This window comes from Arthrobacter sp. NPDC057259, assembly GCF_042668995.1.
GTDB lineage: Bacteria > Actinomycetota > Actinomycetes > Actinomycetales > Micrococcaceae > Arthrobacter.
The window spans coordinates 221,064-277,455 of record NZ_JBHUYA010000006.1 but is presented as its reverse complement, the minus strand read 5'-3'; the positions used below and the strand labels follow the sequence as shown (position 1 = coordinate 277,455).

Sequence of the window (56,392 nt, the reverse complement as noted above, 5' to 3'; positions counted from 1 at the left end):
CCCTCCAGCTGCGCCAGGGCCTCCTCGAACGGGTCCCAGGTGGGGTTGGAGTACCGGCCGTAGCCGCGGTCGCCGGGGCCCAGCGGCCCGGTGCCGAAGTAGGTGGAGGACAGCACCAGCGGCGGGTTGACCGGGGCGTCGCGTTCGCGCGGCGGACGGCCCGCCGCGACCACGACGGTTTCGGCGGACAGCGCGGCGGCCTGATCTTCGGAGAGACTCATGCTGACAGGGTACGTGGGGCGGCGCGGGACCCGCAGGGCGTTACGGCGCACCAGCAGAGTGTCCGTGGTTGTCGGTACGCTAGAGCAGTGACTTCCCAGACTCCCGGCCCTGCCCGCGGGCCGTTCCCCGGCCTGCTGATCGCCTTCGAAGGCGGCGACGGCGCCGGCAAGTCCACGCAGGCGGCCGCGCTGGCCGCGGCGCTGGAGTCACGCGGCCTCACCGTCCTGCGCACCCGGGAGCCCGGGGGCACCCCGATCGGCGAGAAGCTGCGCTCCCTTGTGCTTGACCACGGTCACGGCGAGATCGATGGCCGGACCGAGGCGCTGATTTTCGCCGCCTCCCGCGCCGCCCACGCCGAGCAGGTCCTGCGGCCGGCCCTGGAACGCGGCGACGTGGTCCTGACCGACCGTTACATCGACTCCTCCGTCGCCTACCAGGGCGCCGGCCGGCATCTGGGCACGGACCGGGTGCGCGAGATCAACGAGTGGGCCACCGCCGGGCTCTGGCCGGACCTGACCGTCCTGCTCGACGTCGACCCCGCGGACGGGCGCCGCCGCCGCACCGCCGGGGATGCAGCCGAGGACCGGCTCGAATCCGAGGCGGACGACTTCCACGCCCGGATCCGCGGCGCCTTCCTCGAGCTCGCGGCGGCGCGGCCGGGCCAGTACCTGGTCCTGGACGCGCACCTGCCGGTGGATTACCTGGCTGCGCAGATCGCGGACCGGGTGGACGCGCTGCTGTCGCTCCGGCAGGGCAGCTCGGCATGAGTGTCTGGGACGATCTGCAGGGCCAGCCCGCCGTCGTCGACCAGCTCCGGCAGGCCGCGGAGGGCGAGGGCCTGACCCACGCCTGGCTCTTCACCGGGCCGCCGGGATCCGGCCGCTCCAACGCCGCCAAGGCCTTCGCCGCGGCCCTGAACTGCGACCAGGAGGACATCACTTGCCGCGGCTGCGGGCAGTGCCACGCCTGCCAGACGATCGTCGGCGAGACGCACTCGGACGTGACGTTCGTGCGCACCGAGAAGGTCACCATCACCATCGACGAGGCTCGCGAACTGGTGTCCACCGCCGGGAACCGGCCGTCCTCGGCGCGGTGGCGGATCATCGTGGTGGAAGACGCGGACCGGATGGCGGAGCGGACCACCAACGTGCTGCTCAAGGCCATCGAGGAACCCACCCCGCGGACCATCTGGATGCTCTGCGCCCCCTCCCCCGCGGACGTGCTGGTGACCATCCGGTCCCGCTGCCGCCCCGTGGCCCTGCGGCTGCCCCCCGCGGCCGACGTCGCCGCCCTCCTGGTCAGCCGGGACGGGATCGCACCCGACGTCGCCGAGCGCGCCGCCCGCGCCGCGCAGAGCCACGTCGGGATCGCCCGCCGGCTGGCCCGGGACCCGGACGCCCGGCAGCGCCGGCTGGACACGGTCCGGTTCCCGCTGCACCTGCGCGGGGTCACCGCCGCCGTCATGATGGCGGACAAGCTGGTGAAGATCGCCACGGAGGAGGCCACCAGCTCCAACGAGGAGCGCGACGCTGCCGAGAAGGCCGCGCTGCTGGCCACCCTGGGCGCCCCCGAGAGCGGCCCGCTGCCGCCGGCGATGCGCGGCCAGGTCAAACAGCTGGAGGATGACCAGAAGCGGCGGGCCAAGCGCTCCATCACGGACTCGCTGGACCGCACCCTGACGGACCTCCTGTCCTTCTACCGCGACGTGCTGATCATCCAGATGGGCAACGCCGTGGACCTGGTCAACCTCGAACTCCGCGACGAACTCCAGGAATTCGCCGGCCGCTCCACCCCGGAGGTGACGCTGGGGCGGATGGATGCCATCAACACCGCCCGGCAACGGATCACCACCTCCAATGTCGCTCCCCTGCTGGCGGTCGAGTCCATGGCCGCCAGCCTCATCTGACCCCCAGCTTCTGTCCCGCTCTTTTACGTTGCCTGTCCCGAGGAGAACCGCATGACGTCAGCACCATCCCGGCCCGCCGGCAGCCGACCCCCGTGGTCCGGCCTGCGCTCGGCCGGCTCCCTGGCACTGGGCCTGGTGCTGGCCCTGGTGCTCTCGTCCTGCACGCTGTTCGGGTCGGGCAACAACCAGTCCTCGGCCGCCCCCGCGTCCGCGGATCCGTCCATCGCGGCCGCGGCTCCGGCGGAACTGCGCAGCTTCTACACCCAGCAGCTGACCTGGTCCCGGTGCGAGGGTGACTTCCAGTGCGCCAAGGTCAAGGTCCCGGTGGACTACAGCAAGCCCGACGGCGGCAGCATCGAGCTCGCCATCCTGAAGCTGGCGGCCAAGGGCGGCACCAAGAAGGGCAGCCTCCTGGTCAACCCGGGCGGCCCCGGCGGGTCCGGCGTCGACTTCGTGCGGGACGCCGGCGCCACGAACATCTCCGATAAGGTCCGGGCGAACTACGACGTCATCGGCTTCGACCCGCGCGGGGTCAAGCGTTCCGCACCCGTCACCTGCCTCACCGACCAGGAGCGGGACGCCAGCCGCGCAAAGGTCTACAAGCTGGACACCGACGCCGGCCTGGCCGAGGCCCTCGCGGACAACAAGGCCATCGCCGCCAAGTGCGCGGAGAAGACCGGCCCGGTCCTGGGCCACGTGGACACCGTCAGTGCAGCCAAGGACATGGACGTGCTGCGCGGGGTGCTCAACGACGCGAAGCTGAACTACCTGGGCTACTCCTACGGCACGTTCCTGGGCTCCACCTACGCCTCCCTGTTCCCGGACAACGTGGGCCGGATGGTCCTGGACGGCGCGCTGGACCCGTCGCTGAACTACGAGGAGCTGACCGCCGGGCAGGCGAAGGCGTTCGAGAAGGCGATCCGCGCGTACGTGACGCACTGCCTGCAGAACAGCGGTTGCCCCTTCAGCGGTAGCGCGGACGACGCCATCCGGGAGATCCAGGACATCATCGCGTCCGTGGAGGCCAGCCCGAAGACCGCCAAGGACGGCCGGGTGGTCAACGCCTCCATGTTCGTCAGCGGCTTCATCCTGCCGTTCTACAACGACGACAACTGGCCGCTGCTGACCCAGGCATTGGACAGCGCCAAAAAGGGCGATGTCTCCCCCATGCTGCGGCTCTCCGACTTCGGCGCGGACCGGGAACCGAACGGGACCTACTCGGCGAACTCCACCTTTGCCTTCACTGCCGTCAACTGCCTGGACTACCCGATGGACGCGGACACCGCCGAGATGCGGGCCGAGGACCAGCGTCTCCGCCAGCTTTCCCCCACCCTGGGCTACTACTTCGCCTACGGCGCCACCAGCTGCAAGGACTGGCCGTACAAGAGCCAGCGCACCCCCGCGCCGGTGCAGTACAAGGGCTCGACGGACATCGTGGTCATCGGCACCACCGGGGACCCGGCGACGCCGGTGGAGTGGGCCGGTTCGCTGCGGAAGCAGCTGGGCAAGGCCTCGCTGCTGACCTGGAAGGGTGAGGGTCACACCGCCTACGGCCGGTCCAACAGCTGCATCGGCAACGCCGTGGACGGGTACCTGGTGGACGGCAAAACCCCGGCGGACAACACCGTCTGCTAGGGCCGTTCCGGGGCCGTGTCCGCGCCCGTTCCGGTCATTTTGACCCGGGCGCGGACCCTCCATTACAGTTGACTCTTGCATGATCCGCCCGGTCCGCCGGAGGCTCACGCGGTGCTTCCTTAGCTCAGTCGGTAGAGCGTTTCACTCGTAATGAAAAGGTCATCAGTTCGATTCTGATAGGAAGCTCGAAAAGAACCCCGCGCATTCCGAAGAATGCGCGGGGTTCTGTCTTTTAAGCCGGGTTCCGCGGAGGCCCCCGTTGTCCCTAGACGCAGTTCGGCTGGAACGCCGGGTCGGCCGGCTGTCCCGCAGGACGTCCCAGCGCGTTGGAGACCAACCGCTGGACGACGGGGTCATTGGGTGTTTGATCGTGCTCGATCGGGTCTGCCGGGCACTTGTCCTGGATGGTGATGTTGGTGACCTTCTCCGCAGGACCTGCCAGGAACTGGCTCTGGTAGGGCGTGACGACCTCGTCGTGGGTCGTGGAGATCACCGTGTACGCCGGACCGGGGAGGGTGTCACCGAGTGAATTCAGCTTGGTGAGGAACGCCGAACCCGCCTGCTGATCGGAGCAGGCCTGGCAGTTGGATCCGCCGGCCGTCGTCGCGGAGGGCAGGCCGCCCGGAGTGGGGGTGATCAAACCCTGCGTTCCGTGATTGGACGGTGCGATGCCCACGAGCGCGTTGACCTTTTTGGCGCCGTCGAGGAAGCCCATGTAGTAGCGGGGCATCATGCCGCCCTGGCTGTGTCCCACGAGGTCAACTTTCTCCGCTCCGGTGGAGGCGAGTACGGCGTCCACAAATGGCGCGAGTTGGGCGGCGGAGTCGGCAATGGGGCCCGTCGCATCGACGCCGTTCGTGGAACCGTAGTTGAGGGAGTACACGCAGTACCCTTCACTCTTGAGCGCTGGTGCCATGCTGGCCCAGTTTTTCGCCATGCTCTCGAAGGTTCCCGGGACGAGAATCACCGGGAAGGGGTGCTCCGCGGTTGGCTTGCAGGACCAGTCGTTGGCGCCCGGCGGGGATACCTCGACGGTGTCCGCGTGTGCCGCGGGTGACGCGATGAGCCATGCGCCGAGGAGCGCCGCCGCGCCCAGCGCCCCCCGGATGGCTTTGGCTCGTTTCGAACCGGAGTGGTTTGTGCCGTCAGACATGTTGTCCTCTTCCGCTGGCCCTCATCCGCGAGGGCTTGCTTTCGTGATGTGGCTTGTCTGGCCTGGACATGATCCGGATCACGTCTCTTTCTTCAGGCTGGCAGGAGGACCGTGACGTTGTGGAGTTCTTGAACGTTCGTGCAGCGGATTCCGGTGATGTGGCGAAAATGAGTTCATGCTGACGGCCTTAGCCGCACGTTTGTGCATCATTCGGACACGGTTTGGTCTCACAGGGCCGTTCCCCGGCGCCATTGAAAGTGGTGGTAGTCCGGCCGGGCCCATGAACCGCCCCATTCAAAGCCCAAGTCTTCAAAAATTTCGGTCAGGGGATGATCTGCGGTGAAGACTCCCGGCCGGGCGCTGCGGTCAACGTTTGAGGCGTCCGGGTACCAGATTCCGTCCTCAGCCAGGTAGGGGTTCAGCGCCGGGTTGATGTCGAGAGCCAGGCCCCATGAGTGCATGGACACCCTGTCCGTGCCGGCAATGGAGCGGTAGTTGAAGCCCGAGGTGTTGTTGGCTGCCATCGAAACGAAGTCGTCGCCCCGAAAGGGCGGCTCGTCAATGGGAATGGCCTGCTGGATGGGAAAGCCCATCTCCAGCGCCGCGGTGAAGGCTTCCAAGATCGGGGCCGAGATCATCCGGTGGACGATGAGGGTGCCCTCGTGGACGGCATCATCGAAGCCGAGGTGATCGAAGCTGACCGCGCAGAGGTCTGCCAGGGCTACCGGACAACCCTCGCGGTACGTGTGCGGGAGCATCTGTGCGGTGACGTTCTGGGCGCGGTTCTCGAGAGGTCCTGGCATGGCACCATTCTGGTGGAGTCCAGGGGGACGGACCGTCTCAGTACCAGTTGTTGGACACTTCGTGGTCCCAGGCGAAGCAGGGGGACCCGTAACGCCCGGCGATGTAGCCGAGCCCCCACGAAATCTGGGTCCGGTAGTTGGTCAGCCAGTCGGATCCGGTGGACGAATACTTCTCCGGCGGCAGGGCCTGGGCGACGCCGTAGGCCCCGCTGGAGGGGTTGGTGGCGTTGGTCATCCAGCTCGACTCCTGGTTCCAGAGCTTGACCAGGCAGCTCATCTGGTCCCCGCCCCAGCCGTGGCGCCGAGCTGGCTGGCGGCAAACGCCTGGGCACCGGCCGGGTCGTTGACCGCGCCGCCGGGGATCTCCGGGGTCACCACCGTCGGGGCCGGTACAGGCGCCGGTGCGGGGGCAGGTGTCCGCGCAGCTGCCGCAGCGTCAGCCGCTGCAGCCGCCCTGGCCGCCACGGCCGCCGCAGCTTCAGCTGCTTTCCGGCGCGCTTCCTGCTGCGCCTGGTAGGCGGCCTGGGCTTCCTGGCCGGCGCGGTAGTTCTGCTCAACCGCCGCGCTGGTGTCCTTGAGGGCCGCCAGCTGCGCCGTGAGGGTCCCGCTGTATTTAGTCTCCTCGTCGACTTTCTCCTGGGTGGCCCGCTGGGCGTCCTGCGCGGCGGCCAGCTTGGCCTGGGCATCATCGGCGAGCCGCTGGTTTTCGGCCTGCTCAACCGACTGCTGGGCATCCAGGGACGCCGCAGCTGCCTCAGCGGCGCGCGAGTTGTTGTACAGGTCCGTGGTCCTTTGGGCGACGAACTGCATGACGTCCAGCTTCTGCAGGCCGTCCTTGCTCTGCAGTGTGTCCAGCACTGAGAACGGCCCGAGGTCCGTAGCGCCGCCCATGTAGTCGTGGGCGGCGAGGGCACCTGTTTGCCGGTGAAGCTTGTCGGCGGTGGCATGGGCTGCCGCGGTTTTCTCTTTCAGGGTCGCCAGCTTCGCCGTCGAGGCTTCGAGGTTGTTGTGGGCAAAGGCATAGTCCAGTCCCGCCCGCACCGCCGCGGCGCCCAGGGAGGAAGCCTGTTGCTGCAACCCGTCCAGGAGGCCGTTGATCTTCTGGATCTCGGCGTCCTTCGCATCGACATTGCCCTTGGCGGCCTGGACGTCAGCCCACGAGGGGTAGCCGGATGGGGGCGCGTCGTCGGCCCCGGCAGTCGGCGCGGCGGCCACCGCGGCCAGCAGCGCGACCGTCAGCACCGCGCAGGCCTTGCCCATCGGCACCCTCGACATGAACGTAGAACCCCACATAGGCACCAGAGCCTACTCGACGGCGCTGGGCGTCTTCAGTAAGAGCGCTGCACCGCCTAGATCTCCGGCCGGCAGGGACCCTGGCCGAGCATCGACAGACCCGTGAGGTCACCGGTTTGGTAGGTGGTCACGCCGATCGAGTCGGTAGGGTTCATCAGCTGCGAGGGGTCCTGCACATGGTCCAGCCCCACAACGTGGCCGAGTTCGTGTTCGATCACGCCGCGGGCCTGTGCCGGACCCTCGCGGCCGATCATGGCCTGCATCGCCGGGCCGTTCAGTTCCAGCTGGCCGCTGACATACGTGAAGCCCGAGTTGCCGATGCTGACGGCCTCGCTGCCGCCCAGGCCCATGACGTTCGTGCCGACGGCCTTGTTCGTGAACCGCGGTTCCTCCGCCGTCGTCTCCCAGGCGATCAGCACCGGGGCCCAGCGGTTCCCGTAACGCTCCGGCTGGTAGGACTTGTGCTCGGCCGCGGGCGCCTCGGAGGTGGCGCCGTCGTCGATGAAAACCAGCCCGGTGGCGCGGGAGACGGCGGCCACGGCCTCCCGGATCAGCACCGGCCCGTCCGCGGGAGAGTTTGCGGCGCGGGTGACGTAGTGGATCGGCCGGCACGGGTCGTAGGTGTAGGGCTTGCCGTCGCTCCCGGTGTGCAGGAAAGCATACGACGGCGACGTGCGCGCAAGCGGGGCCGGAGAACCCAGCGGGGACGCGTTTTCCTCCAGGCCTCCCGGGGGGTGGTCCGTCACGGCCCGCGGCGCCGGAGCCGCGCCGTCAGCGGCTCCGGCTCCCGGAACGGCGGGCGGCTGGGCGGCCCCCTGTGTGGCGCCGGCCTTCGGCAGCGGCTGCCCCGCCGGTCCGGGAAGGAACCGCCCCAACAGTCCGGACGGCGACAGGTCACCGTGCAGGTACAACGCGCCGGCGGCGATCAGGACGGCGGCACTGACCACCGCGACGGTCCGAAACAGCAGCCCCAGTACCCGGCCCGCCGCCCGGGAGCTCCGCCGTCCCAGGGACTCCCGCGGTGCGGGCGCCTCCTGGTCCGCCCACCAGGGAGTGGCCCCGTCCGGGCCGCCGGTCATCTCCTCGAGCTGCCAGGCTGCGACGCGCGGCGGGCCGGCATCGTGGCCGGGCCGCGGAAAGTGGTTCTCGGGTTCAGTCATCGTTGCTCATACTCTCACCATCGTCCGCGGCCCGGCACCTGTAAGGCCGGCCGCGCCGCCCGGAAGGCCTTGTAGCAGGGCTCCCGGTGGGCGATTCTGATGCCATGGAAGGCTCAGCACCGGAGCCGCCGGCCCCTCAATCGGCCGTCGCACGCGGGAAACATCCGAGGCCGGGGAACCGGGCACCGGGAGGCAGCCGCGCACACCGGGGGAACCGCGCCTGGGGCACCGTGGCGGCCTTCGGCCTGGTCAGCCTGATCACCGATCTGGTGTCCGACGGCGCCCGTTCCCTCGCCGGACCCCTGCTCGGCCAGCTCGGTGCGACGGCGCTGGTGGTGGGGCTGGTCACCGGCGGCGCGGAGGCGGCGGCGCAGGGACTACGGGTGATGTTCGGTCCCTGGGCGGACCGCACCCGGCGGTACTGGAGCTTCACCGTGGCCGGGTATGCCATGACCGTGGTGAGCGTGCCGCTGCTGGCGGTGACCCCGGGCCTGGGAGCGGCGGGGCTGGCCGCGGCCTCGGCGCTCATCATCGCGGACCGGGTGGGCAAGGCCGTCCGGAGTCCGGCCAAGACGGTGCTGCTGGCGGCCGCAGCGGCGGACGTGGGCCGCGGGCGGGGGTTCGCCGCCCATAAGGCCCTGGATTTGGTCGGGGCCTTGCTGGGTCCGGTGCTGGTCGCCGCGGTTTTGGCCGCGACGGGTCTCCTGCAGGCCGCGTTCGCGGTCCTGGCCGTCCCCGCAGGGGTGGCCCTGGCGCTCCTGGTCTGGCTCCGCCGGCGTGTACCCGGCCCGGGGGCCGGCCCCGGCGGCGCGGCGGCGCCGTCGTTGTTCTCCCCGGTCTTCCTGCGCTTCGCCGTGGGCGCCTTCTTCTGGAGCGCCGGGCTGGTGGCGTTCGGCGTGATTTCCTTCCACCTCAGCACGGCAGTCAATGTCCCGGTGGCCGTGGTGCCGTTGCTCTACGCCGCCGCCATGGGCGCCGCGGCGCTCGGCGCGCTGGCCAGCGGATACCTCTACGACCGCGCCGGCGGGGCGGTGCTGCTGGTGCTGCCCGTGCTCGTCGCGTTGGTACCCGTCCTGGCCCTTTCGCCTGCCGCCGGGCCGGCGCTGGCGGGCGTGGCGGTCTGGGGCGCCGCGACCGGGATCCAGGACTCCACGGTCAAGGCGCTGGTCGCAGACATCGTCCCCGCGGCGCGGCAGGGTTCGGCGTACGGGGTGTTTGCCGCCTTCGAGGGGGCCGGTGCGCTGGCGGGCGGGGCGCTGTACGGAGCGCTCTATCCGTTCCGCCCGGCGCTGGTGGCGACCGTCGCCGCGCTCCAGGCCGTGGCGCTGGTGCTGTTGCTGGCGGCGGTCAGCGGGACCAGACGGACACCGCGCCCGAGTGACCGGTGACGATGGTCTGGTAGATGAAGAACACGCCGGCCAAGGCACCCGCGACGAGGAGGATGATCCGGACCGTGCGGTTTTCCCGCAGGCTGCCCAGGAACGCGAAGCGGCGGCCGATCGGTTCGTAGCTGACCACGATCATCGCGGCGACGAACACGAAGAAGATCACCGAGACGTACTTCAACACATCGCCCTGTTCGGCGTGTTCGCGGATCAACTTGGTCGCAGGCCGGGCCTTCTCCAGCTGCTCGCCGGCCTGCGCGGTCACCAGGGACACCGGCACCAGCAACAGCGAGAGCACGGCCAGCGGCCAGGCGAGGAGCCGCCGCCAGCGCGGAGCGACGGCGTACACGATCGCAGCGACGCCGGCGATGGGGCCGAGGACGACGACGGCGTGGACAAGGAGGATGTGGGCCGGCAGGCCGGCAATCTCAATCACGTGGGGGCTCTCCTACGGTGAACGTGCGCTGCGCGCCCCCGGCGATCGGGCCGGAGCTTCTATGATTCTTGCATGTCAACGGACGAGCTGGCGGGCATCGCGGCGCGGCTCTACGGCACGGCGTTCGACGGGTTTGTCCCGGCGCGGGCCGAGGCCGCGAAGGAGCTGCTGGCTGCGTCGGCGCCCACCCCGGAGACCCGGGCCCTGGCGGCGGAGGTCCGGACGCTGCCCAAGCCCTCGGCCAGCGCCTGGGCGGTGAACATGCTGGCACGCCGGCGGCCCGAGCTGCTCGCCGGCCTGGCGGAGCTGGGGACCGCGATGCGCCGGGCGCAGGACAGCCTCGACGCCGCCGCGCTGCGCAGCCTGGGACGGGAGCGCCGGACCCAGCTGGCGGCCGCCGTCGACGCCGCACGGGAGGCCGCCGCCCAGCAGGGCCGCGCCATCAGTGGCGCCATCGCGACGGAAATCGAGGAGACGCTGCGGGCGGCGACGGCGGACCGGGGCGCGGCCGACGCGGTGTGCAGCGGACGGCTGTTGCGCGCCCTGAGCGCGGACGGCGTCGACGTGGTGGACCTCGACGGCGCCGTGGCCGTTCCCGGGGCGCCCGGTCCCGTGACCGGGCTGAAAGCCGGCCCGGAGGGAGCAGCGAAGGGGCCCCAGCCTGCCGGGAAAAAGGCGGAGGGCGCCGGGGCAAAGGCCGGGGCCGAGGAACGGACTGAACCCCGGTTGCGCGCGGTGGGACAACGGCGGCCACCCGGACCCAGCGCGCTGGAGCGTGCCCGGGCCGCGCTGGAGGAGGCGTCCAGGGCTGCCCGCAGCAGCCGCGGGGAGGAACACCGCACGGCCGCGGCCCAGAAGGAGGCGACCGAGCAGGCAGAGGCCTTGGCCGCTGAGGTGACGCGGCTGGCCAAGGAACTCGCGGCGGCGGAAGAACGCCTGCGGGAGGCCAGAAGGCAACGGGAGTCCGCGCTCACGGCGGCCCGCCAGGCCGGCCGTGCCGCGGACCGGGACCGCCGGCGGGAGGACCTGGCCCGTGAGCGCCTCCTGCGGTTGGGCGACACACCGGCTGGCTAACGGCGTGAGTGTCAGAGGCCGGTTGCAGACTTAATTCCATGGAACAGCAACAGGCATCAACAGCAGCCGAATACTGGGAAGTTACCTATCTGGACGGCGATTGCGGACGGATCCGCATCGAGTCCTTTGACGACGCCGCGTCCGCCGAGCGTTTCGCCTGCCGCCAGGTCCGGGACGAGGACGGCTGGGCGGTCATCGACGTCCTGCGCCCAACGGAGGCCCGCGCCGCCGCTTAAACCCGCCGCTCGGGCGCCGGCCGAGCCCGCCGCTCAGGCGCCGGCCGATCAGCAGCGCAGGAGGCACGGCGCACCGGACACGGCAAAGGCCCCTGCAGACGTGACATGGTCACGCCTGCAGGGGCCTTGCGAGGCGGTGAGGTCCGCCGGCTCCGCGGCTTAGGCGAAGTCGGACACGGCCGGGTCGGGGCCGATCCGGCCGGCACCCTCGGCGGTGCGGTCCAGGCCGTTGATGGCCTGGATGTCGGTCTCGTCCAGGGTGACGTCCAGGGCCGCGTAGTTCTCGCGGATCCGGGACTCGGTGACGGACTTGGGGATCACGACGTTGCCGATAGCCAAGTGCCAGGCGATGACCACCTGGGCCGGGGTGGCATCGTGCTTGGCGGCTATCTCCTTGATGACAGCGCTCTCCAGCAGCTCTCCGCCCTGGCCCAGCGGCGACCAGGCCTGGGTGAGCATGCCGTTGGCGGCACCGAACTCGCGCAGGTCAGCCTGGTTGAAGAACGGGTGCAGCTCGATCTGGTGGATGGCCGGGACGACGCCGGTCGCGTCGATAAGTTCCTGCAGGCCTTCCTTGGAGAAGTTGGAGACGCCGATCGACTTCACGCGGCCCTGCTTCTGGAGCTCGATGAGCGCCTTCCAGGTGTCCACGTACTTCTGCTGCTTGGGCTGCATCCAGTGGATCAGGTACAGGTCCAGGGTTTCCAGGCCCAGGCGCTCCATGGATTCCTCGAACGCCTTCAGGGTGGATTCGTAGCCCTGGTCCGAGTTCCACAGCTTGGTGGTGATGAAGATTTCCTCCGGCTTCAGGCCGGAGCTGGCGATCGCGCGGCCGACGCCGGCCTCGTTTCCGTAGATCTTGGCGGTGTCGATGTGGCGGAAGCCGGCCTCGAAAGCCTGGCCTACGACCTTTTCCGCGACGTCGTCCTCGACCTGCCACACGCCGTAACCGAGCTGAGGGATGATGTTGCCGTCATTGAAAGTCAGTTCAGGTGAAGAAGTCATTGTTATATCCTGCCAAGCCCGCGGCCCGGAAACCAGCCTTCCGGGCACCGGTAAGCTAGCCGCTTAACCCGGAATATCCGCACACCCTGCCGAGGCGTGGCAGCCTGGGCGTCTCAGGAGGCGGCGGCGAGCTGCCGTTCGGCGTCCTCGACGTGTTCGACGACGTTCTCGGCACGCCGGCGCACCGACGCCGCGCCCACCGGGACCGGGCCCACCGCCAGGCGCAGCATTGCGGCCGCCTCCGCCGTCATGGCCAGCGAGTTCCCCGCCGTCGACAGTGCCCGGTGCACCGCGGCGAGGTTTCCCGGAATGTCCAGGCCCTCGCTGGGCGAGCGGCGCTGGGCCTCCGTGCAGACCGCGCGGACCCGGACGGCCAGGTCTGAGAGTTCGTTGGCGATCTCGACGAGTTCGCCGTAGAGCGCCTCGTCCTCGACGCCTTCCAGGACCTGGTGGTAGCGGTCCAGGCCGCGGACGAAGCGGTCGTGGGCGCGCCGCCAGAGGCCCTTGCCGAGTTCGGAGTCGTCCTTGCGGCCCTGCCGTGCGGCGCTGAAGAATCCCATGGCGCCCTAGAGGTACTGGCCCGGGCCGTGGTCCGGGTCGGCGGGCTGGGCCGGGTCCGCGCCGGGCCGCGGCTCCGCTGCCCGCTGCGGTTCGCCGTTCTCGCCGATGATGACGCCGGGGGCGATCATGGTGCCGGGCGGCAGCTGGCGCAGCTGCATCTGCGCGGCGGCGTGTTCGCGGGCGGCGTGCTGGGCGGCGATGGCCGTCTGGATCCCGTGGAAGAGCCCCTCCAGCCAGCCGACCAGCTGGGCCTGGGCGATACGCAGCTCCGCGTCGGAGGGTGTGCCGTTCTCGCCGAAGGGCAAGTGGATGCGTTCGAGTTCCTGGACCAGCTCGGGGGCGAGTCCATCCTCGAGTTCGCGGATGGAGCGTTCGTGGATTTCGGCGAGCCTGACCCGCGCGGCGTCGTCCAGCGGGGCGGACTTCACCTCGTCCAGCAGCTGCTTCAGCATGGTCCCGATCCGCATGACCTTCGCCGGTTCGTCCACCAGGTCCTGGACGTGGCTGCCCCGCGGCCGGCCGGGTGCGGCCGTCTCGGGGGTCTGGCTGCCGGACGCCCCGTCCGGCAGAGTTGTTTCGGGTGTGCCCGCGGGGGTGGCGATGCCCTCCACGGGGGTGTCCTCGCCGGGCTGCGCGTCGGTCGGCTCGCTCATGGCTTCATACTCTCACGCGGATCCGGACTCGGTAGGGCTTCATGACGCCGGGGCACGTCACGCGTTCGCCCACAGCCGCCCGCCGCCGGAAGATGCCGGAAGATGCGCCGGGACGACGCCCGGACACGCAAAAGCGCCGCCGGGGAACACGGGGTTCCCCGGCGGCGCCGTCGTGGATCAGGCCTGGGCCTAGCAGCACCGGCCCTGCGGGTTGGTGTCCTGGCGGTCCGTGTGGTCCCGCCAGAATTCCCGCTCCGTGAGCGGGGGCCCGGCGTGCCCGGATTCCCGGTGGTGTTCCAGGTATTTCCGGTACGCGTCGGCCCCGAGGACCCCGCTGAAGTAGCCGGCGAAGCCGCGCAGGCCCGTGAGGAGCGCATTCATGGCCGGCTCCGTCAGTGCCGCGCGGAGTGTTCGAGCCGCCGGTCGGCGGGCAGCTTGTCCCACTCGGCCTGCAGTTCCCGCTCTGCCGGGGTGGGGAAGACGCCCGCCGGGGCGAAGACGCGCGACGGCTGCGCGGGGTCTTCGTACTCGACGTTGGCGATGCCCTTGGCGGCGTTGCGGTAGGCCTTCACGGCGGCGATCACGGCGGTGATGATGACGATGATGCTCAGCACCACGAAGATCACCGAAAGCCAGCCCTGGATCATGGTGTTGCGGACCACCGCTTCCATGGCCGCCGTCGTCTTCGCCGTCCCGAAGGAGGTCTTGCCGTCGGCCAGGGCCTTGGCGAACGCCGCGTTCTGGGCGAAGTAGCCCACCGCCGGCACCGGGGAGAAGATCTTGTAGAAGCTGGCGGTGATGGTCACGACGGCCGCGAAGGCCAGCGGGAGTGCCACGATCCAGAGGTACTTGAACGTCCCGCGCTTGGCGACAATGGCCAGCACCACGGCGAGGGCGATCGCGGCGAGCAGCTGGTTGGCGATGCCGAACAGCGGGAACAGCGTGTTGATGCCGCCCAGCGGATCGGTGACGCCCATCAGCAGCACGGCGCCCCAGGCCAGCACCATGACAGCGGTGGTCAGCCAGGCACCCGGCCGCCAGGAGTGGTCCTTGAACTTGGGGACGAAGTTGCCGATCGAGTCCTGCAGCATGAAGCGGGCCACGCGGGTACCGGCGTCGACGGCGGTGAGGATGAACAGCGCCTCAAACATGATGGCGAAGTGGTACCAGAACGCCATCATGGCGGTGCCGCCGATGAACTGCTGCATGATGTGGGCCAGGCCGACGGCCAGCGTCGGGGCGCCGCCGGAGCGGGAGATGATGCTTTGCTCCCCCACGTCTTTGGCGGTCTGGGCGAGCACGTCGGGGGTGATGTTGACCCCGGCCAGGCCCAGGCTGTTGACCCACTGCGCGGCCGTTTCCACGGTGCCGCCGGTCAGCGCTGTCGGGGCGTTCATCGCGAAGTAGATGCCGCGGTCGATCGAGATGGCCGCAACCAGCGCCATGATCGCGACGAAGGATTCCATCAGCATGCCGCCGTAGCCGATCAGGCGGGTCTGGCGTTCCTTCTCGATCAGCTTGGGCGTGGTGCCGGAGGAGATCAGGGCGTGGAAGCCGGAGAGGGCACCGCAGGCGATGGTGACGAACAGGAACGGGAACACGGCGCCGGAGAAGACCGGGCCGTTGTCGCGGGAGGCGAATTCGCTGAAGGCCGGGACGGTGATTTCGGGCCGGACCACGATGATGGCCAGGGCCAGCATCAAGATCACGCCGATCTTCATGAACGTGGAGAGGTAGTCACGAGGGGCCAGCAGCAGCCACACGGGCAGGATCGCGGCGATGAAGCCGTAGATGATCAGGCCCCAGGCGATGGTGACCTTGTCCAGGTGGAAGAACGCCGCGCCCCATTCGGTGCCGGCGACGGCGCCGCCGCCGATGATGGCGGCCATCAGGAGCACGAAGCCGATGATGGAGACTTCCATGACCTTGCCGGGCCGGAGGTAGCGCAGGTAGACGCCCATGAACAGGGCGATCGGGATGGTCATGCCGACGGAGAAGACACCCCAGGGGCTCTCGCCGAGGGCGTTGACGACGACGAGCGCCAGGATCGCGACGATGATGATCATGATCAGCAGCGTGGCGATCAAGGCGGCGGTGCCGCCGATGACGCCGAGTTCCTCGCGGGCCATCTGGCCGAGGGACCGGCCGCCGCGGCGCATGGAGAAGAAGAGGACCAGATAGTCCTGGACGGCGCCGGCGAGGACGACGCCGATGATGATCCAGATGGTGCCGGGCAGGTAGCCCATCTGTGCGGCGATGACCGGGCCGACGAGCGGGCCGGCGCCGGCGATGGCGGCGAAGTGGTGGCCAAAGAGGACATTGCGGTCCGTGCGGACGTAATCCTTGCCGTCGGCCTTGTATTCGGCCGGGGTGGCGCGGCGGTCATTGGGCCTGGCGATGTACCGCTCGATGACCTTCGAGTAGAAGCGGTACCCGATCAGGTAGGTGCAGACGGAGGCGAACACGAACCAGATCGCGTTGACCGTCTCGCCGCGGATGATCGCCAGCATGAACCAGGCGACGCCGCCCAGCAGGGCGATGGCGGCCCAGAGGGCAATCTTCCCCGGGGTCCACTTTCGTTCTTCCGCCTCGCGGACGGTCTCGTCGACGGCCGTCGGTGGTAGCCCCGGCACCGGCGTGATGCCGTCCTCGGGATCAGCGGTCTGTGGCCTGCCAGCTGGCATGGTGCCCATGTCTCCTCCTTGAGAAACCCATCGGACAGGCCAATGGTCAGACCTGCCCCATGGCACCTTACCAACGTGGCGCACCTCACGGGTCCCGGCAGCGACGCCGCGCCGTACCGATCGCCGGACGGTAAAGACGCCGCGCCCAACGGCGGATCAGGCGGGGCCGGTGAGCTGCATCAGGCGGGCCTCGCACAGGTCCAGCCAGCGCACCTCGGCCTCCGTCTGGAAGATCAGGGAGTCGAGCACCAGCAGGCGGGCGGTGTCAGCAAGCCGCGGTTGAGCGGCCGCGTCGCGGCGGGCTCTCGTGTAGTCCTGGAGCGCCCGGATGGACACGGCCCGCTGGGTCTGGATGATTCCGCCGACGTCGGCTCCCGGGAGCGTCAGGGCGAGGGCGAGTTTGATGGCCAGCTCGTTCCGCGGCGGGTTGCTGCGCCCCACCGGGGTCCGCAGCCAGGTCCGTACCTCATCGGCGCCCGCCGGAGTGAGGCTGTAGAGAATGTGGCCGGCGCCGTCGTCGCCGTCCCGGGAGATCATGCCGTCGCGTTCGAGGCGGTCGAGGGTGGTGTAGACCTGCCCGATGTTCAGCGGCCAGGCGGAGCCGGTGCGTTCGTGGAATTCCGTCCGCAGCTGGTAGCCGTAGCGGGGGCGGTCCTGCAGCAGCGCGAGCAGGCTGTGGCGGATAGACATGGTGTATCCGACGCTAGCAGGGCGACGGGATACACGCGCCCCAAGACGCGTGTATACCGTGCATGGAATTACAGTATCGTGATTCGCCCGCCGCCGCGTGCCTTGCTATGCCCGGAACGGCATGTTTCCGCTCACATGACCAGCAGGATCTTGCCCATGTGTTCGCCGGAGTCGAAGTAGCGGTGGGCCTCCCGGACCTGGTCCAGCGGGAAGGTCTTGGCTACCAGCGTCCGGATCTGCCCGTCCACCAGGAGCGGCCATACGGCGTCGCGGACCGCGTCCATGATGATGGTCTTTTCCTCCACCGGCCGGGGCCGCAGCGAGGTTGCGATGATCGCGGCGCGCTTGCGCAGCAACTGCCCCAGGTCCAGTTCCGCGGTGGTGCCGCCCTGGAGCCCGATCACCACCAGTCGGCCGTAGTCCGCCAGCGCCTCGATGTTCTTCGCGAGGTACTTGGCCCCGACGACGTCGAGGATCACGTCCGCCCCGTGGCCGCCGTTCTGCGCCTTGAGGCTCGCCGGGAAGTCCTCCTCGGCATAGTTGATCGCGATGTCCGCGCCCAAGAAGGCCTTGGCGGTTCCCACCTTCTCGTCGTTGCCGGCGGTGGTGGCCACGTGCGCCCCGAGCGCCTTGGCCATCTGGATGGCCATGGTTCCGATGCCGCCGGTGGCGCCGTGAATAAGGACGGTCTCGCCGGCGCGTAGCTGGGCGGTCATGACGAGGTTGGAGTACACGGTGGCCGCTACCTCGGGCAGGGACGCGGCGGTGACCAGGTCGACGCCGTCGGGGACGCGCAGCACCTGGCCGGCCGGCACGGCGACCTGCTCGGCGTAGCCGCCGCCTGCCAGCAACGCCACCACCTTGTCGCCCTGGGAGAAGGGCTTGGTGACACCGTGGCCGAAGCCCGCGATCCGGCCCGAGACCTCCAGCCCGGGAATCTCCGAGGCACCCGGGGGCGGCGGGTAGAACCCGCGGCGCTGCTGGACATCCGCCCGGTTCAGCCCGGCGGCCACGACGTCGATGAGGACCTCACCGGGGCCGGGCACCGGCGCGGGTACCTCCCGTACCTCCAGGACCTCCGGTCCGCCGGGCTCTGAGATATAGACAGCCTTCATGGAGTTCTCCGCTTCTTCACCGATGTCTTGCCTGCCCGCCAGCCACGGCCAGCCGTACGTGCGCTTCCCCCAGCCTAGGACGCGGCGGGGACACCGGCGACGACCATCAGGACTTTTGTGGCCGTCCGCCGACTATGAAAGACTACGCGGGAGGGAAGGTTGTCCGAGCGGCCGAAGGAGCTGGTCTTGAAAACCAGTGTGCGGTAACCCCGTACCAAGAGTTCGAATCTCTTACCTTCCGCGGGATGCGCCCTAGGGCGCGCCAAGAGGCCGGTGGCCGCAGCTGAGAGGCTGCGGGCACCGGCCTTTCCCGTACCGGGGCCGGGTTGGGGCGTGTTTGGACGTCTCCGACACGGAAAAATGCGGACGGCCGGTTTCGGGGCGAGCGCGGGCGCTGGACCTACGGTGGACCTAAACCACGAAAGGACGCCCCTATGACCTGCGACGGCTGCAGCACTGCCTCGAAACTCGACTTCGATTTCAGCATGGCTTTTCAGCCCATTTACGACGCCGTCGCCGGCCGGGTATGGGGCTACGAGGCACTGGTGCGCGGGCTCGCCGGCGAGGGCGCCTACTCGGTCCTGTCCCGGGTCTCCCCCGAACAGAAGTACCGCTTTGACCAGGACTGCCGGGTCAAGGCCATCGAGCTCGCCTCCCGCCTGTTCCCGGCGGACGATTCCCTGATGCTCTCAATCAACTTCATGCCGAACGCCGTGTACGAGCCGGCCGCCTGCCTACGCGCCACCCTGTCCGCGGCCCGGCGGAACAACTTCCCGACGTCGGCCATCATGTTCGAGTTCACGGAGAACGAAGAGGTCGCCGACACCGCGCACCTGCAGAACATCATCACCGAATACCGCAAGCACGGCTTCACCACCGCCATCGACGACTTCGGCGCCGGGCATGCAGGCCTGGGCCTGCTGGTGGACTTCCAGCCGGATCTGCTCAAGATCGACATGAAGCTGCTACGCGACGTGGACACCAGCCCGGCACGGCAGGCCGTGGTGGACGGGATCGTCGCCATCGCCGCGAAACTCGACATCACCGTATTGGCCGAAGGCATCGAAACGGAGGCCGAATACCTGATGCTGAAGGCGGCCGGCATCCGCCTCTTCCAGGGATACTGGTTCGCCAAGCCCGCCTTCGAGGAACTGCCCGCAGTCCGCGAACTGCAGGGAGTTCCCGCCGTCGCATAAGTGGACCGGAGCGCCGTAGGGCGATACCGCCCGTCGGCGGACCGGCCGGTACGCGCGAAAGAGGGCCGCGGGCCCGGCCATTCGGCCGGACCCGCGGCCCTCTTCTTCTACTGCTCTGTCTCTACCGTCTGCTCGATCGGGCAGCTGGTGCCTTAGATCAGCCCGGGGTAGGTGGACATGATGTAGTCCGCGGCTGCCGGGCCCTTGATGCGGAGCGGCGTTCGGCCGGGACGAATGCGTTTCTGCTTCATCGCCGCCCAGAAGGCGTCTTCGGGCTTCGGAACGGACTGGGTCAGGAAGCACCAGCTGGTGTAGACGCCGTAAAGGCAGTCGCGGCCAATGCCGACCGTTGCGGCGTTGTCAGAAGTGGTTGCTTCGAGGAGGAACTGGTCAAACTGCGAATCTGCCATTGTTGGCTCATTTCCGCTGGGGTGCTGTGGTGCCGCCGAGGGCTGCAGCGGCTGAACCGGGCCGCCGTGCACGGGGCGCCCGGGTGAAAGGCGTCAACCTCTCTACACTGTAGACGGTACGCGTAGACTGGGGTCGAAGCAAGCCTGCCGGGTTAAGCACCGGGGACCGATGTGGCCCCCGGCTTCCCGCTCCTCTCGATCGGATCGCCATGACCCCCGCGGAACATACCGCCCCGCCGTCGACCTCCGCCCCTAAGCCGAGGCTGAGCCGGGAACTGGTCCTCACCACGGCCCTCCGGCTGGTGGACGAGGAGGGTCTGGACGCCCTCACCATGCGGCGCCTGGGCCACGCGTTGGGCCGCGACCCCATGAGCCTGTACCGCTACGCGGAGAACCGGGCGGCCCTGCTGGACGGGGTGACCGAGCTGGTATTCGACGAGCTGGAGGCAGTCCCCGAGACGGAGGACTGGCAGTTGCACCTGCGGCGCATCGCCCACAGCCTCCGCGACGTAGCACTGCGCCACCCCAATGTGGTGCCCCTGCTGGTGACCCGGCCGCTGTCCACCCCGCTGGGTCTTCGCCCGCCGGGCACGCTCCGGCCGCTGGAATTGATCCTGTCCCTGCTGGTGAGGGCCGGTTTTGCCGCGAGCGATGCCCTGCACGTCTACCGCGCATATTACGGCTACCTCTACGGCCACATCCTCAACGAGCTGCAGGAGTTCGTGGTGGATCCGGAGGAAAGTGAGGCGCTGCTACGGCTGGGCCTTCACCAGCTTCCGGCGCGGGAGTTCACCCACCTCCGGGCCCTGGCTGACGTGCTGATCGACTACGACGGCAAGGCGGAACTGGACGAGGGCCTCACGATCCTGCTGTCGGGCCTGGCCGCCCGCCTCTCGCCACAGGAGCCGACGCCCGCCGCCTGAGCTCGTCGATCATCGCCCCGAGCGCCGGCGCCTCGGCCGAATTGTCCGCCAGGGCCACCAGCGCCTGGGCAACCCCGGCAAGTTTGACGTTCCGGTTGTTGCTGAAGGACGTGAGCAGCCTGAACGCCTCGTCGGAACCGACGCCCAGCCGGCCCATCAGGATTCCCTCCGCCTTGGCGATGGTCCCCCTGGTCGCCATGGCGCGGCGCACGGCGTCGCGCGCGGTAAGTTCGGTCTCCCACTGGATGGTGGACGTGAGGTCCAGCATGACGCCCGAGACGCTGGCCAGCCGTCCGGCGTCGTCGAGCACGGCCTCCCCGGCCGTCAGGACCCGGTGTTCGTGGGATCGGGCGTCGATGATGCGGTGGTAGATGGCCACGTGGCCGCCGTGCGCGAAGAGTTCGGCGCTGATCGCCTCGATCCGGGGCAGGTCCCCCGGGTGCTTGTGTGCCAAGGTCAGGGCCAAGGTGGGCACAACCTCGCCGCGCTTGTAGCCGTGGATGGCGTACAGCTCATCGGACCAGGCCATGCACCGGGTGGCCCCGTCCATCACAAAGGATCCGGCCGGCAGAATCGAGGCGTTCACCCCGCTGGCATAGGCGGGGCCGGGAGTTTCGGTCATAGCCTTCCTCCTTCTCGTCGCATGCCGCGAATCCGCAATGCGCAGCCGGCGCGACAGCCTGCCCGGGGAGGGTGTGTGGCCCGCCCCCAATAACTGCGGGCCACACTCCGCTCTCCTCCACCGGCCTTCGGCGGGTCATTTGACTTGCAATGCGCCCCGGGATATGCTTTCGACCAGCGCCCCGATGCATCCCCCAATAGCATCGGGGCGCACCCATATCCGAAACACGCCCGACGCCGGGCGGACGGCGCGGCAGGTCCGGGGAATTCCAGTGAGGGGTCAGGGGCCGTGACGGCACCTGACGCTGGCGAAAGAGGGGCGGACGACGGCGGCCCGCGGCGAGTTTAGGCGCATCAGGCAGACCCTCCCGTCATTGGGTAGCGGCCGCCTGCATGACCTCTCACACCATAACAAAATGGACCGCCCAGCCCAAGGGTTTAAAACGGATCTTTGAGCTCCCGACGGCGGTACCGCCCGGAGCTGCGGGAGAGCCGGCCGGGGCCACGCCGGTCGTCCCGCCCCCTCCCTTTGACCGCCGTCGCGGCGGCGTTAGTCTGGTCCCACGCCGCCAGCAACGGAACGAGGAACCGCAATGAAAGCGCTCACCCTGGTGTGGACCGCCGCCGCCACCGCCGCAACTGCCGCCCTGGGCGGGCTGGCCACGGACCCGGAAAGCCGCTGGTACACGACGCTCCGGAAGCCCGAGTGGCAGCCTCCCACCCTGGCGTTCCCGATCGTCTGGACCGCGCTCTACGCCGACATCGCGGTGACCTCCGCCGTCGCCCTCGACAGCGACGGCCCGGCCGGCGCGCACGGCAACGAGGCCACGGCGGGCGCGGCCCGGACGTCCGGCGCACCCACAGCCGTGGAGCGGCAGAAGGCAATCCGCGCCTACCGCGCCGCCCTGGCCGCCAACCTCGCACTGAACGCCGGGTGGAGCTGGCTCTTCTGGCGCTCCCGGAAGCCTTGGCTGGCCGCGGCCGAGGCCGGGGTACTGGCGCTCAGCAGCGCGGATCTCGCCCGACGCACTTACGCGCTCAACCGCACCGCCGGCGTCGCCCTGGTCCCTTACCCGCTCTGGTGCGGCTTCGCCACGGTCCTGTCCGCCGCGATCGCCCGCCTGAACCCCGGCCGGCACTGACCCTTCCCCAGCTACACCACACCCCCGAACCCGGACCGCCACACCGCGAGCGCCGGTCCCTCGGCGCGCCCCGGCACCCCAACCCTAAGTAAATCTTTTGGAAAAATTGCGTTAACCAGCACCGGCCACCCGCTGATTCGGCGGAACGTGGTCGGTACTCTTTTGGGGTGTCCGGGCCAGGGGAAAGGCCGGGGCGCACCGTAATACCAACCACCACCCGTCGCCGGAGGCACCCTTTGGTGGGGTTTCCGCGCCGGCTGCTGGGCGTTTCGCTGGGGAACGCCCCGCCGAATGTTCACGTCATTCACTCCGTGTTCATTCATCCCTGTTTTGCTGTGCCGGGACCTGCTTGACCAGGAGCAGCCCGGCCCGTCCGCGGGGCCACAACCCCGGACATCGCACCCAGCCCTTACCCGGGCACCTTCATGAGAGTCAGAGCGAATGAAAATCACACCATGGAAGACAGCGCTGGGCACCGCGCTGTCAGCGGGGCTCATCGCCGCCCCGCTGACAGCCGTTCCGGCCGCAGCACTGGAGGTCTCGCCGGCAGCCGCCGGAACATCGCCGGTGACCATCAACGAGGCGTACCTCAGCGGCGGCAGCGCCGGAGCCGCCTTCAAGAACAAGTTCGTGGAGCTGTACAACTCCTCTGACGCACCCGTATCCCTGGAGGGCTGGTCCATCCAGTACCGCTCCGCGACCGGCACCGGGGCGCCCAGCTCGACGGCGCCGCTCACCGGCACTATCGCGGCCAAGGGGTTCTACCTGCTCAAGGCCGGAAGCAACGGCGCCACCGGCCAGGACCTGCCCGCGGCGGACGCCACGGCCACCGGGTTCAACCCCGCCGTCGGCGGGGGCACCATCATCCTTGCCAAGCAGCCGGCGGCCCTGAATCCGCTGGGTACCGGCTCGGTTATCGAGCCCGCCAACGTCGCAGACATCCTCGGCTACGGCAGCTCGAACACCTTCGAGACCCAGGCCGCGGCCGCCCCGTCGGGCACCGGCGACGTCCGCAGCCTTAACCGCCCCAACGGTGTGGACAGCAACAACAACGCGACGGACTTTGGCCTCAACACCGTCATCACCCCCGGCGCGGCCAACGGCACCGCCGCTCCCGTCGACCCGGCCCCGGGCACTCCCCCGGTAAACCGCACCATCGCCGAGATCCAGGGCACCGGCGCAGCCAGCCCGTTCACCGGCACCACTGCCACCACCCGGGGCAAGGTCACCGCGGCCTACCCCACCGGCGGAATCTCCGGCTTCTACCTGCAGACTCCCGGCACCGGCGGTGACCTGACCCCGGCCAACCACACCACCTCCGACGGCATCTTCGTCTATGCACCCGCCGCCGTCGCCTCCGTGAAGATCGGCGACTACCTCGAGGTGACCGGCGAGGTCGCCGAGTACTACGGCATGACCCAGCTCAACGTCACCGGCACCACCGGGATCGCCGCGCTGGCCGAGGCCGCCCCGGAGGTCAAGGCCACCGGCTTCAGCCTTCCTGCCAGCGAGGCGTTCCGCGAATCCCTCGAAGGCATGCTCCTGACCCCGCAGGGCCCCGTCACGGTGGCGGACAACTTCTCGCTGAACCAGTACGGCGAGATCGGCCTGGCCGGGGGCACCACCCCGCTCGAGCAGCCCACCGCCGTCGCACCCTACGGCTCCGCCGAGTACACCGCCACGGTGGCGGCCAACGCGGAACGCGGCATCAAGCTCGACGACGGCGCCACCACCAACTTCCTCAAGGACGCCGCCGCCAAGGCGCAGCCGCTGCCCTACCTGACCGGCACAGACCCGGTCCGCGTCGGCTCCCCCGTGACGTTCACGACCAACGTGGTCCTGGGCTACGCCAACAACGCCTGGAAGTTCCAGCCGCTGACCCAGCTGACCCCGGCGAACGCCGCCACTGTCCAGCCGGCCCGCTTCGGCGTCACCCGCGCCGATGCCCCCGCGGCCGTAGGCGGCAGCCTCAAGCTCGCCTCCTTCAACGTGCTGAACTACTTCCCCACCACCGGGGACCAGGTGTCCGGCTGCACGTTCTACAAGGACCGCGCCGGCAACCCGATCACCGTCCAGGGCGGCTGCAACGTCCGCGGCGCCGCCAACGCGGAGAACTTCAAGCGCCAGCAGGACAAGATCGTTGCCGCGATCACCAAGTCCGGCGCCGACGTCGTCACCCTGATGGAGGTTGAGAACTCGGCCCAGTTCGGCAAGAGCCGCGACGCCGCCCTGTCCACCCTGGTGGACGCCCTGAACGTGGTCACCCCCGGCATCTGGGACTACGTCCGCACCCCCGCCAACGCGCCCCCGCTGTCCGACGAGGACATGATCCGCACCGCGTTCATCTACAAAAAAGCCGCCGCCGAACCGGTGGGCGAGTCCATCATCCTCAACGACACCGTGGCCTTCGCCAGCGCCCGCAAGCCGCTGGCCCAGGTCTTCAAGCCGGCCGGGGCCGCCGACGACAAGAAGTTCATCGCGATCGCCAACCACTTCAAGTCCAAGGGCTCGGCCGCGACCCCGGACGACACGGACAAGGGCCAGGGCAACTCCAACCTCGCCCGCACCGCCCAGGCGCAGTCCCTGCTGGCCTTCGCCGACGAGCTGCAGAAGTCCAAGGGCACGGACAAGGTCTTCCTGATCGGCGACTTCAACTCCTACGCCGAGGAAGACCCGATCAACGTCCTCACGGGCGCCGGGTACGTCAACCAGGACGAGAAGGCCAGGAACGCCGACGGCTCCGCCAAGCACTCCTACCTCTTCGGCGGACTGGTGGGCTCCCTGGACCACATCCTCGCCTCCCCGGCGGCCAACGCGGCCGTCACCGGCGCGGACATCTGGAACATCAACTCGGTGGAATCCGTGGCGCTGGAGTACAGCCGCTACAACAACAACGTCACCGACTACTACGCCCCGGACCAGTTCCGCGCCAGCGACCACGACCCCGTGGTGGTGGGCCTGGACCTGAAGGCCGGCCCTGCCCTCCCGGCCAGCGTTGACCTCAACTTGTTGGGAATCAACGACTTCCACGGCCGGATCGACTCCAACACCGTGCAGTTCGCCGGCACCATCGAGAAGCTCCGCGCTGCCGCCGCCCCCGGCGCCACCGCGTTCCTCTCCGCCGGCGACAACATCGGCGCCTCCCTGTTCGCCTCCGCGGTGGCCAAGGACCAGCCGACCATCGACGTGCTCAACACCCTGGAACTGCGCACCTCGGCCGTGGGCAACCACGAATTCGACGGCGGCTGGGCCGACCTGCGTGACCGCGTGATCGCCGGCGGCGCGAACGCCAAGTTCCCGTACCTGGGTGCCAACGTCTACAAGAAGGGCACCACCGAGCCGGTGCTGCCCGAGTACACCGTGCTGGAGCTGAACGGCATCAAGGTGGCCGTGATCGGCACCGTCACGCAGGAAGTCCCGGCACTGGTCACCCCCGCCGGCATCGCGGACCTCGAGTTCGGCGATCCGGTCGAGGCGATCAACCGGGCCGCCGCGAAGATCAAGGCGGACAAGCTGGCCGACGTGATCGTGGTCGAAAACCACGACGGCGCCGGGTCCGGAGCGCCCGAAGGCGCCACCCTGGAGCAGGAAGTCGCCGCCGGCGGCCCGTTCGCGGCGATGGTCCAGAAGGTCAGCCCCGACGTGGCCGCGATCTTCAACGGCCACACCCACAAGCAGTACGCCTGGGACGCACCGGTCCTGGACGGAGCGGGCCAGCCGACCGGCAAGACCCGCCCGATCGTCCAGACCGGTAACTACGGCGAGTTCATCGGCCAGATCCAGCTCACCATCGACACCAAGACCATGTCCGTCACCGGTTACAAGGCGGCCAACGTCAAGCGCAGCACGGATCCGGCGGCTGACCTGATCGCCGCCTACCCGCGCGTCGCCGCGGTCAAGGCCATCGTTGACAAGGCCGGCGCGGACGCCGCCGTGATCGGCAACCAGCCGGTCGGCAAGGTCACCGCGGATATCACCACCGCGTTCGGCGGCACCCCCGCCGTCCGCGATGACCGCAGCAGCGAGTCCACCCTGGGCAACCTCGTGGCGGACTCGCTGGTGGACGCACTGAAGACCCCCGAGCTGGGCGGAGCCGAGATCGGCGTCGTGAACCCGGGCGGCCTGCGCAACGAGCTGTACTACGCCCCGGACGGCACCATCACCTACGCCGAGGCCAACGCGGTCCTGCCGTTCGTGAACAACCTCTGGACCACGACCCTGACGGGCGCGCAGTTCAAGACGCTGCTGGAGCAGCAGTGGCAGACCAACCCGGACGGCACGGTCCCCAGCCGCGCCTACCAGCAGCTGGGCCTGTCCAAGAACGTCAACTACACCTACGACGCCGCCCGCGCCGCGGGTGACCGGATCACCGCGATCCAGGTCAACGGTGCGCTGATCGACCCGGCGAAGTCGTACCGGATCGGCACGTTCAGCTTCCTGGCCACCGGCGGCGACAACTTCCGGATCTTCACGTCCGGCGCCGGCACCAAGGACTCCGGGCTGGTGGACCGGGACGCGTGGATCGCCTACCTGAAGGCCCACAACCCCGTCTCGCCGGACTTCGCACGCCGTTCCGTGGCCGTGGTCAACACCACCGCGGCCGAGGTCAAGGGCGGCGGGGCCATCACCCTGGCGGTCTCGAAGCTGGACCTCACCTCGCTCGGCAGCCCGGCCAACACCTCGCTGCGGGCCGAGTTCACCGACGCGGCCGGGAAGGTCACCGCGCTGGGCACCGTCCCGGTTTCGGCGGGCGCCGCCTCGGTCAACCTCGCGGTGCCCGCGGCCGCGGCAGCGGGCACCGGCACCCTGGTGCTCACGGCCGTCGAGTCCGGCACCCTCGTTAAGACCGCGGTGCAGGTGGCCGCGAGCGCCCCGCCGGCCCCGGTCTGCACCGCCCCGGTGCCGCCGACCAAGTGGTACGACCTGGCCGGCTGGGTCAAGTACGGCATCGCCTGGGTGAAGTACCAGAAGTGCCTGCGGGGCTGATGCCCTGACAGGCGGGAACGGGCACGCCCCGCCCCGTCCGGAACGGAGGACCACCAGTGCGGTGGGTCCGCCGGCCGGCCCGGGGGTCGGGGCGTGCCTGTTCTCGTTTATGCCTGTTCTGGTTGACCGGGCTCAGCCGCCGAGGATGTCCCGGGCGATCTCGTCGGCGTCGCGCAGGGTCCGTTGCCCGCTGCGGTAGACCGGGCCCTGCGCTTGCCGGGCCTCCGCGGCGATTGCGGTGCCCCACTGCGCGGCGGAGAGTTGCAGCCCGAGGACGTAGATCCCCTCCGTCACGGCGCCGTTCGCGGCCACCGGGCGGTACGGGTGCGGGACGACGTCCAGGCCGGTGCTCTGCTGCGGGATGCCCTCGGCGGTCATGGTCAGGCGCGGCCGGACCAGGCCGTCGGCCAGCAGCTGTTCGAGCAGGGGCGAGGCGTTGACGCCCACCCGGTTCGCCGGGGCCAGGGCCTCCACCAGGACGGATGCCTCGACCCGGGCAGGGGTCTCCGCCGGCGCGATGCCCGTGGCTGACCCCGGAGTCTCTCCCGGGCCACCCACCCAGGGGGAGGCGGCCGTGAACACGCCGGCCTTGCGGTCCACCCCGAATTTCGGGTCGGGGCCGACAAAGCTGACCACACCGGCGCGGACCAGCGCCGCGAGCTGCTCAGCGCGCAGGGCGGGCGGGCCGCTGGCCAGGCCCTCCACGAAGGCCTCGAACCAGCCGCGCAGCCCGGCCACCCAGGACTCGTCGGTGATGCCGCCGTCGGCCACCACGGACTTCAACACGGCGCGTCCATGGTGCAGTGCGCCAATGGTCATTTTCACCGGGTCGTCCTCGCCCAGGGCGGAGCGCCGGGCGTCGTCGAGCAGGTAGTCCGTCACGGCCGCGTCCAGCTCCGCCCGGGAGGCGAAGCTGCGCCCGGCCAGTGGCGCGGCCAGGCCCAGCAGGTCCAGCCGGCAGGCGGGGTCCACGTGCGCCTCGATGACTTCGGTGGCGGCATCCTCCCACTTGGCGGTGGAGTGCGCGTGCGGGTGCAGCGCCTCCTCCAGCAGGGCCAGGAACCGTTCCGGGCCGGGGCCGACGGCGTCCGGCTGCGAGCGCGCCAGGGTGGAGTAGTAGGCCCAGACTGCGTCGCGGTGCAGCAGCGGCCATAGGTCGTGGTCGAAGGCGGGCACCACGCCGGCGGCGGCGAAGCGGCCCACCGCCTCCTCCGTGAGGTACCGCAGGCTGACCGAGGCCGGGTAGTAGCCGGAGAGGGTGGCCTTGGCCCGGTATGGGGTGCCCCGGCGGGACGCAGCGATGATGAACGGTTCCCGGCCCGAGGGCAGGTAGGTGAGCCCGGCGCCGTCGTCCGCGGGCAGGAACGTCCCGCCCCGGCCCTCGGTCAGCTGGCCCATCACGTCGAAGAAGTTCAGCCCCATGCCGCGCACCAGCACCGGCTGCACGGCCGGGATGGCGGACCAGTCGACGTCGGCCGGGACGGCCGGCGGAAGGTAGGTCAGGCCGAGCTCACCGGCGGCCGCCTGCAGCCCGCGCTGTTCGGGGTTCAGCCGGGATTCCAGGTGGCCCAGGGCCAGCACCACCGACCCGACCCTCAGCGTGGTCCCGTCCGCGAGCTCGACGTCGAACCCGCTGCCGGCGTCGTCCTCACCTGTGACGGGGCGGACCGCCGTCGCGGACGTCCGGTGGAAGGTAACAGTGACGCCTTCGGGCGCCGCAGCGACCAGCTCCTCGAGGGTGTGCCGCAGATAGCGCCCATACAGCGCGCGGCTGGGGAATCCGGTGGCCTCCAGGGCGGCGAGTTCTTCGCGTTCGGCGCCGCTGAGCGCCGCGTGGGGGTCCTGGCGCTGGCGTTGCCGCCACTGCTCGAAGGTCCCGCCGGCCAGCGGGGGCGCGAGACCGGGATCCTGGGGCACCACGGTGGGGTAGAACGACTGGGTGTTCATCAGGTAGAGCCGCGACTGCTCCGGCCGCCAAACGTGCCCCGGGCCGGCCGGGTAGGGGTCGATAACGTCGATCTGCAGGGTGGCGCCGGGGGCCGCGGGCGCCCAGTTGGCGAGCAACCGTTCCAGCACGCTGGTGCCCCGGGGACCGGCGCCGATCAGTGCCGTCCGGATGCTTTGCGTTAGTGCCACGGCATCCAGAGTATCGGCATCGGGCCCGGCGGCTTGACTTGCCTGCCCGGCGAGGCAGTTGCTTGGATGGGCCCATGACCACCACTGCTGCTGAGCAATTCCCCGTGTCCGGTGCCGCCCCGGGATCCGCGCCCGGACCCGTTGACGAGAACATCTGGCTGGAGGAGATCTACGGCGAGGAACAGCTGGCCTGGGTCCGCGAGCAGAACGCCCGCACCGAGGAACTGCTGGAGGACGCGGAGTACGCGGAACTGCAGGAGCGCATCCTGGAAGTCCTGGACTCCACCGACCGGATCGCCATGGTCGGCAAGCACGGCCGCTGGTACTACAACTTCTGGAAGGACGGCACCAACCCCAAGGGCCTGTGGCGGCGCACCGACTGGGACAGCTACCGGGCGGGATCGCCCGCGTGGGAGGTCCTGCTGGACGTTGACGCCCTGGCCGCCGAGGAGGGCCAGGAATGGGTCTTCCACGGAGCCAACTTCCTCCGTCCGGCCGACGGCGGCGAGCACCGCCGGGCGCTGCTGGCACTCTCCCCCGACGGCGGCGACGCCAACCGGTACCGCGAGTTCGACGTCGAACGCCGCGCCTTCGTTGACCCGGCCGAGGGCGGCTTCGACCTGCCCACCGCCAAGGGCAACGCGTCCTGGCTAAACGAGGACACGCTGCTGGTCTCCAGCACCGCCGGGGGGCTGCCGCGGACCACGTCCTCCTACGCCCGTACCGGCGTCGTGCTGCGCCGCGGCGGGACCCTGGCCGACGCCGAGACGCTGTTCGAGATCCCCGAAGAGCACATGATGGCCCTGGTGGTGCACGATTCGACGCCCGGCTACGAGCGGACCTTCGCCGTGGACTGGGTCAGCTTCTTCGAGACCCGCACCTCGGTGCTGGTGGACGGGCAGTGGGTGGAGATCGATGTGCCCGCGGACGTGAACGTCAGCTCGCACCGGGACTGGCTGCTGTTCCGGCCGCAGAAGGACTGGACCCTGGAGGGCACCAGCTACCCCGCGGGCTCCCTGCTGGCGGTGAACTTCGAGTCCTTCCTGGCCGGCGGCCGCGAGCTGGCCGTGCTGTTCACCCCGGATGAGCACACCTCGCTGCAGTCCTGGAGCTGGACCCGGGACTTCCTGCTGCTGAACCTGCTGCGCGACGTGTCCTCCGAGATCCGGGTGCTGGACCCGCAGCGGCCCGGCACCGACTCGGCCTGGGCGGTCAAGGTCCTGGACGCCTGCCCGCCGCTGCACGACGTGAACGCCTACGCCGTCGACGACGAGGACACCGCCGAGGGCGCGGACGGTTCCGGGGGCTCCGGTGCCGCCGGGGGCAACGACTTCTGGCTGGTGGCTACCGGCTTCACCACGCCCACCACCCTCACCCGCGGCACGCTCACCCGCGCCGGCGTCGACGGGGTGGTCAGCAACCACGAGGTGGTGCGCACCGCGCCGTCGTTCTTCGAGGAGGACGCGTACGAGGTGCAGCAGCACTTCGCCGTTTCCCAGGACGGGACCCGCGTGCCCTACTTCCAGATCGCGGCGCGCGGCCTGGTTCTCGACGGCCAGAACCCCACCCAGCTTTCCGGCTACGGCGGATTCGAGGTCTCCCGCACCCCCGCCTACAGCGGCGTGGTGGGCCGTGCCTGGCTGGAACGCCGGACCGAGGAGATGGCCGGGGCCGACGGCGGCGCCCCGCACAGCCGCGGCGGCGTCTACGTGGTGGCCAACATCCGCGGCGGCGGCGAATACGGGCCCGCCTGGCACCGCGCCGCGCTGCAGGAAAACCGGCACCGCGCCTACGAGGACTTCGCCGCGGTGGCCAGAGACCTGATCTCCCGCGGCGTGACCTCGCGGGAACGGCTGGGCTGCGTGGGCGGCTCCAACGGCGGCCTGCTGGTGGGCAACATGCTCACCCAGTACCCGGAGCTTTTCGGCGCCGTCTCCTGCGGTGTGCCGCTGCTGGACATGCGCCGGTACAGCAAACTCTCGGCCGGGTACTCCTGGATCGGCGAGTACGGCGACCCCGACGACGCCGGGCAGTGGGAGTTCATCCGGACGTTCTCGCCCTACCACCTGCTCCGGGACGGCGTTGAGTACCCGGAGACGCTGATCTGGACCGCCACCTCGGACGACCGGGTGGGGCCGGTGCAGGCGCGCAAGATGGCCGCGCGGATGCAGGCGATGGGGATCCCGAACGTGTGGTTCCACGAGGCGCTCGAGGGCGGGCACGCCGGGGCCTCGGACAACCGGCAGGCCGCGGCGTTGCAGAGCCGCAGCCAGCACTTCCTCTGGCGGGCGCTGGCGGGCAGCGGCGCCTGACCCGGCGGCCCGCCAACCGTTTTGCGCTGCATGGCCGCTTCTGCGTATCCTTGGTGGGCTAGTGATAGCGGATGGAGACGTGCCAGAGCGGCCGAATGGGCTTCACTGCTAATGAAGTGTGGGGCACAACTCCACCGGGGGTTCAAATCCCCCCGTCTCCGCGTTTGGCCCCGGTCCTGGACCGGGGCCTTTTGCGTACCCGGGGGCTGGCCGGCCCAGGCCGTGCCCCGTGCCTAGCCGGCCTGGCCCAGCACCAAAGGCAACACGGCTCCCGCGCCGGCCTGGCGCAGGGCCCGGCCCGCCACAGTGACGCTCCAGCGGCTGTCCACCAGGTCATCGATCAGCATCACGCTCTGGCCCTGAATCCCGGCGAGGGCAGCCTCCAATTCCGGGCCCACCACCAGGCGCTCCCAGACCCCCGCGAGCCGGTACGCGCTGTTGCCGCCACGGCCGCCCGTGGGTCCGCCGTGGGCCAGCTGCAGCGCGCCGACGTACGGAATGCGGCCGATCTCCGAGATGCCGCGGGCCAGCGAGTCAACCAGTTCCGGCTTGCTCCGGGACGGGACGCTGACGATTCCCGCCGGCCGGCCTGCCCCGCTCCAGCCGGGGGTCCGGGAATCGCCCTGCCCCCACTCGCGCAGCACCTGGACGCAGGCCCGCAGCATAGCCGGGTCCACGGCACGGTCCGGGGCACCGGCGGCGAACGTCTCGCGCAGCGCGCCGCCCCAGCCTAGGTCGGTCAGGCGGGCGAGTGCCCGGCCGTTGGCCACGCTCTCCTCGGGCTTGATCTTGCCCTTGACGGCCACGCCCAGGCGGTCCATACCGCTGGGCCACTGCAAACGGGGTTCCAGCACGATCCCGGCGCGGCTGAGCGTGGCATCGGCGGTCTGGGTGGCGTCGGCGGCGATGTCGGCCGGGAACCACCGGCCGGCGCAGTTGTCGCACCGCCCGCAGGGGTGGGCGGTCTCGTCGTCGAGGACGGAGGTGATGTACTCCATCCGGCACCCGGCGGTGTCCTGGTAGATCACCATGGAGTCCTGCTCGTCCACGCGGGCCTCGGCGATCCGGCGGTACCGTTCGGCGTCGTACACCCAGGGCATCCCGGTGGAGCGCCAGCCGCCGCCCACCCGCTCCACGGCCCCGTCAACGGCCAGGACCTTGAGGAGCAGTTCCAGCGGCGTCCGGCGCAGGTCCACGCGTGCTTCCAGCGCGACGGTGGACACGGCGGTTCCGGCCTCGGCCAGGGCGGTCAGCACCGCCGCGGCCTTCTCCTCCGACGGCATGGACGCCGTGGCGAAGTACTGCCAGATATCCCGGTCCTCCGATCCGGGAAGCAGCAGGACGTCGGCGTTCGCGGCGCCACGGCCCGCACGACCCACCTGCTGGTAGTACGCCACGGGCGAGGACGGGGCGCCCAGGTGCACCACGAAGCCGAGGTCGGGCTTGTCGAAGCCCATCCCGAGGGCCGAGGTGGCCACCAGCGCCTTCACCTCGTTGTCCTTGAGCAACTGCTCCGCCCGTTCCCGGTCCGCCGGGTCGGTCCTGCCGGTGTAGGAGAGCACGTTGTGCCCGGCCTCGGCCAGCAGCCGGGCGGTGTCCTCGGCCGCGGAGACGGTCAGGGTGTAGATGATGCCGCTGCCGGGCAGGTCCCGCAGGTGCGTCAGCAGCCAGCCCAACCGCTCGCGGGAGTCCGGCAGCCGAAGGACGCCCAGCCGGAGGGAGTCCCGGCCCAGGGCGCCGCGGATGGTCAGGACGCCCTCGCCGAGCTGTTCCTCAATGTCGTGGACCACGCGGGAATTGGCGGTGGCCGTGGTGGCCAGGACGGGAACGCTGTCCGGCAGTTGGGTGATCAGGTCGGCGATGCGGCGGTAGTCCGGGCGGAAGTCGTGGCCCCAGTCGGAGATGCAGTGCGCCTCATCGATCACCAGGAGCCCGGTGCGCCGGACCAGCTCGGGGAGCTGGTTCTCGCGGAAGGAGGGGTTGGTGAGCCGTTCCGGGGACACGAGGAGGACGTCCACCTCGTCGGCCGCGAGCTGCTCCCGGACGGTGTCCCATTCGAGCTGGTTGGCCGAGTTGATGGCCACGGCCCGGACCCCGGCCCGGGCTGCGGCGGCGACCTGGTCCCGCATGAGGGCCAGCAGCGGCGACACGATCAGGGTGGGGCCGGCACCGCGGCGGCGCAGCAGCAGGGAGGCGACGAAGTACACCGCGGACTTGCCCCAACCGGTGCGCTGGACCACGAGGGCCCGCCGGCCGCCGTCGACCAACGCCTCGATGGCTTCGAACTGTCCCTCGTGGAAGTCCGCTCCCGGGTTTCCGACGAGCTCGCGCAGCACGTCCTGCGCCTGGGCACGCGTCGTAGATTCAGGGGTCGTCGAGTCAGGGGTCATGACTGGTGCGTTCTGGGGAGTAGCCATTGCTTCAGTATCCCAGCCCCCTCCGACAGCGACGAAGCCCGCCCGCACCTCTGTGGACAACGTCTCCCGGGAAATCCACATAAGCGGACCCGTGTCGGCTGCGCGGCGGACCCTTCACCGTAAGATGGTGCCCGTGACTAGCGAACAGACCAAGACCTATGACCTCTCGGCCTCCTTCAAGGCCTACGACGTGCGCGGCATCGTCGGCGACTCGATCACCGTCGAGATCGTCGAGGCGGTTGGCGCCGCCTTCGTCGACGTCCTCGAACTGAGCGGACAGACGGTCCTGGTCGGCGGCGACATGCGCCCCTCCTCCCCCGAATTCAGCCGCGCCTTCGCCAACGGCGCCGCCACCCGCGGGGCCAACGTCCAGCTCCTGGATCTCATCTCCACCGACGAGCTCTACTTCGCCTGCGGCAAGTTCAACGCCGCCGGCGCCACCTTCACCGCCAGCCACAACCCCGCCGAATACAACGGCATCAAAATGGCCAAGGCCGGCGCCGTCCCGATCTCCTCCGAGACCGGACTCAAGGAGATCCAGGCCCGCGCCGAGGAATACCTCAACGCCGGCACCATCCCCGCCCAGGGCACCCGGGGCCTGATCAGCGTCCGCGATGTCCTCAAGGACTACTCCGAGTACCTGCGCAGCCTCGTGGACCTCAGCGGCTCCCGCCCGCTGAAGGTCGTGGTCGACGCCGGCAACGGCATGGCAGGCATGACCACCCCCGCAGTCCTCGGCGACACGCTGCTTCCCAAGCTGCCGCTGGAGATCGTGCCGCTGTACTTCGAACTGGACGGCTCGTTCCCGAACCACCCGGCCAACCCGCTGGAACCGGAAAACCTGCGCGACCTGCAGGCCGCCGTCGTGGAGCACGGAGCCGACATCGGCCTGGCGTTCGACGGCGACGCCGACCGCTGCTTCGTGATCGACGAGAAGGGCGAACCGGTCTCCCCCTCGGCCGTCACGGGCATGGTGGCCCGCCGCGAGATCGCCCGCGCCAAGGCCAACGGCGAGGACAACCCGACGATCATCCACAACCTCCTGACCTCCCGCGCGGTTCCGGAACTCGTCGCCACCGACGGCGGCCGCGCCGTCCGCACCCGGGTGGGCCATTCCTTCATCAAGGCCGTGATGGCCGCGGAGGGCGCCATCTTCGGCGGCGAACACTCCGCGCACTTCTACTTCCGCGACTTCTGGAACGCTGACACCGGCATGCTGGCCGCCATGCACGTCCTGGCCGCGCTGGGCGAACAGGACGGCCCGCTCTCCGACCTGGGCCGCGAATACGAGCCGTACCGGTCCTCCGGCGAGATCAACTCCGAGATCGAGGACAAGGCCGCCGCCGTGGAGCGGGTCCGGCAGGACTTCCACACCGAGGATGTCGAGATCGACTACCTGGACGGCAGCACCTTCGTCGCCGCCGACGGCAGCTACTGGTTCAACCTGCGCCCGTCCAACACCGAGCCCTTCCTCCGCCTGAACGTCGAGGCCACAGACCAGGAAACCATGGAACGCATCCGCGACCGGGTGCTGTCCGTGGTCCGGGGCTAACCGGGTGAGCAGCCCGGCCACCGGTTCCTGGCGCAGCTCCGTGCCCGAGGCCAGCGCCACCGACCTGGAAAACCTGCTGGGCACCGGCGTCGGCGCGGCCCAGGAGCAGCTTGAGCGCAACGGCGGATTCCTGCCCTTCGCCCTGGTGGTCCAGAACGACGACGAGGTGCGGCTGGTGGCGGTCACACCGGCCGACGCCGCCGAAGGCACGGACGGTGACTTCGACGCCGACGCCATGATCGCCGACCTGACGGAACTCCTCCGCCAGCACCGGGACGAGTTCCGCGCCGCCGCGATCGTCTGCGACATCACGCTGGTGGAGGAAGACTCCGACGCCATCCACGTCGCGGCCGAACACCGCGACGGCAGCGTCTTCGCCGCCGTCCTGCCCTACTCGGGCGACGACAGCGGGGACCTCCACTTCGGGGATCTCGCGGCGGACTCCAACGAACCCACCGTCTGGGTGGACTAGACCAACAGCAGATCATGAGGATCAACGCCTTCGCCGACGTCAGCCTGCGCGCCATGATGGTCCTGGCGGCAGCCCCCGGCGGCGGCCTGCTCACCACGCAGGCCGTCGCCGATGCCGTCGGCACCCCGTACAACCACGTCAGCAAGGCCATGGCCAACCTGCGGGTGATGGGGCTGATCGACGTCGAACGCGGCAGACACGGCGGATCCCGGCTCAGCGCCGCCGGCCGCCGTGCCACCGTGGGCGAGCTGTTGCGGGCCCTCGACACCCGGCAGGACCCCGCCGACTGCGAGGTGCCCGGCGGCACCTGCCCGCTGATCGCCGAATGCCACCTCCGGGGCGCCCTGCACCGGGCCCGCGAGGCCTTCTACCGCGAACTCGACGACATCGTCATCTCCTCGCTGCCCACCGAACGGCAGATGAACCCCGTCTTCGCTTCGATCGGCCTGCGCCCCGACCTCTAAGCGGCAAAGCCCCGCGCCCCCCGAGCACTGCCCGGCGGCCTCGCCCTCGATACTCTCCCCACGCGCTCCCGCCGCCCGAACTCGGCGGCTTTCGCCCGCACCCCACCGCGGAATGACCCGTCGCCCGGTCACGATTTGCACCGAACTTCTACGAGCTGTAGAAAAGAGCATGTAGATACTTGTATTTGAAATGCAAGTATCGACGCACAGGGTCCGCCTGAAGACGCCGGACCACTATCTCAGGAGTCAGCACATGCTCTCGGACAAGTCCTTCCCCGTCATCGAGGCCACCCTGCCGCTGGTCGGATCCCGCATCGGAGACATCACCCCCAAGTTCTACGCCCGGCTCTTCGGCGCACACCCGGAGCTGCTCGACGGCCTCTTCAGCCGGTCCAACCAGCGCAACGGCAACCAGCAGCAGGCCCTCGCCGGGAGCATCGCCGCCTTCGCCAGCCACCTGGTGGCCAACCCGGGCACCCTGCCGGAGACCGTCCTCTCCCGCATCGCCCACCGGCACGCTTCCCTCGGCATCACCGAACCGCAATACCAGGTGGTCTACGAGCACCTCTTCGCCGCCATCGCCGAAGACCTGGCCGGGGTCATCACCCCCGAGATCGCCGAGGCATGGACCGAGGTGTACTGGCTGATGGCCGACGCGCTGATCAAGCTGGAGAAGGGCCTCTACGCCGCGCAGGCCAACGACGCGATGTGGACCCCGTGGCGGGTGGCAGCCAAGCGCCCCGCCGGCACCGGCTCCACGACCTTTGTCCTGGAACCCGCGGACAGCACCCCGGTCACGGCCGCGCTGCCCGGCCAGTACGTCAGCGTCAAGGTCACCCTTCCGGACGGCCTGCGCCAGGTCCGGCAGTACTCCCTCTCCGGCGACGCCGGGACCAGCCGCACCTTCACCACCAAGATCGACGACGGCGGCGAGGTCTCCCCCGTCCTGCACAGGAACGTCCAGGTCGGCGACATCCTCGAGATCTCCAACCCCTACGGCGAGATCACCCTCAAGGAGGGCGACGGTCCGGTGGTGCTGGCCTCGGCCGGCATCGGCTGCACGCCGTCGGCCTCGATCCTGCGCTCGCTCGCCGCCGCCGGCTCGGACCGCCGGGTGCTGGTGCTGCACGCCGAAAGCACCCTGGAGAGCTGGGCGCTGCGCTCCCAGATGACCGACGACGTCGAGCGCCTCGACGGCGCCGAACTGCAGCTCTGGCTCGAACGTCCGGCGGCGGGAACCCACGCCCGCGAGGGGTTCATGAGCCTGCGCGAGGTGGACCTGCCCGCGGACGCATCCCTGTACCTGTGCGGTCCGCTTCCCTTCATGAAGAACATCCGCAGCGAGGCGATCAACGCCGGAATCCCCGCCACGAAGATCCACTACGAGGTCTTCGGCCCGGATATCTGGCTCGCGAACTAGGACAACGGCCGGACCGGCTGCTCCACGTTAAACAGACGGCGGCCCCGCACCCGTAAAGGTGCGGGGCCGCCGTCGTGGTGCGGTAAGGCTAGGAGTGCGAAGCCATCCGGGCCTTGAGCGACTCGAGTTCGGCGCGCAGGGCGTCCGGCAGCGAGTCGCCGAAGCGGGCGTACCATTCCTCGATCGAGGCCAGCTCGGTGTCCCATTCCTCGCGGTCCACGCGGACGGCGTCTTCGACGTGGGCGTGGGTCAGGTCCAGGCCGGTCAGGTCCAGGGCGTCGCCGGTGGGGACGTAGCCGATGGGGGTCTCGACCGCGTCGGCCTTGCCCTCGATGCGCTCGATGGCCCACTTGAGGACACGGGCGTTGTCGCCGAAGCCGGGCCAGGCGAAGCCGCCGTCGGCGGTGCGGCGGAACCAGTTCACCAGGAAAATGTGCGGCAGGCGCTCCGGGTTGGCCTTGCCCGAGACGCTGATCCAGTGCTTGAGGTAGTCACCGGCGTCGTAGCCCATGAACGGCAGCATGGCCATCGGGTCGCGGCGCAGCACGCCCACCTGGCCGGAGGCGGCGGCGGTGGTCTCGGAGGAGAGGGTGGAGCCCATGAAGATGCCGTTGGTCCAGTCGCGGGCCTCGGTCACCAGCGGCACCGTGGTCTTGCGCCGGCCGCCGAAGAGGATCGCGGAGATTTCGACGCCCTCGGGGTTGTAGTACTCCTCGGCGAGCATGTCGACCTGGGAGATCGGGGTGCAGAAGCGCGAATTCGGGTGTGCGGCCGGCTTGTCCGAGTCCGGGGTCCAGTCGTTGCCCTGCCAGTCGGTCAGGTGCGCGGGCACCTCGTCGGTCATGCCCTCCCACCACACGCCGCCGTCGTCGGTGAGTGCGACATTGGTGAAGATGCTGTGGCCCTTGGCGATGGCGCGCATGGCGTTCGGATTGGTGCCCCAGCCGGTCCCGGGGGCGACGCCGAAGAGGCCGGCCTCCGGGTTGGTGGCGCGCAGCTCACCCTCCTTGCCGATCCGCATCCAGGTGATGTCGTCGCCGAGGGTCTCGACCTCCCAGCCCTCGATGGTGGGGTCGAGGAGGGCGAGGTTGGTCTTGCCGCAGGCGGACGGGAACGCCGCAGAGACGTAGTACGACTTCTTCTCCGGGGAGGTGAGCTTGAGGATGAGCATGTGCTCGGCCAGCCAGTCCTCGTCCCGGGCCATCACCGAGGCAATGCGCAGGGCGTAGCACTTCTTGCCCAGCAGGGCGTTGCCGCCGTAGCCGGAGCCGTAGGACCAGATGGAGCGCTCCTCGGGGAAGTGCACGATCCACTTTTCCGGGTTGCACGGCCAGGCGACGTCGGCCTGGCCCTCTTCCAGCGGCGCGCCCAGGGAGTGCAGGGCGGGGACGTAGAAGGCGTTGGTGGCGGTGATCTTGTCCAGTACCTTGGTGCCGATGGTCGCCATGATCCGCATGGAGGCGACGACGTAGGCGCTGTCGGTGATCTCGACGCCGAACTTGGGATCCTCGGCGTCGAGGTGTCCCATCACGAAGGGAATGACGTACATGGTGCGGCCGCGCATGGAGCCGCTGAACAGGCCGCGCAGCTTCTCCTTCATCTGCGACGGTTCCATCCAGTTGTTGGTGAAGCCGGCGTCGCGCTCGTTCTCCGAGCAGATGAAGGTCTGCTCCTCGACCCGGGCAACGTCGGCGGGATCGGAGAACGCCGCGAAGGAGTTGGGGAACAGCTTTTCGTTCAGCCGGGTCAGGGTGCCGGCGGCAACGAGCTCGTCAGTGAGCCGCGTGTTCTCCTCTTCCGAACCATCAACCCAGTGGATCCGATCCGGCTGGGTCAGTTCGGCTACCTCTTCAACCCACGCCAGTAGACCGGCATGCGTGGTGGGTGCTTTCTCAAGCAGCGGCATGTTCGCCAGATCGCCCATTACGGTTCCCTTCTTCGGGTTCAGTGGTGTGTCCTAAATGCTAGGGGTCGGCTTAGATTCAGATTCGGGACTTATTGCGTCTTGACGGTGCCGGGCAAAAGCAAAAACCGCGACATTCCGCGGAATAGTAAGTCCAAGCGATGATTTATTTGTGATCAAGGTCACATAGACCGGTCTAGTCGCGGAGATTACAGCGTCCTCGATTTGGTACTCGCGGACCACCTCGCGTAAAGTAATTCGAGGTTCGGGGGAGCGAGAAACTCCGAAGAGCCGAAGATGCGCCCATAGCTCAGCTGGATAGAGCGTCTGTCTACGGAACAGAAGGTCAGGGGTTCGAATCCCTTTGGGCGCACAGAGAAAAAATCCGCACCGGTCCGCCGGTGCGGATTTTTTTATGCCCGCAAGCTGCCAGGCCCGCAGAGTTCCGGGCGCGGGGGTGCACAGTGCCGGGCGCGGAGGTTCCGGAAAACCGCGGCGGAATCCGACCGGCGCACCCCGGGTCCGCGGCGCGCCTGTCCGGAACCGTAGCGCGGACCGCGCGGGGCTAGGCTGTTGCCATGACGGCGCAGATTGAACGGGAATTCGATGTCATCGTGATCGGCGCTGGCGCCGTGGGCGAGAACGTAGCGGAGCGGGTGGTCAAGGGCGGCCTCACCGCTGTCCTGATCGAGGCGGAACTGGTGGGCGGCGAGTGCTCCTACTGGGCCTGCATGCCGTCGAAGGCCCTGCTGCGGCCGGGCACCGCACTGCACGGAGCCCAGAGCGTCCCCGGCGCCGAAGAGGCGGTCACCCGGGTCCTGGACACCGACGCCGTCCTGAAACGCCGCGATTACTTCACCTCCAACTGGCAGGACGACAGCCAGGTCGAGTGGGTGGAGAACACAGGCATCGAACTGATCCGCGGCCACGGCTGGCTTACCGGCGAGCGCCGGGTGGAGGTGGCCGGCCTCGACGGCAACAGCTACGCCCTCTCCGCCACCCGCGCCGTCGTCATCGCCACAGGGTCCCGTCCCAGCATTCCGCCGATCGAGGGCCTGGACGACGTCGACTTCTGGACCACGCGGGAGGCCACCTCCGCCCACGAGATCCCCGAGCGCCTGGGCGTCCTGGGCGGCGGCGTGGCCGGCACCGAACTGGCGCAGGCCTTCGCCCGACTGGGCGCCTCCGTGACCGTGGTGGCCCGCGGCGCCCTGCTGGGGACCTACCCGGAGGAGGCGGCGGACCTGGTCAAGGCCGGCCTGCGGGCCGACGGCGTCGAGATCCACGTCAACACCGCCACCAAGAGCGTCGCCACCAACGACGACGGCTCCCTCACCCTTGAAACCGGCGGCGGCACCGTCACCGTGGACAAGCTCCTCGTGGCCACCGGCCGCCACCCCGCATTGGAGGGGCTCGGCTTGGAGAGCGTGGGCCTGGCCGCCGAAGACGGCAAGGACCTGACACTGCGCACCGACGCAACCGGCCTGGTGCACGACGCGCAGGGCAACGCCGCCGGACCCTGGCTTTACGCCGTGGGCGACGCCGCCGGCAAGGTGATGCTGACCCACCAGGGCAAGTACGAGGCCCGCGCCACCGGCGACGCGATCGCCGCCCGCGCCGACGGCTCCCTGACCGGGGACCCGGCCCCGTGGAGCCGCTACGCCCAGACCGCCGACGAGCATGCCGTTCCCAATGTGGTCTTCACAGACCCGGAGCTGGCCAGCGTCGGTCGCAGCCTGGAGCAGGCGAAGAAGGACGGCTACGCGGCGACCTCGGTGGAGCTGCCGATCGAGGTGGCGGGTTCGTCCCTGCACTCGGAGCATTACAAGGGCTGGGCACAGCTGGTGGTGGACGAGGACCGCCGCGTCCTCCTCGGAGCCACCTTCGCCGGGCCGGACGTGGCGGAGCTGCTGCACGCCGCCACGATCGCCGTCGTGGGCGAGGTGCCGCTGGACCGGCTGTGGCACGCCGTTCCCTCCTACCCGACCGTCAGCGAGGTGTGGCTGCGGCTGCTTGAGAGCTACGGGCTGTAGCCGCCGCGGGAACCGGGCCTGTTCCGTTCCCGACATCTATTTGAACTGACCGGTCAGTTTAGTTAGCCTTGAAGCAGACAACTTCTGCGAAAGGCTCCTTTCCGTGCTCAGCGTTCACCAGCTCTCCGTCAAGGGCCGGCGCGTCCCGCTGCTCCCGCCCACCTCACTTCAGGCTTCCCGCGGCGAGCTGCTGCTCGTCACCGGCGACCGCCAGGACCAGCGCACCGCCCTGGCCCTGACCCTGTCCGGGCGGATGAAGCCCTCCGCCGGCACGGTCGAGTGGGACCGCCACGGCCGGATCAAGCAGCTGCGGCAGCGCGCCGCCGTCGTCGACGCCCCGGGCGTGAACGAGCCCGAACCGCACCTGAGCGTCCGCGACCTGGTCACCGAGGACCTCGCCCTGGTCCCCCGCCGGTACCGCGGTGCGCTGCTCAGCACGCCGTGGCTCAAGGTCAACCGGTTCGAGGACATCGCCGGCGCCTGGGCCGATGACTTGGCCGCCGACCGCCGGCTGGAGCTCCTGACCGCGCTGGCGCTGGCCAACCCGCGGACGGACCTGCTGGTGGTGGACTCCCCCGACCGCCACAGCGGCGATCCCACGGACTGGCTGCCCCGGCTCGAGGAGCTGGCGTACGACGCCGGCCGGCCGCTCGCCGTCGTCGCCACCGTCGCCGCCGTCCCCGCCGGCTGGACCGGTCCAGTCACCGCGATCGGCAACGCCGCTCCCGCCGTCGAAGCCGCAGAGGGTGCCGAACAACCCGAAGACCCCCAGACACCTTTCCCCGCCGGGGACCCCGCCGCAGCGCCGGCCCCCGCCGAACACTTCGTTGAAACCGAGGACATCCGATGACCGTCTTGCGGCTGGCCCGCTCCGAACTCAAGCGCATGACCGGTGGCCTGCTCCCGAAGCTGACCATCCTGGCCCTGACCCTGGTGCCGCTGCTCTACGGCGCGGTGTACCTCTACGCCAACTGGGACCCGTACGGGAAGCTGAACCAGATCGACGCCGCCCTGGTGGTCGAGGACACCGGCGCCGCCACCTCCGACGGCTCCCGCCTGGACGCCGGGCACAAGGTGGCGGACAGCCTGCTGGAGGCCCACAATTTCAACTGGCAGCAGGTCTCCAGCTCGGCGGACGCGGACGAGGGTGTCAGCAGCGGCAAGTACGCGTTCGCCCTGAAGATTCCCCGCGACTTCTCGGCCAATCTGGCCTCCCCCGGCAGCTTCGACGCGGCAAACCAGGCCATGCTGAACGTCACCACCAACGACGCGAACAACTACCTGCTCAGCACCATCGTCGACAAGCTGACGACGGCGGTCCACGGCACGGTCGCCAAGGAGGTGGGTGAGGAGACCGCCAACAAGCTGCTGACCGGTTTCGGCACCATCCACTCGCAGATGCTCAAGGCCTCCGACGGCGCGCACAGCCTCGCCGACGGTGTCTCCTCGCTGCACAGCGGCGCGGCCTCCCTGCACGAGGGCACCGGATCCCTCCGGAGCGGGGCCGCCGAACTGGCGGCCGGGCAGCACAAGCTGCTCGACGGTGCGAACGCCCTCAACAGCGGCGCCGGGCAGCTCTCCTCCGGGCTGGGGCAGCTCAAAGACAAGACCGCCACCCTGCCGCAGGACTCGCGGCAACTGGCCGACGGTGCCGCCCAGGTGGCCGCCGGAAACGCAGCGCTCAACGCCAAGGTCCAGGGCCTGGCCGGGCAGATGGCCGCCGCGGACCAGGCCGCCGCCCAGGCCCAGCGCGCCAAGGTGGCGGAGTCGACGGCCCGCATGGTGGCCTCCGGGTTGATGCTCCAGCCCCAGGCCGACGCGCTGATGGCCGACTACGACGCCCACAACACCCCGGCCCCCTCCGGCGCGGCCGCCGCGCTGAAGGGCGCCGCCGGGCAGATTCAGCAGCTTGCCGATGGTTCGGCCGCCGTCAGTGCGGGCGCCGCAAAGCTGGCCGGGGCGACGCCGGCCCTCACCGGCGCCGTCGGGAAGGCATCCGCCGGCGCCGACCAGCTCGCCAGCGGCTCCGCCGCCCTGGCCAGCGGGGAGCAGAACGCCGCGGCCGGAGCGGACAAGCTCTCCGAGGGCGCGGCACAGCTCGACGACGGCGCTGCGCAGCTGGACAGCGGCTCCGCCCAGGCGGCCGACGGCGCCGGTACCCTGGCCGGGGAAATCGCCAAGGGCGCGGGGCAGGTCCCGAACCCGGACGACTCCCAGAAGAACAGCCTGGCCAAGGTCATCGCCGATCCCGTAGCCGTCAGCAACGTCTCCCAGGCCAAGGCCGGCTCCTACGGTGCAGGGCTCGCGCCCTTCTTCCTGACCTTGGCTCTGTGGATCGGCATCTTCATGCTGGTCCAGGCCATGCGCCCGATCACGCAGCGCGCCCTGGCCTCCAACGCGCCGTCGTGGAAGATCGCCGCCGGCGGCTGGCTGCCGTTCCTGACGGTCGCGGCCGTCCAGGCCAGCCTGCTCACGCTGGTGGTGGACGTGGGACTGGGCCTGAACCCGGTCCACCCGGTGCTGATGTGGGTGCTGATGCTGGCCGCGGCGATGGCATTCAGCGCCATCATCCAGGGCATCGTGGCGCTGCTGGGCACCCCCGGCAAGCTGGTGGTCCTGATTTTGCTGGTCCTGCAGCTTGTCTCCTCCGGCGGCACGTTCCCGTGGCAGACCACCCCCGAGCCGCTGCACGTGGTGCACCAGGTCCTGCCGATGGGCTACGTGGTGGGCGGCATGCGTCACTTGATCTACGGCGCCGACCTGGCCGGGATCGTGCCCGTGATGCTGGGGCTGGTTGGCTACACTGTGCTGGGACTGGCGATGTCCGCCGTCGCCGTCCACAAACACAAGTTCTGGACGCTCAAGACCCTGAAACCGGAGATCGCGGTATGACCAGCAACGCCACCGAGGCCGGGGACAAGAAGCTCCGGCCCGGTCGCACCGGGGCCACCAAGCAGAAGCTGTTCGAGGCCTCCATGGAGCTGATCGGCGAACGCGGCGCGGCCGGCGTGACGGTGGATGAAATCGCCGCCGCCGCGGGCGTATCCAAGGGCACGGTCTACTACAACTTCGGCAGCAAGTCGGACCTGATCGCCCAGCTGCTGCGGTACGGCGTGGACATCCTCATGACGCGGCTGCTCAGCGTCAAGGACGAGGCCGACGACCCGCTGCTGGCGATGGACGCGATGATCGGCCAGGCGATGGACTTTATGGCCGATTACCCCTCCTTCGCCCGCCTCTGGGTCAGTGAGAACTGGCGCACCCCCAGCGAGTGGCAGGACACCTTCGCCGAGCTCCGCGGCCGCCTCCTGGGCGTGATCCGGGCCTCGATCGAGGCCGTGGCCGCCCGCTACCCCGTCGATCCGGACATCTCCCGCGGCAGCCTGGAGACCGCGATCTTCGGCGCCTGCTTCGTCGTGGGCCTGGACCGGCAGACCTACAACCCGGAGCGGACCCGAGAACAGAGCGTCGCCGCGATCATGGCCAGCATGCGTGGCTACGTCCTGAAGTAGCCCCGCTCGGGGATGATGGATTCCATGCGCCACATGGGGAGAAGCGGGAAGACCGCCATCGGAGCCGCCCTCGCGGCGCTGGCCCTGCTGGTGCTGGCCGGATCCACCCTCAACGGGACGGTGGCGCTGTGGTTCCTTGCGGCCGCAGCGCTGGCCTACGTGGCATGCGTGACCGAGGTGCTGGTCCGGCGCCGGCACAAGACTCTGCTGGCCAGCGGCGTGGGCAGTGTCCTCTTCATCGCGTTCGGCATCGCCTTCCTGCGCCAATGGGGGCTCGCGTTCAACCCGGACCCCGAGGCCATCTCCACGAAGGTCGACGCCGACCACCCGGACCTGTATTTCTACCTCTCGGCCCTCTCGGGCGCGGTGACGCTGCTGCTGCTGATCGCCGGCACGGTACTACCCGGGCGGCGCCCGGCTCCGGGAATCCGGGCCGGCGGCCGGCCCGCCGCGCGGAATGCTTCAGGGACCGGCGGCCGTGCGGGAACGGCCCAGCGCCGGCCCGCGGCGCGTCCGTCACGGCCTTCGACGGCGGTTCCGCGGCAGGCACCCGCCCGCCAGGGTACGGCGCGTCCGGCGTCGGCGGGACAAGGCGGCGCACGGCAACCGGCCCGGCAGCCCGCCGCACGCCAGTCGACGACCTCCCGTCAGTCGACCGCCCGGCCCACTGCCCGTCCCGCTGCCAAACCGTCGGCGCAGACGTCTGCCGGGTCCAAGTCCTCCGGCTCCACTCCTTCGCGTTCCACATCGTCCGGTTCCACGGCGTCGGCGGCCAGGGCTTCGGGAGCCAAGGCCGGGGCCAAGGCGCCCTCCGCGGCGAAGGGCGCCGGCACGGCAGCCCCTCGCCCGGGGTCAGCGGCCGCTCCGGGCCGGTCCGCCACCCGGCGCTGAGCCGGACCGTTCCGTCCGCGCAGCACCGCCGTCGCCACCCCTGCCAGCAGCAGCAGCCCGCCGGCGATCTCCGCGGCAGAGGGCCGCTCCGACAGCACCAGCCAGGCGGCGGTCATTCCCACCACCGGTACCAGCAGGGTGAAGGGCACCACCGCGGAGGAGGGATAGAGACCCAGCAGCCGGTTCCAGATCCCGTACCCGATCAGCGAGCCGAAGACCGCGGTGTACAGCGCGGTGATCAGGGTGACCGGCTGGACCTGGATCAAGGCGTCGGACACGGCGGCCGGGCCGTCCAGCAGGAGCGACAGGCCGGCCAGCGGCAGCGGCACCACCGCCCCGGACCAGACCACCAGGCCCAGGCCGGAGGCGGCCTTCGCCCGCCGCACCACCACGTTGCCGCCGGCCCAGGAGAGCGCGGCCGCGAGTACGATCAGCAGGGGCAGCAGCGGGGCCACCAGGCTGCGGCCCACCGCCACCACTGCCAGGCCCACGATGCCCAGGATCACGCCGGCGAGCTGCCGCCGGGTGGGCCGCTCAGACAGGATGCCGGCGGCCAGCAGGACGGTCATCAGGACCTGCGCCTGGATGACCAGGGAGGCCAGGCCGGCGGGCATGCCGAGGGCCATCCCCAGGTAGAGCAGGCCGAACTGGCCGGCGCTCATCAGCAGCCCGACAACCATGATCACCCGCCAGCTCACGTCCGGTTTCCGGATGAAGAAGATGCAGGGGAACACCACCAGGGCAAAGCGCATCGCGACGAAGAGCAGGGGCGGCATGGTTCCCCCGGGCGGGTGCAGCCCGAGGTCGATGGCGACGAAGTTGACTCCCCAGAGAAGGGCCACCAGCAGGGCAAGGGCCGAGTGCCGGGGGCTCATCGGGCGACCTTGATGACGGTGGCGCCCGGGGTGGCCTCAGAGATTGCGTGGCCGCTCGCCGTGCGCCGGACCGGCGTCGTGACGGACATCGGGCGACGGAGCGTGGGATGCGTCCACGCCCGCGGTGTCGCCGACGGGGCGCTCCCCCGTGGCCCGCTCCCCCGCGGCACGCTCGGCAGCCGCGTGCGCGCCGTTCGGGTGCGTGCCTGCTTCGTCCCGGTCATCGGCGGTCCCGCGGTGGCTCCGGTCCCGGCGGAGTTGGCCGGTGTCCGGGGCAGGCTCGTGCCCGCGGCGGGAGGAGTCGACGTCGGGGTCCACCTCGTCCGCCTTGCGCAGCTGCTCCTCGGCGCCGGCACGCACGGACGCGGCCTGTTCCTGGGTGCCGCGCGCCTGCTGGCGGAGGCGCTCTGCCTCGACCTCGGCGGCCTTGGCATCCGCCTCCGCGCGCGCGGCCTTGGCCTCATGTTCCTTCGCGGCGAGCTGATCCGCTTCCGCCTTTTCACGCATCTCGGCCGCACGGTTGCGGTCCGCTTCCGTCCGGCGCTTCCGGCTGATGCTGATTGCCACCGCAATGATCGCCAGCACGACAACAATGCCGACGATAATCCCCACGAGCTGTCCTGAATCCACGTTGATCCACCTTTCCTCGGTTGCCTTGCCTGCCGGCCGCAGTGCGACTGCCCCGACAGGCCCAGTAAACACCACCACCTGATGCCTGACTATGGCACGGCGCACCGACAGTCAGCGGGCGCGCGGCACCGTGAAGTGGGTCAGCCGGGCGTCCTGGCCGTCCAGTTCGGCCCAGGGCTTCTCGGTCTCCAGCACCGTCAGGCCGCTGGTGGGGTAGCGGGTGGCCGCGTCCATGTAGGCGTCGTGGTTCGAGCCACGGGAGGCCAGGTGCATGGCCAGGTCCTGCACGCCGGGCATGTGGGAGATGACCATCAGCGTGGAAACGGTGTCCGGGACGTGGTTGATCACCGAGAGCATGGCCAGAGCGGATGCCCCGTACAGGCCCGGTTCGAGTTTGGGGGTGGGGGCCTTGTCGCCCAGTTCGCTGCACACCCAGGTGCAGGTCTGCCGGGTACGCAGGGCACTCGAGCAGAGGATGAAGTCGGGGACGACGCCGTGCTTCAGCAACCAGGCGCCGGCCACGGGCGCGTCCCGGTGGCCGCGCTCTTCCAGCGGCCGGTCGTGGTCCGCCACGCCGCCCGGCCAGTCGGCCTTGGCGTGGCGCATGATCACGAGGCGTCGGAGGTGGTGCTGGCTCATGGGCCAAGCCTAGCCGGAGGCACCGCCACGGCGGTGCCTCCGGGGCACTAGATGGAGTATTCCGGAGCGGCCCAGACGACGACCTCGGGGTGCTCGTAGAAGCGGTAGCCCTGGCCGCGGACCGTGCGGACCGTGTTCGCCAGGCGGCCGAGCTTCGAGCGGAGACGGCGGATGTGCACGTCGATGGTGCGCTCGTTGGGAACCTCTTCGGCGTTCCGCCACAGGCCCTCGAGGAGTTCGTCGCGGCCGACGGTGCGGGTGCCGTTCTCCACCAGGTAGTTCAGCAGTTCGAATTCCTTGAACGTCAGGTTCAGCGATTCGCCGTCGAGCGCCACCTCGCGGCGGGCCAGGTCGATCAGGACGCCGGACGGGCGCGGTTCCTGGGCCTGCTGCAGGCGGGCGGTTTCTGCGCGCTGGCGGGCGGCACCGGCGGTGGGGTCACCGAAAGTGGAGCGGACGACGTCGAGCGCGGACCCCGGAGCGGAGGCCGGGGCGACGGCGACGGCGGCGTAGCTCTCCGCGCCGGCCACCAAGGACTGGGCGTAGGCGCGGATTTCCTGGGCCAGCTTGGCGATGGAGGTCCCGGCGGCGGCGGCGGTCTCCTCGTCGATGCCCATGTAGAGGACGAATCCGCGGGCGACGTTGTCGGAGGGCACCGGGCGGACGGGGGCCTCACCGGCGGCGATGACCGGGGTGGGGGCGGTGGCGGGTGCGGAGTCGGCCGCGGGGACGGCGCGCAGCTGTCCGTACGAGGTGGGGTTGTAGCCCTGCGCCGCGTAGCCGGGGGCGGGGTAGCTGGTGCCGGATCCCGCCGGGCCGAAGCTGGGGCGGCCGCCGAAGCCCTGGCGGATGCCGGAGGCCTGGCCGGCCTTGGCGGCGTTTCGAACGGAGATGTGGACGTATCCGGATGCAACTGACATGGAATGCTTACCTCAATGTGAATGGCCGTCATCGCGGCTCGAATGCTGGGTCCCCGCAATGAAACTGGGGAGGGCGCCCGACTCTGGGCTGGGGGCGAATGCCTATAAACGTTCTGGGGTGGAGAAGTTAGGCGTGCATTCGACAACAGCGCATCTCAGTACCAGCTGGTGCGCTGATCCCGGAAACTGCGGCTGCAGATGCTGTTGAGTTCTTGTTCACAGTTGAAGTGTGCAACGTAACAAAGCGAACTAGCAAGTAACAATGGACCTGAAAGTCCGCATAGTGAGACGAATGCGGCGATTGTCGCGCATATCACAATTCTACGAGGCGACGAATTGGCGACTCCTGAGCCCTCGGTGAACTAAATGAGAGCCTGCATTCGAATATTCTTCGAATACAGGCTCTCATTCTGTGATTGCGTTCGGGCTGATGGCCGCGGATGGAATTCCGCCCACGGCAGGCCCTCCGGTCGAAATGTCCACAGAGTGGTCACCCTCTAATGGGCTCTTCTGCTGGCCGGACCTCCTAGTTCGACTGTCCGGAGTCGGCTTGGCCGCCGTCCTGGCCTCCCGGCTGGCCGCCGCCTGCTTGGCCGTCCCCCGGCTGCCCCGTGCCGGTGGCCGTCGCCGCCACCAGCATCACGGACTTCGCCGAGTAGCCGGACCCGTCCTTGGTGGCGGTCAGCCTCACGGTCGCCCCGGAGACGATGTCCGCCACACTGAGCTGGGTCCCGGTTGAACCGGTACCGCCGGACTGCTGGCGGCGCTGCTGCATATTGCTCACCGTCACCCCGTCCCCCAGGACATAGCTGCGGGTGAAGCCGTCGGCGCTCTTGACCGTGACCGACGTCGAGCTGACCTCGGTCACTGTGCCCAGCTGTTCGGCCATGGAGGTGTACGTGGTGCCGTCGAGGACGACGTACTCGGCGTGCACAGCGGCGGAGAGACCCCCGGCCATTCCGCCTAGGTCGTCCGGGCCGAAGCCGCCGCGGCCCGACGCCGAGCCCCCGGTTTGGCCGCCCTGCTGGCCACCGGGCATCCCCTGGCCGTTGAACTGCGGGCCGCCCGCCGCTGCGCCGTCCCCGCTGGCCGCGGCCGAGCTGGACGTCAGCGCGTAGACACCGGCGCCGGCGCCGACGGCGATCACGGCAGCCACCCCGCCGGCGGCGAGGCCGCGCCGGACGGTCCATGGCTTGTCCGCCTGGGCGCCCGCGGCCCGGCCGGCAGGCGCGCCCCAGCCGGGGGCCGCCTGGGCCGGGTACCCCGTCGGGCCCGGCTGGGCAGGCTGGTCCGGTTGGGCAGGATGCGCTGCTCCGGAATGGGCGGCTGTGTCGGGGTACGACGGCGCGCCCCACCCCGGCACGGATTCCGGCTGCGGCGCGGACTGCCGGGGCGCAGATTCCTGCTGCGGCGCCGTCACCGGCTGCGGGGCCGAGACCGGACGCGGCGTGGTCCCCGGCAGCGGGGAGGTGTCCGGGTTGTGGCCGCCGTCGGCAGGCTGCGGGATCTCTTCGGGCTGCTGGTGGTTCATGCTGTTCTCCTGGCTCGGAAGGTGGGGCTGTTTTCACCAGCGTGGGCAGTGAGGCTGTGCCGGGGCTGTGAGGTCTTCCAGCCCCGCCTGTGATCCGCGGGAGCCCCGGCCTGCCCCGGCAGCGCCCAGCTGGGTAGGCTGGGATTCACAGGTGCCGCACAGGATCCCCAAAGCCGCACCTAACCGGCAGAACGGAGAGTCGAACCATGGCCTCGTCGCACTCCATGACCAATAACCTTCCGCAGCTGACCCACCCGGACGGCTCCCCCATCCGCGCCCTGGTGGTGGATGACGAACCCAGCCTTTCCGAGCTGATGAGCATGGGCCTGCGGATGGCAGGCTGGTCCGTGGCGGTGGCCGCGGACGGCCCGGAGGCGGTCAAGCTGGCCAAGGACTTCCGGCCCGACGTGCTGGTATTGGACGTCATGCTCCCCGGTTTCGACGGCGTCGAACTCCTGAGCCGGATCCGCACCTTCGCGCCCGAGGTGCCGGCGCTGTTCCTCACCGCCAAAGACGCCGTGCAGGACCGCATCACCGGCCTCGCCGCCGGCGGGGACGACTACGTCACCAAGCCCTTCAGCATGGAGGAAGTCCTGCTGCGCCTGCACCGCCTGGTCCAGCGCTCCGGCGTGGCCGCCATGGACACCGCCGAGCTCGTCGTCGGGGACCTGGTCCTGAACGTGGACACCCGGGATGTGACACGCGCCGGCGAGGAACTGCACCTGACGGCCACCCAGTTCGAGCTGCTGCGGTACCTGATGGAGAACCCGAAGCGGGTCATCAGCAAGGCCCAGATCCTGGACCGCGTCTGGGACTACGACTTCGGCGGCCAGGCCAACATCGTGGAGCTCTACATCTCCTATCTGCGCAAGAAGATCGACGCCAACCACGCCCCGATGATCCACACCGTCCGCGGCGCGGGCTACGTCCTGAAACCGGCGGACTGATCCGTGCCCACTCTCTCCGGTGTCACGCCGGCCCCCGGGCATGACTGGCGCAACCCCTCCACCTGGCACCTGCGCACCCGCTTGGTGCTGGTGGCCATGGCCCTGCTGGTGACCATCTGCGGCGCGGTAGGCGTCTTCAGCTACGTGTCCATGGACTCGTTCCTGACCCATCAGCTGGACGAACAACTCGGCGCTGCCGCCCACCGTTCCAACGAATTCGGCCGCCCGGACTCCGGCAGCCCGGGCGGGCGTCCGGACCCGCTGGAGGCAAAGGGCCAGGGCATCGGCACGCTGAATGCCCGGGAGCAGAACGGCAGGATTGCCAGCGCCGGCTTCCTCGCCGGCGATGCCACCCGTAAGAGCCTCTCCGCGGACGACAACGCGGTGTTGCTGGGCCTCACCCCCAACGCCGCGCCGGTCGATCGCACGCTCTCCGCCGGAGCGTACCGGCTGATCGCCACCCAGACGCAGTACGGGGACATCATCGTCACCGGCCTGCCCTTGGAGGAAAAACAGAACACGCTCGGGTCCCTCGTCGGCACCCTCGCCGCGGTGTCCGCCGGCGGATTGGTGCTGATCGGCCTGATCGGCACCGCGCTGATCCGGCGCACCATGGAGCCGCTGGAGAAGCTCTCCGAAGTGGCAACGAAGGTTTCGCGCCTGCCGCTCGACGCCGGCGAGGTGGCGCTGGGCGTGCGCGTCCCGGCGTCGGCCGCGCACCCCGGCACCGAAGTGGGCAGCGTGGGCCACGCGCTGAACCAGATGCTGGACAACGTCTCAAACGCCCTGCAGGCCCGGCAGGAGAGCGAGATGAAGGTGCGCCAGTTCGTCGCGGATGCCTCGCACGAGCTGCGCACCCCGCTGACCGCCATCCGCGGCTACACGGAGCTGATGCGGATGACCGAGCACTTCACCCCCGACGGCGAGAAGTCGCTGGCCCGGGTGCAGAGCCAGTCGGAGCGGATGACCGCCCTGGTGGAGGACCTGCTGCTGCTGGCCCGGCTGGACGAGGGGCAGCCGCTGAAGATGGCCGACGTCGACCTCACCCAGCTGGCCGTCGAAACGGTCAGCGACGAAAAGGTCATGGCCCCGGACCGGAGCTGGAAGCTGGACCTGCCGGAGGAGCCCGTGGTGGTGCGCGGCGACACCACGGCCCTGCACCAGGTCCTCGCAAACCTGCTCTCCAACGCCCGCAAACACACTGATCCCGGCACCACCGTGGTCACCCGGGTGATGCGGTCCGCCGACGGCAGCGCCGTGGTCTCCGTGACCGACGACGGCGCAGGGATCGCCCCCGAATTCCTGGGCAAGGTCTTCGCCCGGTTCGCCCGCGCCGATGCCTCCCGCGCCAACCCCGCCGAACGCGCGGGGGCCCGGGGCTCGGCGGGTGCCGGTGCGGGGCAGGGGGCAATCGCGACGGCGACGGCGGTGCAGGGCACCAGCGGGCTGGGCCTGTCGATCGTGCAGTCGATCGTGGCGGCGCACGGCGGGACCGTGGAGGTCAGCTCGCGTCCGGGCCGGACCGAATTCGCGGTCCGGCTGCCGGCGGCACCGCCCGCCTGACACCTCGGTCGCCCGCGCGCGGACTTCCACAGCAGGCACACAGCATTCCCCCAATCCCCTCATACCGGGGGCCGGGACAGTGGAGGCATGACTTCCACAGACCAGGCACCAGGTACCCTGTCCCGTTCCGGGCCCGCCCCCGCCGGCACCCAGTCTGACGCGCCGGCATCCGTCATCAGCGTCGGCCCGGCAGCTTTGGCCCCGGCAGCGCCGCTCCCGGCGGCGCTGACCGGCGTCGGCCGCCGCCGATCGCCGATCGACACCCGGTCAGCGGTGCCGGTACTGGACGTCACCATCCCCGTCTTCAACGAGGAACGCGACCTCGAAGCCTGCCTGCGCCGGCTGCACGCCTACCTGCTGGGCTCCTTCCCGCACCCGTTCCGGATCACCGTGGCGGACAACGCCAGCACCGATTCGACGCTGCAGACCGCCGAGCGCGTGGCCCGCGAATTGCCGGAGGTCGCCGTCGTGCACATGGCCGAAAAGGGCCGCGGCAATGCGCTGCGCCGGGTCTGGCTCGCGTCGCCGTCGCCCGTCCTGGCGTACATGGATGTGGACCTCTCAACGGACCTGGCCGCGCTGGGACCGCTGCTTGCCCCGCTGATCTCCGGCCACTCGGACCTGGCGATCGGCACGCGCCTGACCCGCAACTCCCGCGTCATCCGGGGCCCGAAGCGGGAATTCATCTCGCGCAGCTACAACTTCCTGCTGCACTCGCTCCTCGGCGCGCACTTCAGCGACGCCCAGTGCGGGTTCAAGGCCATCCGGGCCGACATCGCCCGGGAACTGCTGCCGCACACCCTGGACAACGCCTGGTTCTTCGACACCGAACTGCTGGTGCTCGCCGAACGCTGCGGGCTCCGGGTGCATGAGGTCCCGGTGGACTGGACCGACGATCCGGACTCCAGCGTCGACATCGTCCAGACGGCGGCCGCGGACCTGCGCGGCATGGCCCGCCTCAGCCGCGACCTGGTGTCCGGCAAGATCCCCGTCCCGGAACTGCGCGCCGCGCTGGCCCGCGGCCCGCTGCCGGCGTCCTCCCGCGGACCGGAACAAAGCCCCGGCGGCAGCCTCTTCGGGCAGCTGGTCCGGTTCGGCAGCATCGGAGTCGCCTCCACCCTGGCCTACCTGCTGATCTTCCTGGCCTGCCGCGGCGTCATGGACCCGCAGCTTGCGAACTTCCTGGCGCTGCTGATCACCGCCGTGGCCAACACCGCGGCCAACCGGCGCTTCACCTTCGGCATCCAAGGCAGCAGTTATGCGGCCCGCCACCACTTCGAGGGCCTGCTCGTCTTCGGGCTGGGGCTCGGCCTGACGTCCGGGGCGCTGCTGCTGGTGCACGGCGCCTCCGGCGGTACCCCCGACCGCTGGGTGGAACTAGCCACGGTCACCGCGGCCAACCTCGCGGCCACCGCCGTGAAATTCCTGCTCTTCCGGCTGGTGGTGTTCCGGGACCGCCCCGGAACTGCAGCCCCGCCCGCGCCCGGCACCCCGGTCCCCGCGCATGGCACCCCGGCGCAGTCCGCCGCCACAGCGTCCCTCCCCACAGAAACGGCCCGATAAATGACCGCCACCCTCAGCCCCGCCGACGGGACCCGGCTCTCCGGCCCGCTCCCCCGCACCGACTCGCCGATGCCGGCTCCCTCGTCCGATACCCCCGATTCCTCCGCTTCGCGCCGCCGGCGCCTGCTGTTCGGTGACCAGCCGCGATGGGTCCGGCCCTCCGCCGCCCTGCTGCTCATCGGGACCGCAGTGCTCTACCTGTGGAACCTCGCGGCCACCGGCTACGGCAACACCTTCTACGCCGCGGCCATCCAGGCCGGCACCAAGGACTGGACCGCCCTGCTGTTTGGCTCCCTCGACGCCGGCAACGCCATCACCGTGGACAAGCCCCCGGCCGCCCTCTGGATCCCTGCCCTGGCCGGCCGGATCTTTGGCTTCTCCCCGCTCAGCATGCTGGTGCCCCAGGCCCTCATGGGCGTGGCCGCCGTCGGACTCCTGTACCTGACCCTGAAGCGGGTCTCCGGTCCGGCCGCGGGCCTGCTGGCCGGCGGGGCCTTGGCGCTCACGCCGGTGGCCGCCCTGATGTTCCGCTTCAACAACCCCGACGCCATGCTGACCCTCTGCCTGGTGCTCGCGGCGTACCTCACCACCCGGGCGATCGAGAAGGCCGGCTGGGGCTGGCTGGCCGCGGCCGGAGCGGTGATCGGCCTGGCGTTCCTGACCAAAATGCTGCAGGGCTTCCTGATCGTGCCGGGCCTGGGCCTGGCCTACCTCTGGGCCGCCCCGGTCAGCCTCCGGCGCCGGCTGCTGCATCTGCTGGGCGCGGCCGCCGGAATCCTGGTGGTGGCCGGCAGCTACGTGGCGCTGTTCCAGCTGACCCCGGCGTCGGCCCGTCCGTACATGGCCGGCTCCACCACCAACAGCTTCCTCGAACTGACCTTTGGCTACAACGGCCTGGGCCGGATCACCGGGTCCGGCGAGGGCAGGCCGGGCGGCTCTGCCGGCCTCGGCGGGGCAACTGACCTTGGAAGCGCTGCCGGGGCAGCCGGCGGCGCCGGCGCGGGTGGCTTTGGCGGGAACGCCAGCTTCGGCGGGGCGGCCGGGATCGCCCGGATGTTCGGCACCAGTTTCGGCGGCGAGGTGTCCTGGCTGTTGCCCGCGGCGCTGATTCTCCTGCTGGCCGGCCTGTGGTTCACCCGGCGCGAGGCCCGGACCTCCGCGACCCGTGCGGCCCTGCTGCTCTGGGGCGGCTGGCTGGTGGTCACCGCGGGCATCTTCAGCTTCATGAGCGGCATCGTGCACCCGTATTACGCGGTGGCGTTGGCCCCCGCGGTCGCGGCCCTTGTGGGCCTGGGCGGCGTGCAGTTGTGGCGCGGCCGGGCC

General features: G+C 70.0%; 47 protein-coding genes and 4 tRNA genes (2 of these 51 only partly in view). 27 read left to right on the top strand and 24 right to left on the bottom strand.

All coding sequences use genetic code 11. The annotated features are described in order from the left end of the window. Nucleotides 1-221 carry the 5' end (the start) of a trans-sulfuration enzyme family protein gene (locus ACFUCU_RS12130; protein ID WP_377972850.1) on the bottom strand. 964 nt of this gene lie to the left of the window's left edge, so only the first 221 of its 1,185 coding nucleotides appear in the window; it begins with the start codon at nt 219-221; its stop codon lies beyond the left edge, outside the window. A gap of 87 nt (nt 222-308) precedes the next feature. Between ACFUCU_RS12130 and tmk the strand changes: the two genes are divergently transcribed. The 4 genes from tmk (at nt 309) to ACFUCU_RS12110 (ending at nt 3,949) form a co-directional block, all read left to right on the top strand. After that, nucleotides 309-989 carry a dTMP kinase gene (tmk, locus tag ACFUCU_RS12125; RefSeq protein WP_377972848.1) on the top strand — a complete coding sequence of 227 codons (681 nt, stop codon included), beginning with the start codon at nt 309-311 and terminating at the stop codon, nt 987-989. Then, a complete protein-coding gene (locus ACFUCU_RS12120) occupies nt 986-2,128 on the top strand; it encodes a DNA polymerase III subunit delta' (protein WP_377972847.1) in 1,143 nt (380 codons plus the stop codon). Before tmk ends, ACFUCU_RS12120 begins: the two co-directional genes overlap by 4 nt. A gap of 51 nt (nt 2,129-2,179) precedes the next feature. Next, a complete protein-coding gene (locus tag ACFUCU_RS12115; RefSeq protein WP_377972845.1) occupies nt 2,180-3,763 on the top strand; it encodes an alpha/beta hydrolase in 1,584 nt (527 codons plus the stop codon). A gap of 113 nt (nt 3,764-3,876) precedes the next feature. Further along, a tRNA-Thr gene (locus ACFUCU_RS12110) sits at nt 3,877-3,949 on the top strand. Nucleotides 3,950-4,028: 79 nt separating this feature from the next. Here the strand turns inward: ACFUCU_RS12110 and ACFUCU_RS12105 are convergent. The 5 genes from ACFUCU_RS12105 to ACFUCU_RS12085 form a co-directional block, all read right to left on the bottom strand. After that, nucleotides 4,029-4,916 carry an esterase/lipase family protein gene (locus tag ACFUCU_RS12105; RefSeq protein WP_377972843.1) on the bottom strand — a complete coding sequence of 296 codons (888 nt, stop codon included), beginning with the start codon at nt 4,914-4,916 and terminating at the stop codon, nt 4,029-4,031. Between the two features lie 227 nt (nt 4,917-5,143). Beyond that, nucleotides 5,144-5,719 carry a M15 family metallopeptidase gene (locus tag ACFUCU_RS12100; RefSeq protein ID WP_364136626.1) on the bottom strand — a complete coding sequence of 192 codons (576 nt, stop codon included), beginning with the start codon at nt 5,717-5,719 and terminating at the stop codon, nt 5,144-5,146. A gap of 37 nt (nt 5,720-5,756) precedes the next feature. Further along, a complete protein-coding gene (locus ACFUCU_RS12095; protein WP_377972841.1) occupies nt 5,757-5,996 on the bottom strand; it encodes a hypothetical protein in 240 nt (79 codons plus the stop codon). Then, nucleotides 5,993-7,012: a hypothetical protein gene (locus ACFUCU_RS12090; RefSeq protein WP_377972840.1), complete on the bottom strand. Its 1,020-nt coding sequence runs from the start codon at nt 7,010-7,012 to the stop codon at nt 5,993-5,995. Before ACFUCU_RS12090 ends, ACFUCU_RS12095 begins: the two co-directional genes overlap by 4 nt. A gap of 56 nt (nt 7,013-7,068) precedes the next feature. Beyond that, a complete protein-coding gene (locus ACFUCU_RS12085; protein WP_377972838.1) occupies nt 7,069-8,172 on the bottom strand; it encodes a peptidase M10A and M12B matrixin and adamalysin in 1,104 nt (367 codons plus the stop codon). Between the two features lie 230 nt (nt 8,173-8,402). Between ACFUCU_RS12085 and ACFUCU_RS12080 the strand changes: the two genes are divergently transcribed. Continuing rightward, nucleotides 8,403-9,560, top strand: coding sequence for an MFS transporter (locus ACFUCU_RS12080; RefSeq protein WP_377972837.1), 1,158 nt, complete (start codon nt 8,403-8,405; stop codon nt 9,558-9,560). On the opposite strand, the gene ACFUCU_RS12075 is transcribed toward ACFUCU_RS12080, so the two are convergent. Continuing rightward, a complete protein-coding gene (locus ACFUCU_RS12075) occupies nt 9,520-9,993 on the bottom strand; it encodes a DUF2231 domain-containing protein (RefSeq protein ID WP_290256510.1) in 474 nt (157 codons plus the stop codon). The genes ACFUCU_RS12080 and ACFUCU_RS12075 overlap by 41 nt on opposite strands. Nucleotides 9,994-10,065: 72 nt before the next feature. On the opposite strand from ACFUCU_RS12075, the gene ACFUCU_RS12070 reads away from it, so the two are divergent. Beyond that, a complete protein-coding gene (locus ACFUCU_RS12070; RefSeq protein WP_377972835.1) occupies nt 10,066-11,067 on the top strand; it encodes a hypothetical protein in 1,002 nt (333 codons plus the stop codon). Nucleotides 11,068-11,105: 38 nt separating this feature from the next. Continuing rightward, nucleotides 11,106-11,303, top strand: coding sequence for a hypothetical protein (locus ACFUCU_RS12065; protein ID WP_377972833.1), 198 nt, complete (start codon nt 11,106-11,108; stop codon nt 11,301-11,303). A gap of 159 nt (nt 11,304-11,462) precedes the next feature. Here ACFUCU_RS12065 and ACFUCU_RS12060 read toward each other — a convergent pair whose 3' ends face one another. The 7 genes from ACFUCU_RS12060 to ACFUCU_RS12030 form a co-directional block, all read right to left on the bottom strand. Continuing rightward, on the bottom strand, nt 11,463-12,308 hold the full coding sequence (locus ACFUCU_RS12060) for an aldo/keto reductase (protein WP_377972832.1): 846 nt from the start codon (nt 12,306-12,308) through the stop codon (nt 11,463-11,465). 113 nt (nt 12,309-12,421) lie between these two features. Further along, entirely contained in the window at nt 12,422-12,868 is a 447-nt protein-coding gene (locus tag ACFUCU_RS12055) for a hypothetical protein (protein ID WP_377972831.1), read from the bottom strand. A 6-nt stretch (nt 12,869-12,874) separates the two neighbouring features. Next, complete coding sequence (locus tag ACFUCU_RS12050; RefSeq protein WP_377972830.1) at nt 12,875-13,522, bottom strand: bacterial proteasome activator family protein; 648 nt, start codon at nt 13,520-13,522, stop codon at nt 12,875-12,877. A gap of 189 nt (nt 13,523-13,711) precedes the next feature. Continuing rightward, nucleotides 13,712-13,903 (bottom strand): YbdD/YjiX family protein, encoded by a 192-nt coding sequence (locus ACFUCU_RS12045; protein WP_377972829.1) that lies wholly within the window; start codon nt 13,901-13,903, stop codon nt 13,712-13,714. Between the two features lie 11 nt (nt 13,904-13,914). Beyond that, nucleotides 13,915-16,206, bottom strand: a complete 2,292-nt coding sequence (locus ACFUCU_RS12040) for a carbon starvation CstA family protein (RefSeq protein ID WP_377972885.1) — start codon at nt 16,204-16,206, stop codon at nt 13,915-13,917. A 156-nt stretch (nt 16,207-16,362) separates the two neighbouring features. After that, nucleotides 16,363-16,896: a PadR family transcriptional regulator gene (locus ACFUCU_RS12035; RefSeq protein ID WP_377972828.1), complete on the bottom strand. Its 534-nt coding sequence runs from the start codon at nt 16,894-16,896 to the stop codon at nt 16,363-16,365. Between the two features lie 131 nt (nt 16,897-17,027). Then, nucleotides 17,028-18,011 (bottom strand): NAD(P)H-quinone oxidoreductase, encoded by a 984-nt coding sequence (locus ACFUCU_RS12030; RefSeq protein WP_377972826.1) that lies wholly within the window; start codon nt 18,009-18,011, stop codon nt 17,028-17,030. Between the two features lie 153 nt (nt 18,012-18,164). Between ACFUCU_RS12030 and ACFUCU_RS12025 the strand changes: the two genes are divergently transcribed. Both ACFUCU_RS12025 and ACFUCU_RS12020 read left to right on the top strand, forming a co-directional pair. Then, a tRNA-Ser gene (locus ACFUCU_RS12025) sits at nt 18,165-18,252 on the top strand. A 244-nt stretch (nt 18,253-18,496) separates the two neighbouring features. Further along, a complete protein-coding gene (locus ACFUCU_RS12020) occupies nt 18,497-19,207 on the top strand; it encodes an EAL domain-containing protein (protein WP_377972825.1) in 711 nt (236 codons plus the stop codon). 152 nt (nt 19,208-19,359) lie between these two features. Here ACFUCU_RS12020 and ACFUCU_RS12015 read toward each other — a convergent pair whose 3' ends face one another. Further along, complete coding sequence (locus ACFUCU_RS12015) at nt 19,360-19,617, bottom strand: hypothetical protein (protein WP_290256521.1); 258 nt, start codon at nt 19,615-19,617, stop codon at nt 19,360-19,362. A gap of 209 nt (nt 19,618-19,826) precedes the next feature. Here ACFUCU_RS12015 and ACFUCU_RS12010 point away from each other — a divergent pair, with 209 nt between their 5' ends. Beyond that, nucleotides 19,827-20,540, top strand: coding sequence for a TetR/AcrR family transcriptional regulator C-terminal domain-containing protein (locus tag ACFUCU_RS12010; protein ID WP_290256522.1), 714 nt, complete (start codon nt 19,827-19,829; stop codon nt 20,538-20,540). Here the strand turns inward: ACFUCU_RS12010 and ACFUCU_RS12005 are convergent. Then, nucleotides 20,476-21,162: a PAS and ANTAR domain-containing protein gene (locus ACFUCU_RS12005; protein ID WP_377972824.1), complete on the bottom strand. Its 687-nt coding sequence runs from the start codon at nt 21,160-21,162 to the stop codon at nt 20,476-20,478. The two genes, ACFUCU_RS12010 and ACFUCU_RS12005, sit on opposite strands and share 65 nt — an antisense overlap. Before the next feature lie 592 nt (nt 21,163-21,754). Here ACFUCU_RS12005 and ACFUCU_RS12000 point away from each other — a divergent pair. Beyond that, nucleotides 21,755-22,303 carry a TspO/MBR family protein gene (locus ACFUCU_RS12000; RefSeq protein ID WP_377972822.1) on the top strand — a complete coding sequence of 183 codons (549 nt, stop codon included), beginning with the start codon at nt 21,755-21,757 and terminating at the stop codon, nt 22,301-22,303. 441 nt (nt 22,304-22,744) lie between these two features. After that, a complete protein-coding gene (locus ACFUCU_RS11995; protein ID WP_377972821.1) occupies nt 22,745-27,289 on the top strand; it encodes an ExeM/NucH family extracellular endonuclease in 4,545 nt (1,514 codons plus the stop codon). Between the two features lie 132 nt (nt 27,290-27,421). Here the strand turns inward: ACFUCU_RS11995 and ACFUCU_RS11990 are convergent, their stop codons facing one another. Further along, entirely contained in the window at nt 27,422-29,425 is a 2,004-nt protein-coding gene (locus ACFUCU_RS11990) for an FAD/NAD(P)-binding protein (protein ID WP_377972820.1), read from the bottom strand. Nucleotides 29,426-29,499: 74 nt separating this feature from the next. On the opposite strand from ACFUCU_RS11990, the gene ACFUCU_RS11985 reads away from it, so the two are divergent. Together ACFUCU_RS11985 and ACFUCU_RS11980 are read left to right on the top strand one after the other, a co-directional pair. Beyond that, nucleotides 29,500-31,737, top strand: a complete 2,238-nt coding sequence (locus tag ACFUCU_RS11985) for a prolyl oligopeptidase family protein (RefSeq protein WP_377972819.1) — start codon at nt 29,500-29,502, stop codon at nt 31,735-31,737. 73 nt (nt 31,738-31,810) lie between these two features. After that, nucleotides 31,811-31,898, top strand: a tRNA-Ser gene (locus tag ACFUCU_RS11980). Nucleotides 31,899-31,970: 72 nt separating this feature from the next. Here the strand turns inward: ACFUCU_RS11980 and ACFUCU_RS11975 are convergent. Next, nucleotides 31,971-34,154, bottom strand: coding sequence for a RecQ family ATP-dependent DNA helicase (locus tag ACFUCU_RS11975; RefSeq protein WP_377972818.1), 2,184 nt, complete (start codon nt 34,152-34,154; stop codon nt 31,971-31,973). Nucleotides 34,155-34,287: 133 nt separating this feature from the next. Here ACFUCU_RS11975 and ACFUCU_RS11970 point away from each other — a divergent pair, with 133 nt between their 5' ends. From ACFUCU_RS11970 to ACFUCU_RS11955, 4 genes are all read left to right on the top strand, one after another. Next, nucleotides 34,288-35,706 carry a phosphomannomutase/phosphoglucomutase gene (locus ACFUCU_RS11970; protein WP_377972817.1) on the top strand — a complete coding sequence of 473 codons (1,419 nt, stop codon included), beginning with the start codon at nt 34,288-34,290 and terminating at the stop codon, nt 35,704-35,706. A gap of 4 nt (nt 35,707-35,710) precedes the next feature. Beyond that, nucleotides 35,711-36,178 carry a hypothetical protein gene (locus ACFUCU_RS11965; RefSeq protein WP_377972816.1) on the top strand — a complete coding sequence of 156 codons (468 nt, stop codon included), beginning with the start codon at nt 35,711-35,713 and terminating at the stop codon, nt 36,176-36,178. Nucleotides 36,179-36,192: 14 nt separating this feature from the next. Beyond that, nucleotides 36,193-36,642 carry an RrF2 family transcriptional regulator gene (locus ACFUCU_RS11960; RefSeq protein WP_377972815.1) on the top strand — a complete coding sequence of 150 codons (450 nt, stop codon included), beginning with the start codon at nt 36,193-36,195 and terminating at the stop codon, nt 36,640-36,642. 253 nt (nt 36,643-36,895) lie between these two features. Beyond that, nucleotides 36,896-38,062 carry a globin domain-containing protein gene (locus ACFUCU_RS11955; protein WP_377972813.1) on the top strand — a complete coding sequence of 389 codons (1,167 nt, stop codon included), beginning with the start codon at nt 36,896-36,898 and terminating at the stop codon, nt 38,060-38,062. Between the two features lie 88 nt (nt 38,063-38,150). On the opposite strand, the gene ACFUCU_RS11950 is transcribed toward ACFUCU_RS11955, so the two are convergent. After that, the gene (locus ACFUCU_RS11950; protein ID WP_377972812.1) at nt 38,151-39,986 is read right to left on the bottom strand and encodes a phosphoenolpyruvate carboxykinase (GTP); all 1,836 of its coding nucleotides are present in this window, start codon (nt 39,984-39,986) and stop codon (nt 38,151-38,153) included. 278 nt (nt 39,987-40,264) lie between these two features. Between ACFUCU_RS11950 and ACFUCU_RS11945 the strand changes: the two genes are divergently transcribed. The 5 genes from ACFUCU_RS11945 to ACFUCU_RS11925 all read left to right on the top strand — a co-directional run bounded on the left by ACFUCU_RS11945 (nt 40,265) and on the right by ACFUCU_RS11925 (nt 45,510). Beyond that, nucleotides 40,265-40,338, top strand: a tRNA-Arg gene (locus tag ACFUCU_RS11945). Between the two features lie 205 nt (nt 40,339-40,543). Next, a complete protein-coding gene (locus ACFUCU_RS11940; protein WP_377972811.1) occupies nt 40,544-41,998 on the top strand; it encodes a dihydrolipoyl dehydrogenase family protein in 1,455 nt (484 codons plus the stop codon). A 103-nt stretch (nt 41,999-42,101) separates the two neighbouring features. Continuing rightward, nucleotides 42,102-42,848 (top strand): ABC transporter ATP-binding protein, encoded by a 747-nt coding sequence (locus tag ACFUCU_RS11935; RefSeq protein ID WP_377972810.1) that lies wholly within the window; start codon nt 42,102-42,104, stop codon nt 42,846-42,848. Then, the gene (locus ACFUCU_RS11930) at nt 42,845-44,890 is read left to right on the top strand and encodes a YhgE/Pip family protein (RefSeq protein WP_377972809.1); all 2,046 of its coding nucleotides are present in this window, start codon (nt 42,845-42,847) and stop codon (nt 44,888-44,890) included. The genes ACFUCU_RS11935 and ACFUCU_RS11930 overlap by 4 nt, the downstream gene beginning before the upstream one ends. Beyond that, complete coding sequence (locus ACFUCU_RS11925; RefSeq protein ID WP_377972808.1) at nt 44,887-45,510, top strand: TetR/AcrR family transcriptional regulator; 624 nt, start codon at nt 44,887-44,889, stop codon at nt 45,508-45,510. Before ACFUCU_RS11930 ends, ACFUCU_RS11925 begins: the two co-directional genes overlap by 4 nt. 647 nt (nt 45,511-46,157) lie before the next feature. Here the strand turns inward: ACFUCU_RS11925 and ACFUCU_RS11920 are convergent. The 5 genes from ACFUCU_RS11920 to ACFUCU_RS11900 form a co-directional block, all read right to left on the bottom strand. Beyond that, entirely contained in the window at nt 46,158-47,276 is a 1,119-nt protein-coding gene (locus ACFUCU_RS11920) for an EamA family transporter (protein ID WP_377972806.1), read from the bottom strand. A gap of 36 nt (nt 47,277-47,312) precedes the next feature. Continuing rightward, entirely contained in the window at nt 47,313-47,906 is a 594-nt protein-coding gene (locus ACFUCU_RS11915; RefSeq protein WP_377972805.1) for a hypothetical protein, read from the bottom strand. Between the two features lie 111 nt (nt 47,907-48,017). Further along, entirely contained in the window at nt 48,018-48,545 is a 528-nt protein-coding gene (locus ACFUCU_RS11910; RefSeq protein ID WP_377972803.1) for a SixA phosphatase family protein, read from the bottom strand. A gap of 47 nt (nt 48,546-48,592) precedes the next feature. Continuing rightward, on the bottom strand, nt 48,593-49,465 hold the full coding sequence (locus tag ACFUCU_RS11905; protein ID WP_290256541.1) for a winged helix-turn-helix domain-containing protein: 873 nt from the start codon (nt 49,463-49,465) through the stop codon (nt 48,593-48,595). 526 nt (nt 49,466-49,991) lie between these two features. Next, nucleotides 49,992-50,996, bottom strand: a complete 1,005-nt coding sequence (locus ACFUCU_RS11900; protein WP_377972801.1) for a hypothetical protein — start codon at nt 50,994-50,996, stop codon at nt 49,992-49,994. Between the two features lie 206 nt (nt 50,997-51,202). Here ACFUCU_RS11900 and ACFUCU_RS11895 point away from each other — a divergent pair, with 206 nt between their 5' ends. From ACFUCU_RS11895 to ACFUCU_RS11880, 4 genes are all read left to right on the top strand, one after another. Beyond that, a complete protein-coding gene (locus ACFUCU_RS11895; RefSeq protein ID WP_364136566.1) occupies nt 51,203-51,943 on the top strand; it encodes a response regulator transcription factor in 741 nt (246 codons plus the stop codon). 3 nt (nt 51,944-51,946) lie between these two features. Beyond that, nucleotides 51,947-53,506 (top strand): ATP-binding protein, encoded by a 1,560-nt coding sequence (locus ACFUCU_RS11890; protein ID WP_377972800.1) that lies wholly within the window; start codon nt 51,947-51,949, stop codon nt 53,504-53,506. A gap of 87 nt (nt 53,507-53,593) precedes the next feature. Further along, on the top strand, nt 53,594-55,069 hold the full coding sequence (locus ACFUCU_RS11885) for a glycosyltransferase (RefSeq protein ID WP_377972799.1): 1,476 nt from the start codon (nt 53,594-53,596) through the stop codon (nt 55,067-55,069). After that, nucleotides 55,070-56,392, top strand: partial view of an ArnT family glycosyltransferase gene (locus ACFUCU_RS11880; RefSeq protein WP_377972797.1) — the 5' portion only. 789 nt of this gene lie beyond the right edge of the window; only the first 1,323 of its 2,112 coding nucleotides appear in the window; the start codon lies at nt 55,070-55,072; its stop codon lies off the right edge, out of view.

Excerpts from the sequence above, each read along its gene's own strand:
- ACFUCU_RS12100 (WP_364136626.1), bottom strand. The coding sequence starts at position 5,719 with ATGCCAGGACCTCTCGAGAACCGCGCCCAGAACGTCACCGCACAGATG.
- ACFUCU_RS12065 (WP_377972833.1), top strand. The coding sequence starts at position 11,106 with ATGGAACAGCAACAGGCATCAACAGCAGCCGAATACTGGGAAGTTACC.
- ACFUCU_RS11950 (WP_377972812.1), bottom strand. The coding sequence starts at position 39,986 with ATGGGCGATCTGGCGAACATGCCGCTGCTTGAGAAAGCACCCACCACG.
- ACFUCU_RS12015 (WP_290256521.1), bottom strand. The coding sequence starts at position 19,617 with ATGGCAGATTCGCAGTTTGACCAGTTCCTCCTCGAAGCAACCACTTCT.
- ACFUCU_RS12055 (WP_377972831.1), bottom strand. The coding sequence starts at position 12,868 with ATGGGATTCTTCAGCGCCGCACGGCAGGGCCGCAAGGACGACTCCGAA.
- ACFUCU_RS12095 (WP_377972841.1), bottom strand. The coding sequence starts at position 5,996 with ATGAGCTGCCTGGTCAAGCTCTGGAACCAGGAGTCGAGCTGGATGACC.
- ACFUCU_RS12000 (WP_377972822.1), top strand. The coding sequence starts at position 21,755 with ATGAAAGCGCTCACCCTGGTGTGGACCGCCGCCGCCACCGCCGCAACT.
- ACFUCU_RS11995 (WP_377972821.1), top strand. The coding sequence starts at position 22,745 with ATGAAAATCACACCATGGAAGACAGCGCTGGGCACCGCGCTGTCAGCG.
- ACFUCU_RS11930 (WP_377972809.1), top strand. The coding sequence starts at position 42,845 with ATGACCGTCTTGCGGCTGGCCCGCTCCGAACTCAAGCGCATGACCGGT.
- ACFUCU_RS12085 (WP_377972838.1), bottom strand. The coding sequence starts at position 8,172 with ATGACTGAACCCGAGAACCACTTTCCGCGGCCCGGCCACGATGCCGGC.
- ACFUCU_RS12050 (WP_377972830.1), bottom strand. The coding sequence starts at position 13,522 with ATGAGCGAGCCGACCGACGCGCAGCCCGGCGAGGACACCCCCGTGGAG.
- ACFUCU_RS11955 (WP_377972813.1), top strand. The coding sequence starts at position 36,896 with ATGCTCTCGGACAAGTCCTTCCCCGTCATCGAGGCCACCCTGCCGCTG.
- ACFUCU_RS11900 (WP_377972801.1), bottom strand. The coding sequence starts at position 50,996 with ATGAACCACCAGCAGCCCGAAGAGATCCCGCAGCCTGCCGACGGCGGC.
- ACFUCU_RS12105 (WP_377972843.1), bottom strand. The coding sequence starts at position 4,916 with ATGTCTGACGGCACAAACCACTCCGGTTCGAAACGAGCCAAAGCCATC.
- ACFUCU_RS12020 (WP_377972825.1), top strand. The coding sequence starts at position 18,497 with ATGGCTTTTCAGCCCATTTACGACGCCGTCGCCGGCCGGGTATGGGGC.
- ACFUCU_RS11975 (WP_377972818.1), bottom strand. The coding sequence starts at position 34,154 with ATGGCTACTCCCCAGAACGCACCAGTCATGACCCCTGACTCGACGACC.
- ACFUCU_RS12070 (WP_377972835.1), top strand. The coding sequence starts at position 10,066 with ATGTCAACGGACGAGCTGGCGGGCATCGCGGCGCGGCTCTACGGCACG.
- ACFUCU_RS12090 (WP_377972840.1), bottom strand. The coding sequence starts at position 7,012 with ATGTGGGGTTCTACGTTCATGTCGAGGGTGCCGATGGGCAAGGCCTGC.
- ACFUCU_RS12005 (WP_377972824.1), bottom strand. The coding sequence starts at position 21,162 with ATGACCGAAACTCCCGGCCCCGCCTATGCCAGCGGGGTGAACGCCTCG.
- ACFUCU_RS11885 (WP_377972799.1), top strand. The coding sequence starts at position 53,594 with ATGACTTCCACAGACCAGGCACCAGGTACCCTGTCCCGTTCCGGGCCC.
- ACFUCU_RS11920 (WP_377972806.1), bottom strand. The coding sequence starts at position 47,276 with ATGAGCCCCCGGCACTCGGCCCTTGCCCTGCTGGTGGCCCTTCTCTGG.
- ACFUCU_RS12030 (WP_377972826.1), bottom strand. The coding sequence starts at position 18,011 with ATGAAGGCTGTCTATATCTCAGAGCCCGGCGGACCGGAGGTCCTGGAG.
- ACFUCU_RS11910 (WP_377972803.1), bottom strand. The coding sequence starts at position 48,545 with ATGAGCCAGCACCACCTCCGACGCCTCGTGATCATGCGCCACGCCAAG.
- ACFUCU_RS12120 (WP_377972847.1), top strand. The coding sequence starts at position 986 with ATGAGTGTCTGGGACGATCTGCAGGGCCAGCCCGCCGTCGTCGACCAG.
- ACFUCU_RS11925 (WP_377972808.1), top strand. The coding sequence starts at position 44,887 with ATGACCAGCAACGCCACCGAGGCCGGGGACAAGAAGCTCCGGCCCGGT.
- ACFUCU_RS12115 (WP_377972845.1), top strand. The coding sequence starts at position 2,180 with ATGACGTCAGCACCATCCCGGCCCGCCGGCAGCCGACCCCCGTGGTCC.
- ACFUCU_RS11905 (WP_290256541.1), bottom strand. The coding sequence starts at position 49,465 with ATGTCAGTTGCATCCGGATACGTCCACATCTCCGTTCGAAACGCCGCC.
- ACFUCU_RS11985 (WP_377972819.1), top strand. The coding sequence starts at position 29,500 with ATGACCACCACTGCTGCTGAGCAATTCCCCGTGTCCGGTGCCGCCCCG.
- ACFUCU_RS12045 (WP_377972829.1), bottom strand. The coding sequence starts at position 13,903 with ATGAATGCGCTCCTCACGGGCCTGCGCGGCTTCGCCGGCTACTTCAGC.
- ACFUCU_RS12040 (WP_377972885.1), bottom strand. The coding sequence starts at position 16,206 with ATGCCAGCTGGCAGGCCACAGACCGCTGATCCCGAGGACGGCATCACG.
- ACFUCU_RS12010 (WP_290256522.1), top strand. The coding sequence starts at position 19,827 with ATGACCCCCGCGGAACATACCGCCCCGCCGTCGACCTCCGCCCCTAAG.
- ACFUCU_RS11895 (WP_364136566.1), top strand. The coding sequence starts at position 51,203 with ATGGCCTCGTCGCACTCCATGACCAATAACCTTCCGCAGCTGACCCAC.
- ACFUCU_RS11940 (WP_377972811.1), top strand. The coding sequence starts at position 40,544 with ATGACGGCGCAGATTGAACGGGAATTCGATGTCATCGTGATCGGCGCT.
- ACFUCU_RS12060 (WP_377972832.1), bottom strand. The coding sequence starts at position 12,308 with ATGACTTCTTCACCTGAACTGACTTTCAATGACGGCAACATCATCCCT.
- ACFUCU_RS11960 (WP_377972815.1), top strand. The coding sequence starts at position 36,193 with ATGAGGATCAACGCCTTCGCCGACGTCAGCCTGCGCGCCATGATGGTC.
- ACFUCU_RS12035 (WP_377972828.1), bottom strand. The coding sequence starts at position 16,896 with ATGTCTATCCGCCACAGCCTGCTCGCGCTGCTGCAGGACCGCCCCCGC.